Raw genomic sequence first — 57,671 nt, 5'->3', positions numbered from 1 at the left:
TGGCCGAGGCGTAGGCTGGAGATATGCCCGCCACGCTGAGCCCTGCGCTCTTCGACCAGGTCGAGGAGGCGCTGAAGAATGTCATGGATCCCGAGCTCGGGATCAATGTCGTCGACCTCGGCCTGATCTACGACCTGGCCTGGGACGAGGAGAACAACGCCCTCATCATCTCGATGACCCTCACCAGTGCCGGCTGCCCGCTCACCGACGTGCTCGAGGAGCAGACGGCCGAGAGCCTGGACGGCATCGTGGAGGCGTTCCGCATCAACTGGGTGTGGATGCCGCCGTGGGGCCCCGAGCGGATCACCGATGACGGCCGCGACATGATGCGCGCCCTCGGCTTCGCCATCTAGAACCACCACCTCAGCCATCCGTCCCGTGAGAACTCGCGGGACGGATGGCTTCTGAACGAACGGAATCATCGTGCTCGCCGTGCAGGACCTCGAGCTGCGGGTCGGCGCCCGCCTGCTGATGGAGAACGTCAGCTTCCGCGTCGCCGACGGCGACAAGATCGGCCTCGTCGGCCGCAACGGCGCCGGGAAGACCACGCTGACCAAGGTGCTGGCGGGCGACCTGCTGCCCACCGCCGGCAAGGTCGACCGCAGCGGCGAGCTCGGCTACCTGCCGCAGGACCCGCGCTCCGGCAACCTCGACGACCTGGCGCGCACGCGCATCCTGGACGCCCGCGGCCTCGGGTCGATCGTGCTCGGGATGCAGGAGGCGACGCTCGAGATGGCGAGTGAGGACGCCGCGGTGTCGGCGGCCGCGATGAAGAAGTACGGCCGCCTGGAGGAGCGCTTCCACATGCTCGGCGGGTACGCCGCCGAGGCGGAGGCCGCCTCCATCGCGTCCAACCTCAACCTTCCGGACCGCATCCTCGACCAGCCGCTGAAGACGCTGTCCGGCGGTCAGCGCCGCCGCATCGAGCTGGCGCGCATCCTCTTCTCCGATGCCCGCACGATGATCCTCGACGAGCCAACGAACCACCTGGATGCCGACTCGATCGTCTGGCTGCGCGAGTTCCTGAAGGGCTACTCCGGCGGCTTCATCGTGATCTCGCACGACGTGGACCTGGTGGGGGAGACCGTCAACCGAGTCTTCTACCTGGACGCGAACCGCCAGGTCATCGACATCTACAACATGGGCTGGAAGAACTACCAGCGCCAGCGCGCCGCGGACGAGGAGCGCCGCAAGAAGGAGCGTGCCAACGCCGAGAAGAAGGCGGGCGCGCTGCAGCTGCAGGCGGCGAAGTTCGGCGCGAAGGCGACCAAGGCCGCCGCCGCGCACCAGATGGTCGCGCGCGCGGAGAAGCTGCTCGCCGGCCTCGAGGACGTGCGCCAGGCCGACCGGGTGGCGAAGCTGCGCTTCCCGACACCGGCACCGTGCGGAAGGACGCCGCTGCAGGCCTCCGACCTGTCGAAGAGCTACGGGTCGCTGGAGATCTTCACCGCGGTGGACCTCGCGATCGACCGCGGGTCGAAGGTGGTCGTCCTCGGCCTGAACGGCGCGGGCAAGACCACGCTGCTGCGGATGCTCGCGGGCGTCGACAAGCCGGACACCGGGGCGATCGAGCCCGGCCACGGCCTGCGCATCGGCTACTACGCGCAGGAGCACGAGACGATCGACGTCGAGCGGTCGGTGCTGCAGAACATGGTGTCGTCCTCCCCGTCGCTGACCGAGACCGAGGCCCGCAAGGTGCTCGGCTCGTTCCTGTTCACCGGGGACGACGCCCACAAGCCGGCGGGCGTGCTCTCCGGCGGCGAGAAGACCCGGCTGGCGCTGGCGATGATCGTTGTGTCCGGCGCGAACGTGCTGCTGCTCGACGAGCCGACCAACAACCTCGACCCGGCGAGCCGCGACGAGATCCTGGACGCGCTCGCCCACTACGAGGGTGCGGTCGTGCTGGTCAGTCACGACGAGGGCGCCGTGGAGGCGCTGAACCCGGAGCGCGTGCTGATCATGCCGGACGGCGTCGAGGACCACTGGAACAAGGACTACCTCGACCTGATCTCGCTCGCGTAGCGCGGCGGGGCGCGAAGCGCGTCGGGCGCGTCAGCGGGAGGCGTCGAGAAGCTCGTCCTCGACGTCGGCGTCCGTGCGCTTCTGCGCGCGGCGCCTTGCGCGCTCCGCGGCCCGCGCCTGCTCGGCCGGGTCGTGCTCGTTGCGCTTGCGGTACTCGGTGATCAGCGCGTAGCCGAGGCCGAAGAACCCGATCAGGGCGAAGATGATCCACTGGATCATGTACGACCAGTGCAGTCCCTCGTCCTGCGTCGGCGGGTCGGTGACGGTCGGCGCCGGCGCGCTGGCCGGTGCCGGCGTCTGCGAGTCGAGCAGGCCGTACGCGCCGGTGTAGACGTCGGCGCCGTCGAGCTTCTGCTTGACGACGGAGAGCTGGATGGTGCCCACCTGCATCCCGGTCGCCGACCGACCGGGGATGGCGGGCTCGCTGGCCTTCAGCCGGGCGATGACGGTGACCGTGCCGGACGGCGCGGCGGGAACGCTGTCCGGCGCGTCCGTGGAGGAGCCGGTCGGCACCCAGCCGCGGTCGACGATGAACAGTGCGCCGTCGGCGGTGCGCAGCGGCGTGAGCACTTCGAACCCGGGGCTGCCGTTGAAGGGCCGGTTGCGGGCCAGGATCTCCTTGTCCGTCTCATAGGTTCCTGTGACGGTCACGCGCGTCCACTCCTGCTTCGGGGAGTACGCGGTGAGCGACGGCAGCTCCTCGGCGAGCGGCACGGGCCGGGAGTCGAAGTTGGCGGCGATGAGCGCGTTCGCTGCGGCCGCCTCCTTGCTGCGAGCGAGCTGCCAGTTGGAGAGGAAGCCGCAGGCGATCGCGAACGCGATCGCGAACGCCAGGTAGCCGAGCCAGCGCTTGGAGAACGCGAACCGCCAGCCGGCGGGCGCGGCCGCGGCCCGCTCGACGTCGGGGGTCTCGGGCGCGCTCACGCCGTGGTCCTCTCGCCGGTGCCGCCCTCGCCGCCGTCGGCGGGGACGACCCGCAGCGGGAACTCGCGCGCGGCGAGGAACTCGCGCAGGAAGTCCACGTGCTCCTCGCACGCGAGCCAGACCTTCACGCGGTCGGCCGTGTGGATCTTCGGGTTGCGCCACTCGATGCGCCAGCCCGCGGTCTCGGTGCAGCCGGCGCGGGAGCAGGTGAGCGGCTCCGGCTCGCCCATGCCGATCATCCGCACCGCCCGATCACGTGTTCTCCTGCCGCTCGTCGCGCCGCTCCTGCGGAGGGGGCGCCAACGGCAGGATAGCGCCCGGCGCCTGGGCTTCTCCTCGACGAGGCTCGGTCGAGACGTTCGCGATGACGACGGCGAAGTACGGCAGGAAGATCGCGGCGACCAGGGGGACCGCCGCCCACCAGCCCGGGACGAACAGCGCGACGATGATGCAGACGACACGGATCCCCATGGCGACCGAATATTTGATCATCCGGTGCTTGCGCTCGAGATCCGGGGAGAGCGGCAGGTTCGTCAGCGACGGGCGTGAAGGCTTCATGTGCGTTGACTCAAGCGTACGTCCATAAACTAGGGAGCTGATCCCCGATCGAGAGGAAATCACGAATGACCACGCAACGCACTGTGCTCGTCACCGGAGGGAACCGCGGCATCGGTTACGCGATCGCCGAGGAGTTCCTGGCGCAGGGGCACCGCGTCGCGGTCACCGCTCGCTCGGGCGAGGGCCCGGAGGGTTCGCTCACCGTGCGGGCAGACGTGACGGACACCGCCGCCGTGGACGCCGCGTTCGCCGAGGTCGAGGAGAAGCTCGGCCCGGTGGAGGTCGTCGTCGCGAACGCCGGGATCACCAAGGACACGCTGCTGATGCGGATGTCCGACGAGGAGTTCGACGCCGTGGTCGACACGAACCTCGGCGGGTCCTTCCGCGTGGTCAAGCGGGCGACGAAGGGGATGCTGAAGGCGCGCTTCGGCCGCATCGTGCTGATCTCCAGCGTCGTCGGCCTGTACGGCTCCGCCGGCCAGGTCAACTACGCCGCGAGCAAGGCCGGTCTGGTCGGCATGGCGCGCTCCATCACCCGCGAGCTCGGCGCACGCGGGATCACCGCGAACGTGGTCGCCCCCGGCTTCATCGAGACCGAGATGACGGCCGTGCTGCCGGAGGCCCAGCAGGCCGAGTACATGAAGAACATCCCGGCGGGCCGGTTCGCCTCCGCCCAGGAGGTCGCTCGCGTGGTGACCTGGGTCGCGGGCGATGACGCCGGCTACATCTCCGGCGCCGTCATCCCCGTCGACGGCGGCCTCGGGATGGGCCACTAGAAACGTCGCCGAGGGGCACGTCGTTGTCACTTCTCGACGCAAACAGCGACAACAACGTGCCCCTCGCGAGTCAGCCGCGCAGGCCGAGCAGGGGGAGCACCTGGGCGAGGTCCTGGCGGTCGATCACCAGGTCCGCCTCCGCCCGCACCCGCGGCTTGGCGTTGAACGCGATCGAGAGCCCGGCCTCGGCCATCATCCGCAGATCGTTCGCTCCGTCGCCGATCGCGACCGTCTGACGGAGGTGGACGCCGGCGTCCGCGGCCCAGAACAGCAGGGACTGCGCCTTCGCCGCCGCGTCGACCACGGTGCCGTCCACCTCGCCGGTGAGCACCCCGTCCCGCACCTCCAGCCGGTTGGCGCGCCAGTGGTCGAGCCCGAGCCGCTCGCCCAGCGGGTCGAGCAGTTCGTGGAAGCCGCCGGACACCACGCCGATGCGGCCGCCCGCGGCCTGCACCCCGGCGACGAGCTCCGGGACGCCGTCCGTCACCCGGATGCGCTCGCCCACGCGCTCGAACACCTCGACCGGGAGCCCGGCCAGCGTGCGGACGCGCTCGCGCAGGCTCGCCTCGAAGTCGAGCTCGCCGCGCATCGCGCGCTCCGTGATGTCGGCGACCTCGGCGCGCGAGCCCGCCTCCTCGGAGAGCAGCTCGATCACCTCGTCGTGGATGAGGGTGGAGTCGGCGTCCAGGACGACGAGGAACGTGGTGGGCCTGCTGCTGTGCGAACGTGCGGACGTCATGGAACGACGTGAACTCCTTTGCCGACGACGGTGATCCCGGACTCGGTGACGGTGAAGCCGCGTGCGCGGTCCCGGTCCGGGTCGACGCCGATCCTGGCCCCTTCGGCCACAACGACGTCCTTGTCCAGGATGGCACGTCCGACGAACGCGTTCGGCTCGATGACGGCGCGCTCGAACACGACGGAGTCCACCACCTTCGCGCCGGAGCTCACCTTCGCCCACGGCCCGAGCACGCTCCGCTCGAGGTGCGCGCCGGAGATCACCGAGCCGAGCGAGACGATGGAGTCGATGGTCGTGCCCAGGGCGCCGCGGCCGTCGCGCACGATCTTCGCGGGAGGGGAGTTCAGCACCTGGCTGAAGATCGGCCATTCGCTGTTGTAGAGGTTGAAGACCGGGAGGGCCGAGATCAGGTCCTGGTGCGCCTCGAAGAACGAGTCGATCGTCCCGACGTCGCGCCAGTAGTAACGGTCGCGATCGGTGGAGCCGGGGACGTCGTTGTTGTTGAAGTCGTAGACGCCCGCCTCGCCGCGTGAGACGAAGTCCGGGATGATGTCGCCGCCCATGTCGTGGTTGGAGTCCGGGCGGTCGCCGTCGCGCTGGACGGCGTCGATGAGCGCCTCCGCGTCGAAGACGTAGTTGCCCATCGAGGCGAGCACCTCGCCGGGGGAGTCGGGCAGGCCCACCGGGTCGCTCGGCTTCTCGCGGAACGCAGCGATCCGCTCCGGGTGCGCCGCGTCGACCTCGATCACGCCGAACTGGTCGGCGAGCGAGATCGGCTGCCGGATGGCCGCGACCGTCGCCGCCTGGCCCGAGTCGATGTGCGCCTGGATCATCTGCCCGAAGTCCATGCGGTAGACGTGGTCGGCGCCGACGACGACCACGATGTCCGGCTTCTCGTCGCGGAGCAGGTTGAGGCTCTGCAGGATCGCGTCCGCCGAGCCACTGAACCAGCGCTTGCCGAGGCGCTGCTGGGCGGGCACCGAGGCGATGTAGGAGTTCAGCATCCCGTCGAGGCGCCAGGTCTGCGAGACGTGGCGGTCGAGGCTGTGCGACTTGTACTGGGTGAGCACGACGATCTGCCGCAGCTGGGAGTTGATCAGGTTGGACAGCGCGAAGTCGATCAGCCGGTACTGACCGCCGAACGGGACCGCGGGCTTCGCGCGATCCGCTGTCAACGGCATCAGCCGCTTGCCCTCCCCACCCGCGAGGACGATGCCGAAGATCTTCTTGCCTGCTGCCATGACCCTTACAGTAGAGGCAACCCGGGGGCTGTACTAGCGTTCTCGACATGCGCGTTGATCTTCTGACCCGGGAGTACCCGCCGGACATCTACGGCGGCGCCGGGGTGCACGTGACCGAGCTCGTCCGGGCTCTCCGGACGGACACCGAGGTGATCGTGCGCTGCTTCGGAGCGCCGCGCGAGGAGGCCGACACGGTCGCCTATCGGGTGCCTGCGGAGCTGGCGGAGGCCAACGGGTCGGTCACGACGCTCGGCGTCGACCTGCAGATGGCCCAGGACTGCAGGGGAGCGGACGTCGTCCACTCGCACACCTGGTATGCGAACGCCGGCGGTCACATCGCCAAGCTGCTGCACGGCGTCCCGCACGTCGTCACCGCGCACAGCCTGGAGCCGCTGCGGCCGTGGAAGGCCGAGCAGCTGGGCGGCGGCTACCGTGTGTCCAGCTGGATCGAGAAGACCGCGTTCGAAGCCGCCGACCGGGTGATCGCGGTGAGCGAGGGGATGCGCCGCGACATCCTGAACTCCTACCCGTCGCTCGATCCGTCCGACGTGACGGTCGTCTACAACGGCATCGACCTTGAGCGGTGGCAGCCGCTGCACGACGAGGACCTGGCACGCTCGCTCGGGATCGACCCGAGCCGCCCCGCCGTCGTCTTCGTCGGCAGGATCACGCGCCAGAAGGGTCTCCCGTACCTGCTGCGTGCCGCGACGCTGCTGCCGAAGGACGTGCAGCTGATCCTCTGCGCCGGCGCGCCGGACACCCCGGAGATCCTGGCGGAGGTGACCGGGCTCGTCGAGCAGCTGCAGGCCGAGCGCGACGGCGTCGTGTGGATCGACCGGCTGCTCCCGAACGACGAGCTGCGGGCCGCGCTCAGCGCATCCACCGTGTTCGTCTGCCCCTCGATCTACGAGCCGCTCGGCATCGTGAACCTGGAGGCGATGGCGTGCGGGCTGCCGGTGGTCGGCACGGCGACCGGCGGCATCCCCGAGGTGATCGTGGACGGCGTGACCGGGCGGCTGGTGCCGATCCAGCAGCTGCAGGACGGCACGGGGACGCCGACGGACCCGGAGGGCTTCGTCCGGGATCTGGCGGCGGCGCTCACCGAGGTCGTCGGCGACCCGGAGCGGGCGGCGCGGATGGGCGAGGCCGGGCGTCGGCGCGCCGAGCAGGAGTTCAGCTGGGCCGCGATCGCCGAGCAGACCCGCGCGGTCTACCGGTCCGTCGCGTCCTCCTGACGCCGCGCGCCATCCGTTCCTGAGTACGTCACGCGACACGCCGCGCCCGAGTGTGAACTACTCCGGAAGCGATGGCGTCCCGCCGGCCGGCCTCTCGCCGAGCGGCACGTTGGTGTCGTTTTCGAGGCCCGAAAACGACAACGACGCGCCCCTCGGCGGCGTCAACGGCGTCCTCCTGACGCCGCTAGGCTAGAGGTCATGGCCAGCAGCGTTCTCCGACTCCAAGACGTGTCCGTGACCCGGGACGGCAACGCCGTCCTCGAGGGTGTCGACTGGACCGTGGAGCCGGACGAGCGCTGGGTGATCCTCGGCCCGAACGGCGCCGGGAAGACCACCATGCTGCAGATCGCCGCGGCCGCCCTGCACCCGTCCTCCGGTGAGGCGACTGTGCTCGGCGAGTCGCTGGGCCACAGCGACCTCTCCGAGCTGCGGCCGCTGCTCGGCTTCGCCTCCAGCGCCCTCGCCCGTCGCATCCCGCGCACCGAGCGCGTGCTCGACGTGGTGATGACCGCGGCGTACGCGGTCACCGGCCGCTGGAACGAGCTGTACGAGGAGATCGACGAGCGCCGCGCCCACCGGGTGCTCGCCGAGTGGCACCTCGACCACCTCGCCGAGCGCACCTTCGGGAGCCTCAGCGACGGCGAGCAGAAGCGGGTGCAGATCGCCCGCTCGGTGATGACGGATCCCGAGATGCTGCTGCTCGACGAGCCCGCCGCCAGCCTCGACCTCGGCGGCCGCGAGGAGCTGCTGCAGCTGCTCGGCGGCTACGCGAGCGACCCCAAGTCGCCCGCGATCGTGATGGTGACCCACCACGTCGAGGAGATCCCCGTCGGCTTCAACCGCGCGCTGCTGCTGAAGGACGGCCGGATCACCGCGCAGGGACCGATCGGCGAAGTGCTGACCAGTGCCTCCCTGAGCGAGACGTTCGGTGTGGACGTCGAGCTCGAGGAGAGCGACGGCCGGTTCACCGCCCGGGCGCGTCAGAAGACGATCGACTGACGGATCTGCTAAACTCGATAGCTGGTCCGGGAGTCGTGAGACGAATGCGGGCCGAAAGCTTCCCGTCCTCGCGCATCGAGCGCGGACTTGACCGACCGAACACTACGCAACAAGGAAGTCCTCATGAAGACTGACATCCACCCCGACTACGCCCCGGTGGTTTTCCGCGACCTGGCCTCGGGCGCGACGTTCCTCACCCGCTCCACCGTCTCCAGCGAGAAGACGATCGAGTGGGAGGACGGCAACACCTACCCGGTGATCGACGTCGAGATCTCCTCCGAGTCGCACCCGTTCTACACGGGCAAGCAGCGCATCCTCGACTCGGCCGGCCGTGTCGAGAAGTTCAACTCGCGCTACAAGAACTTCGGCAAGTAACCCGCCGCACCAGAAAGGCCCCCGTCGCACGACGGGGGCCTTTCTCGTGGTGCGCGGGGGACGTCAGTAGTTCTGGTACTGCGTGGCGGCGACGCCGAGGGCGATCGCCACGATGATGGCGATGATGATGCCGATCACGATCTCGGCGAAGCCGATGATGATCGCGGCGATCGCGAGGCCGCGGCCCTGCTCGCCGGTCTTCTTGATCTGGGACAGCGCGACGAAGCCGAGGATCACGCCGACGATGCTGACGAAGAACGCGAGGATGAACCCCACGATCGCGAGGACGTTCCAGCCCGGCTGCGCCGGCTGGTAGGCGCCGTACTGCGGTTGCTGCAGAGGCGGCTGCTGCTGCGGTTGCTGCTGCGGCGGCAGAGGCTGCGGGTTCAGGTCCGGATCGCTCATGGACGAACAGTAGCGCCCAGCGGACGCGGCGGAAACCCCCAGCGTGCGCGCGGGTCGTGGACGAGCGGCGCTCAGCGCAGCGGCCACGCCCCCGAGGCCGTGAACTCCGGGTCGCGCACACGGCGCATGTAGTCCTGGAAGTCGGCGGCCTGCTCCCGGCACCAGTCGACCTGCTTGTGGTGCAGCTCTGCCGCCTCCATCGCGAGCGCCTCGCCGTGCGCGCGGACCAGCGCCTGCGCGAGCCGGCCGGCGGCGATCGCGTCCGCCCCGGCGTCGTGGGCCGCGGTCAGTTCGACGCCGTAGTGCACGGCGGTCACGCTCAGGGTGCGCTTGCCTGGCCGGTAGCGGTCGACGGCGCGGTCGATCACCAGCGGATCGATGATCGGTCCGGGGGCGTCGAGCGGTTCGATGCCGTGGCGCCGCGCCTCGCGGTCGAGCAGCGTGAAATCGTACGGGGCGTTGTAGGCGACCACCGGAATGCCGCGGGCGAACAGCCGGCGCAGCTGGTCGACGATCGCGGCGACGGCCGTGCCTGCGTCCATCCCCTTCGCCCGGGCGAGCTCGGTGGTGATGCCGTGAACGGCGGTGGCCTCGGCCGGGATCTCGACGCCCGGGTCGACGAGCCAGTAGCGGCCGTGCCGCACCTCGCCCTGATCGCCGAGCAGTCCCACGTGCGCGGTGACGATGCGGGCCGTCTCCACATCCACACCCGTCGTCTCCAGATCGAAGACGCCGAGTTCGTGGTGCCAGGTGCTCATGAGCCCAGCGTAGGAACGACCACCGTCAGCCGCGGGGACCGCGCCCGGCGGGTCCGTGATCCGCCGGGGCGGGATCGGTGCCGCCGTGGCGTCCCCGGCCGTCAGTCCCGGCGCGGCTCGATGTGCAGCCAGTAGAAGTTCTGGGTGCCGAGCGTCAGCGTGAAGCGGCCGTCCTCCGCGATCGTCGGGAACTCCGCGCCGCCGAACAGGTCGTACAGGGCGCGACCGGCGAATTCCGGCGCGTCCAGGGTGACCGACACCGGATTGTGCGCGAACGAGAACACGCAGAGCACGTCCTCCGGCTGGTCGCCGAAACGCGTGCCGCTGCCCTCGTACGAGCGCACAAAGGCGAGCACCGACTCGTGGTTGGTCGGCAGCACGCGGATGTCGCCGAGCCCGAACACCGGGTGCGCCTTGCGCACGTGGATGACGTTGCGGATCCAGTGCAGCAGCGACCGCGACTGCGCCAGCTGCGCCTCCACGTTCACCTGGTTGTAGTGGAACACCAGCGACTGGACGACGGGGAGGAAGAGCTTGCCGGGGTCGGCGGTCGAGAAGCCGGCGTTGCGGTCCGGCGTCCACTGCATCGGCGTGCGGGAGCTGTCGCGGTCCGGCAACCAGATGTTGTCGCCCATCCCGATCTCGTCGCCGTAGTAGAGGAACGGGCTGCCGGGGAGCGAGAACAGCAGGGCGTGCGCCAGCTCCATCTCGGCGCGCGAGTTGTCCAGCAGCGGCGCGAGCCGGCGGCGGATCCCGATGTTCGCGCGCATCCGCGGGTCGTAGGCGTACCAGCCGTACATCGCCTGCCGGTACTCCTCGCTGACCATCTCGAGGGTCAGCTCGTCGTGGTTGCGCAGGAACACGCCCCACGCCGCGCCGTCGGGGACGTCCGTCGTCTCCGAGAGCACCCGGATGAGCTCGGAGGCCTGCTGGGAGCGCAGCGCGTAGAAGATGCGCGGCATCACCGGGAAGTCGAAGGCCATGTGGCACTCCGGCTCCTCCTCCGAGCCGAAGAAGGCAGCGACCTCGCGGGGCCACTGGTTCGCCTCGGCGATCATCATCCGGCCCGGGTAGTCGCGATCGACCATCTCGCGCAGCCGCTTGATGAACTCGTGCGTCGGCGGCTCGCCCTCGCCGTTGCCCTCGTCCGACTCGTAGAGGTAGGGGATGGCGTCGAGCCGGAAGCCGTCGACGCCGAGGTCCAGCCAGAACCGCACGATGTCGTGCATCGCCTCGTGCACGGCCGGGTTCTCGAAGTTCAGGTCCGGCTGGTGGGAGAAGAAGCGGTGGAAGTAGTACTGCCGGCGCGCCTCGTCGAACGCCCAGTTGGAGTCCTCGGTGTCGACGAAGATGATGCGGATGTCCGGCCACTTGTCGTCGGTGTCGTTCCAGACATAGAAGTCGCCGTACGGACCCTCCGGGTCGGAGCGGGACTGCTGGAACCACTCGTGCTGGTCGGAGGTGTGGTTCATCGGCAGGTCGATGATGATGCGCATGTTGCGCTCGTGCGCCTTGGTGACGAGATCCTGGAACTCGTCGATCGTGCCGAACTCCGGCAGGATCGCCTTGAAGTCGGACACGTCGTAGCCGCCGTCGCGCAGCGGCGACTGGAAGAACGGCGGCAGCCAGAGCGCGTCGACGCCCAGCCACTGCAGGTAGTCGAGCTTGGAGGTCAGACCGGCGATGTCGCCGGAGCCGTCCCCGTTGCTGTCCACGAAGGAGCGGACCATCACCTCGTAGAACACGGCGCGCCGATACCACTGGGGATCCAGGGTGAGTCCGGGCAACGTGATGGGCGCGGTGAAGCTCACGATTCTCCTTTCGGCACGCCGGCCGATGTAAGCGATTACAACCACAGAAGTCTAGGGGGTGGCAGAGGTGGCCTGTCCAGTCCTGCCTAGACTGGTCTGGATGATCTCCACCTCGCTCTCCGACACGGCCTCACCATACGCCGCGGCGCTCGCCCGGCTGCCCGTCCGCCGGTGTGAGGCGGAGCTGCTGGGCGGCACCACCCGGTACTGGGACTACGGCGACGCGGACGCCGCGACGACCCTGGTGCTCGTCCACGGATTCCGCGGCGACCACCACGGCCTGGAGCCGGTGGTGGCGCAGCTGGAGGGGATGCGGCTGATCTCGCCCGACCTGCCCGGCTTCGGGGAGTCGACGCCGATGACGGAGGCGTCCCACGACATCGAGGGCTACGCGCGCTGGCTGCGAGCCTTCGTCGCGGGGCTCGGACTCACTGGCCGGGTCGTGCTGCTCGGCCACTCGTTCGGCTCGATCGTGGTGTCGGCGACGCTCGCCGACCCGGCCGCCGAGCGCCCGGACGCGGTCGTGCTGGTGAACCCGATCGGCCAGCCGGCGCTGCAGGGCCCGCGCGGCATCCTGACCAGGCTGGCGATCTTCTACTACTGGCTGGCCGCCGCCCTGCCCGAACGTCTGGGCTTCGCCCTGCTGCGCAACCGGGTCATCGTCCGGGTGATGAGCATCGCGATGGCGAAGACGAAGCAGCCGGCGCTGCGGCGCTGGATCCACGGCCAGCACGACAGCTACTTCTCCGCGTTCAGCGACCGGCGGGTGGTGCTCGAGGCGTTCCGCGCATCCGTCTCGCACGACGTGAGCGAGTTCGCCGCGCGCATCCCGGAGCGGACGCTGCTGGTCGCCGCGGTGGACGACGACATCACGCCGATCGCGGCCGAGCGTCGGCTGCGCGGGCTGTTCCCGGATGCACGACTCGTGGAGATCGGGGGCGTCGGGCACCTCATCCACTACGAGAAGCCCGTGGAGGCGGCCACCGCCATCGAGGAGTTCCTGGCATGAGGGTCCTGTTCGACTGCCGGTACACCCGCATCGGCCGGCACGACGGGATCAGCCGGTACACGGCCGGCCTGGTCACCGCGCTGGCGAAGCGGCACGACGTCACCATGCTCATCAACGACCACCGCCAACTGGAGATGCTGCCGGACCTGCCGTGGGAGCTCATCGCGTCCCCGACGTCGGTGGGCGAGCCGTGGGTGGCGCGCCAGGTCAACAAGCTGAGGCCGGACGTGGTGTTCACCCCGATGCAGACGATGGGAGGCTTCGGGCGGCGCTACCGGCTCATCCTCACCGTGCACGACCTCATCTACTACCGCCACCCGACGCCGCCGCGCGACCTGCCGGCGTTCGTCCGGGCGCTGTGGCGGCTGTATCACCTCTCCTGGTGGCCGCAGCGGATGCTGCTCAACCGGTCGGACGCGGTCGTCACCGTCTCGAACACGACCAAGCAGCTCATCGCCGAGCACCGCCTGACCAAGCGGCCGGTGTACGTGGTGCCGAACGCGGCGGACATGCCGGCCATCCCGGAGGAGCGGGCGTCGCGCACCGCCCCCGAGAGCAAGAGCCTGGTCTACATGGGCTCGTTCATGCCCTACAAGAACGTCGACACGCTGGTCAGGGCGGTCGCGCTGCTGCCGGGCTACGAGCTGCACCTGATGAGCAAGGTCGGCGAGCACGAGGAGGAGCGCCTCACCGCGCTCGCCCCCGGCGCGCGGATCGTGTTCCACAACGGTGCGAGCGACGAGGAGTACGCCGAGACGCTGGCCAGGGCGACGGCGCTGGTGACCGCGTCCAAGGACGAGGGCTTCGGCATCCCGCTGCTGGAGTCGATGACGCTCGGGACGCCGGTGATCGTCAGCGACATCCCGATCTTCCGCGAGATCGGCGGCGACGCGGCACTGTACTTCCCTGCGGACGACCCGACGGCGCTCGCCGACCGGGTGCGGCACCTGGAGCAGCCGGAGGTGTGGGCGCAGCGCTCCGCGGCGTCCCGGCAGGCGGCGGCCCGGTACAGCTGGGACGCGTCGGCCGAGCACCTGCTGACGGTGTTGACGGCGACGATCGGGCGGGCAGGGAGGCGCCGCGGCTGACCGACCCCGCTCCGCCGTTCGCAACTCCGGACGCCCCGAGCACGACCTCGGAAAACTCCGGAGTCCCGGTCTCCTCGCCGGCGTGTCGGGTGAGATCTCCGGAGTCGTGGACAGCGGTCAGAGGCGGTACTTGAACCCGACGTGGCTGGGCGCGAAGCCGAGCCGTTCGTAGAAGCGGTGCGCGTCTGCGCGCGCCGCGTCGGACGTGAGCTGGATGAGGCCTGCGCCCGTGTCACGGGCCACCTGGATCACCCACTGCATCATCGCCGCGCCGAGGCCGCCGGAGCGCCGGTCCGACCGCACCCGCACGGCCTCGACCTGGAGGCGTGCCGCTCCCGCCCTGGCCATGCCGGGGATGAGCGTGAGCTGCATCGTCGCCACCGCACCGTCGTCCGGGTGCTCGAGAACGAGGAGGACGTTCGCGGGGTCGGCGTCGATCTCCCCGAATCCGCGTCGATATGCGGCCATGTCCTCCGGCCGCGCCCGGTCGCCGCGACTCGCGCTGATCGGGTCGTCGGACAGCAGCGCGACGACGGCGGGCACGTCGTCGACCGTCGCGGCTCGCAGGACGTGGCCGGCGAGCGGAGCAGGGAGCGGCAGGCGGAGCTCCACCGTCAGAGCACCGAGGCCGTGAGCAGGTCGTGGTCCTCCGGGCCCAGGTTGAACCGGTCGAGCGCGAGCGCGCCGTCCCGGTAGCGGAAGCGGTGCACGGAGCCGTTCGGGATGATCTCGCCGGGCCCGGGGCGCGCGTGGCCGGTGACGTGGCGGGCGATCGAGCCGATGACGCCGCCATGGCTGACGACGATCACGTGCTCCCCGACGTGCCGCTCGCCGAGCTCCAGCAGGGCGGGCAGCGCCCGCGCGACGACGTCGTCCCGCGACTCGCGGCCAGGCACCGGCTCGTCCTCCGGCCAGCGCTCAAGGATCTCGGCGCCCGTCAGCCCCTCCGCGTCGCCGTAGCGGCGCTCCGCCACCGCATCCAGCACGCGCGGCTCGCCGAGGCCCACGTGGCCGGCGATGATCCGGGCGGTGTCGAGCGCCCGGGAGAGCGGGCTCGCGTAGATCGCGTCGAAGCTGCCGCCGGCCAGGGCGCGGCCGGTCGCCTCCGCCTGCGCGCGACCCGTCGCGTTCAGCGGGATGTCGCTGGAGCCCTGGATGCGCTTGGCCAGGTTCCAGTCCGTCTGGCCATGCCGTACGAGGGAGATGAGGGTCACACGCGTCCTTTCGCCGCAGGACGCGCGGAGGGCTACGCGAGCCGGCGGGAGAGCTCGACCAGCGTCTCCGTCGTCCCCGCGTTCAGCTTAACGGTCGCGCGGCTGTCGCCCTTCGTCTCGCCGCGGTTGACGATCACGATCGGCAGCTTGCGGCGGCGCGCCTCCTCCAGCAGGCGGATGCCGGAGTTGACCGTCAGGGAGGATCCGGCGATCAGCAGGGCGTCGGCGGTCTTGACCAGGGCGCTCGCTTCGCGGTAGGTCTCCGGCGGGATGAACTCGCCGAAGAAGACGACGTCCGGCTTCAGGTGGCCACCGCACACCGTGCAGTCGGGGACGACGAAGGCGTCGACGTCGCGGACGATCGCGTCGCCGTCCGGGGCGATCTCGACCTCTCCCTCGGTGTCGAGCTGCGGGTTCGCAGCATCGATTCGATCCTTGATCGCGCCGCGGGCGAAGATCTGGCCGCAGACGAGACAGCGGATGCGCTCCACCGAGCCGTGCAGCTCCACCACGCGGCGGCTGCCCGCCTGCAGGTGCAGGCCGTCGACGTTCTGCGTCACGACGCCGTTGGTGACGCCCGCCTCTTCGAGGCGGGCGAGCGCGCGGTGGCCGTCGTTCGGCCGGGCGGCCGAGAACCGGGGGTAGCCGAGGTGGCTTCCCGCCCAGTAGCGCTTGCGGTAGTGGTCATCGCCCAGGAACTGCTGGAACGTCATCGGCGTCCGCTTGGGCGCACCCTCGCCGCGGTAGTCGGGGATACCGGAGTCGGTGGAGACGCCGGCGCCTGTGAGAACGGCCACCCGCCGGCCGGCGAGCACCTCGGTCGCCCGATCGAGCCCGTCGGCGAGCTCGGGGGTGAACGCGGGTGCGAGCGTGGGCATGGTGAACCTCCGAAGGGTCGTAACACCGAGTGTAAACAGGCCGTGTTTCGCACGTATTTCCGGCAGCTGGACCCGGGTCCTCGAAGGGAGGCGCCGGGGGCGCCGCGCGGCTGGCAGGGTAGAGGGGTGCACATCCAGCGGATCACCGACCTCGACGCCGACGGCCTCGCCGACTACTCACGCCTGACCGACGTCGCGCTGCGGCGGGTCACCGAGCCCGAGGGCGGCCTGTACATCGCCGAGTCGACCAAGGTGATCACCCGGGCGCTGCGGGCCGGCCACATCCCGCGCTCCGTGCTGCTGCAGGAGCAGTGGCTGCCGGACATCGAGCCGCTGCTCGCCGGCTTCCCCGACGTGACGGTGTTCGTCGGCGACGCCGCGACCCTTGAGCGCCTGACCGGCTACCACCTGCACCGGGGAGCCCTGGCCGCGATGCACCGGCCCGCCCTTCCCGACCCGGCGGAGCTGCTCCGCGACGCACGCAGGGTCGTCGTGCTGGAGGACATCGTCGACCACACCAACGTCGGCGCGATCTTCCGGAGCGTCGCGGGTCTCGGCGCGGACGCGGTGCTGGTCAGCCCGCGCTGCGCGGACCCCCTGTACCGGCGCAGCGTCCGGGTGAGCATGGGGACCGTGCTGCAGGTGCCGTGGACGCGCATCCCCGAGTGGAGGGATGCGGCGCCGCTGCTGCACGACGCGGGATTCGACATCGCCGCGCTCGCGCTCGCCGACGACGCCGTGAGCCTTGACGACTACGCCGCCGATCCGCCGGAGCGGGTCGCGATGGTGCTGGGTTCGGAGGGCGACGGTCTCTCGAGGAGCGCGCTCGCCGCTGCGGACACGGTCGTCACCATCCCGATGCTGCACGGCGTCGACTCCCTCAACGTCGCCTCCGCCAGCGCGGTCGCGCTCTGGGCGCTGCGGGCGCGTTCACAGCGGCTGCCGGGGGAGTGACCGAATAGAATCCGAGGGTGCCCCAGCAAGTGATCGCCGATCCGCCGCGCCGTCCGAGCCGCGAGGTCTACCGTCGCCGGCGCATCGTGGTGTTCGGCACGGGAAGCGTGCTGCTGGTCGCGTTCCTCTACCTCTTCGGGTCGCTCGTCGCGCCCGTGCCCGCGACGGCCGCCGTCACCCAGCACGAGAAGGCGATCACCCAGGCCGCGGCCCAGCTGGCCTGGCCGGGCTACGGCTCCGCCGCGATCACCGCCCCCGACTACCCGGGGACGACCGCGTCGCACGGCAGTGACGCGAGCATGCCGATCGCCAGCATGACCAAGACGATCACCGCGCTCGTCGTGCTCGACAAGAAGCCGCTGGACGGGTCGTCCGAGGGACCGAAGATCGCCTTCACCCAGAAGGACGTCGACATCTGGAACGAGGTGATCGCCGACGGCGGGTCGTGGGCTCCCGTCGAGGCCGGCACCTCGCTGACCGAGAAGCAGGCGCTCACGGCGATGCTCCTGCCGTCGGCGAACAACTACGCGATCTCGCTGGCGAACTGGGCCTTCGGCTCCACGAGCGCCTACGTGAAGGCGGCCAACTCCTGGCTGGCGTCGAAGGGCTTCACGGGCACCAAGGTGGTCACCCCGGACGGACTCGACCCGGGCAACGTCAGCAGCACGAAGGACCTGATCGGCATCGGCAAGCTGGTGCTCGCCTCCCCGACCCTCTCCTCGATCGTGTCGCAGAAGACCGCGACGCTCCCCGGCGCGGGCGCTCAGGACAACACGAACTCCCTGCTCGGCGTCGACGGCGTCGACGGCATCAAGACCGGCAACACCGACGAGGCGGGCTACTGCCTGCTGTTCTCCGCCGAGGTGCCGGTGGGCAAGGCGAAGGTCCGGGTGCTCGGCGTCGTGCTCGGTGCGCAGGACCACGACACCCTGTGGGCGGGCGTGAAGGGGCTGCTGGAGAGCATGCGCGCCGGATTCCACGAGGTGGACGCCTCGAAGACCGGGCAGGTGTTCGGCTCGTACTCGACGCCGTGGGGCGCGTCCTCCAAGCTGGTGGCCACCTCGGCGACGTCGTTCGTGGTGTGGTCGGACACGCCCATCCAGGTGGATGTGACGACCCGCCCACTGCAGTCGGGGTTCAAGGGCGACGTTGTGGGGCGCGTGACGTTCACGCTCAACGGGAAGAGCGAGACGGCCGAACTGGCCCTCGCGAAGGACGTGCCGGACCCCGGCTTCGGATGGCGCCTCGCGCATCCGGGCGGGCTGGGGACCTGACCGGCGCGACGATGAAGGGGGCGGCATGACGATCGAAGCCGACAGTCACGACCTGATCCGCGTGCACGGCGCGCGGGAGAACAACCTCAAGGACGTCAGCGTCGAGCTGCCCAAGCGCCGGCTCACGGTGTTCACCGGGGTCTCCGGCTCCGGCAAGAGCTCGCTCGTGTTCGGCACCATCGCCGCCGAGTCGCAGCGGATGATCAACGAGACCTACAGCGCGTTCGTGCAGGGCTTCATGCCGTCCCTCTCCCGGCCGGACGTCGACGTGCTCGAGGGGCTGACCACGGCGATCATCGTCGACCAGGAGCGGCTCGGCGCGAACGTGCGCTCCACGGTCGGCACCGTGACCGACGCGAACGCGATGCTGCGCATCCTGTTCTCCAGGCTCGGACAGCCGCACATCGGCTCGCCGCAGGCGTTCTCGTTCAACATCCCGTCGGTGAGCGGCAGCGGGGCCATCACCGTCGGCGGCAAGACCGAGGAGCGCACCTTCAGCCAGACCGGAGGGATGTGCCCGCGCTGCGAGGGCATGGGCACGGTCTCCGAGATCGACCTGACCCAGCTGTACGACGAGACGAAGTCCCTCGCCGGCGGCGCGATCACGGTCCCCGGCTACACCGCAGACGGCTGGTCGGTGCGGATGTTCAGCGAGTCCGGCTTCTTCGACGCGGACAAGCCGATCGCCGACTACTCCGAGACCGAGCTGCACGACTTCCTGCACCACGAGCCGGTCAAGGTCAAGATCAACGGCATCAACCTCACGTACGAGGGACTCGTCCCGCGCGTGCAGAAGTCGATGCTGTCGAAGGATGTGGATGCGATGCAGCCGCACATCCGCGCGTTCGTGGAGCGGGCGGTCACCTTCGCGCCCTGCCCGGAGTGCGGCGGGACGCGGCTGAGCGAGGGTGCTCGGGCGTCGAAGATCGCCGGCGTCAGCATCGCGGACGCGTGCGCGATGCAGATCTCCGACCTCGCGGAGTGGGTGCGGGCGCTGGACGAGCCGTCGGTGGCGCCCCTGCTCGCGAACCTGCGGCGGACGCTCGACTCGTTCGTCGAGATCGGCCTCGGCTACCTGTCCCTCGATCGCGCGTCAGGGACGCTGTCCGGCGGCGAGGCGCAGCGCACGAAGATGATCCGCCACCTCGGATCGTCGCTGACCGACATCACCTACGTCTTCGACGAGCCGACGGTGGGCCTGCACCCGCACGACATCCAGCGGATGAACCGGCTGCTGCTGCAGCTGCGCGACAAGGGCAACACCGTGCTCGTCGTCGAGCACAAGCCGGAGGCGATCGCCATCGCGGACCACGTCGTCGACCTCGGGCCGCACGCGGGCGCGGCGGGCGGCGAGGTCGTCTTCCAGGGCACGGTCGACCAGCTCCGCGCCAGCGGCACGCTCACCGGCAGGCACCTGGATGACAGGGCGCGGCTCAAGGACGACGTGCGCTCGGCCACAGGCGCGCTCGAGGTGCGCGGCGCGAACGAGCACAACCTGGTCGGCGTCGACGTGGATGTGCCGCTCGGCGTCCTCTGCGTCGTCACCGGCGTCGCCGGCTCGGGCAAGAGCTCGCTCATCCACGGCTCAGTGGCCGGGCGCGACGGCGTCGTCTCGGTCGACCAGAGCGCGATCAAGGGGTCGCGGCGCAGCAACCCTGCCACCTACACGGGGATGCTGGAGCCGATCCGCAAGGCGTTCGCGAAGGCGAACGGCGTCAAGCCGGCGCTGTTCAGCGCGAACTCGGAGGGCGCCTGCCCCACCTGCAACGGCGCAGGCGTGATCTACACGGACCTCGGCGTGATGGCCGGCGTCTCCACCGTCTGCGAGGTGTGCGAGGGCAAGCGCTTCGACGCATCCGTGCTCGGCTACCACCTCGGCGGCAAGGACATCAGCGAGGTGCTCGCGATGCCGGTGGACGAGGCGGCGGAGTTCTTCGCCGCGGGCGAGGCGCGCATCCCCGCCGCTCACGCCATCCTGGAGCGGCTCTCGGACGTCGGCCTCGGCTACCTGACCATCGGGCAGCCGCTGACCACGCTTTCCGGCGGCGAGCGGCAGCGCCTGAAGCTCGCGACCCACATGGCGGAGAAGGGCGGCGTCTACGTGCTCGACGAGCCGACCACCGGCCTGCACCTCGCCGACGTGCAGCAGCTGCTCGGGCTGCTGGACCGGTTGGTGGACTCCGGCAAGTCGGTGATCGTCATCGAGCACCACCAGGCCGTGATGGCGCACGCCGACTGGATCATCGACCTCGGTCCCGGCGCCGGCCACGACGGCGGCCGTGTCGTGTTCGAGGGCACGCCGGCCGACCTGGTCGCGGCGCGCTCCACCCTCACCGGGGAGCACCTCGCCGCGTACGTCGGAGCCTGACGCGCCGACATTTGTGCCTAATCGTGGTTCTGGGCCCGTCAGAGCCACGATTTGGCGCAAATCTTCGGTGGAGGGGCCGGAGCTCGGGCTCAGTCGCCGCTCTCGACGAGGAACGGACCGGCGTCGGGGCGTTTCGGCAGCACGTGGTCGCCGGAGGACTGGTGACGGATGCGCCGCAGCACCCACGGGACGAGGTACTCGCGCGCCCAGGACAGGTCCTCGGAGCGGGCCTGGCGCCAGGTGCGCGGCGGGAGCGGCTCCGGCTTCAGCGGCTGCAGATCGTTCTCCACGTTGAGTGCGGCGAGCACCATCCGCGCGACCGTGTGGTGGCCGAGCGGCGCGAGGTGGAGGCGGTCGGGCGCCCACATCCGCTGGTCCTGGATCTCGGTGAGCGACCACTGGTCGGCGACGATGCAGTCGTGGCGCGCGGCGACGGCCCGCACGTTCTCGTTGTAGATCGCCACCTTGCCGCGGATGCCGCGGAACACGGGGGAGAAGCCGACGTCGACGCCGGTGAACACGACGATCGTCGCGCCGTCAGCGCTGAGCCGGGTCACCGCCTCGTCGAACAGGGCGGCGATCTGGTCGGGGTCCGTGCCGGGGCGGATGACGTCGTTGCCGCCGGCCGAGATGGTGATGAGATCGGGGCGCAGCGCGAGCGCGGGCTCGACCTGCTCGTCCAGGATCTGCTTGATCAGCTTGCCGCGCACGGCGAGGTTGGCGTAGGCGAAGTCGTCGGTCTGGGCGCTCAGCACCTCGGCGACGCGGTCGGCCCAGCCACGGTGTCCGCCGGGACTCGCCGGCTCGGGGTCGCCGATGCCCTCCGTGAATGAGTCGCCGAGGGCGACGTAGCGGGACCACGGGTGCTGCGCTTCGACCATGCCTCCATTCTGCAACGGCTGTCGGCGGCACCCGGTAAGTTGGATGCAAGTGGATACGACAGCAATGCCAGGGCCAGTCCTGCCGGAGCCCGGGGAGGCCGGAGAACCGCCCGCACCCGGCGAGGCCGTCTCGAGCGGACCCGGCGCACACGCCGGCAGTTTCGCCGCCGAGCACCTGTCGCCGTCCTTCCCGGAGCGCGCGGCGTGGGGAACCGCCGGCAAGCTGCGCGCCTGGCAGGCCGAGGCGCTCGACACCTACTTCGCCACCGAGCCGCGGGACTTCCTCGCCGCCGCGACGCCCGGCGCCGGTAAGACCACGTTCGCTCTGCGGCTCGCCACCGAGCTGCTCTCCCGCCGCATCGTGGAGCGGGTGACCGTCGTCGCACCCACCGAGCACCTGAAGCGGCAGTGGGCCGAGGCGGCGTCCCGGGTCGGGCTGAACCTCGACCCGGACTTCCGGAACTCCGAGGGCAGGTACGCGCGGCACTTCAAGGGCGTCGCCGTCACCTATGCACAGGTAGCGATGCGGCCGAGCCTGCACAAGGACATCACCGAGTCGTACCGCACGCTCGTCATCCTCGACGAGGTGCACCACGGCGGCGACGCGCTCAGCTGGGGCGACGGGATCCGGGACGCGTTCGAGCGGGCGACGCGCCGGCTCTCGCTGACAGGGACGCCGTTCCGCTCGGACACCGCGCCGATCCCGTTCGTCACCTACCTGCCGGACCGCCAGGGCATCCGCACCTCCGTCACCGACTACAACTACGGCTACGGGCGCGCCCTGGAGGACGGCGTCGTGCGTCCCGTGATCTTCATGGTCTACGCGGGCCACATGCGCTGGCGCACCAAGACCGGCGACGAGATGGAGGCGCGGCTCGGCGAGGGCAACACCAAGGACATCACCTCGCAGGCCTGGCGGACGGCGCTCGACCCGCGCGGAGAGTGGATCCCGGCCGTCCTGAGCGCGGCGGACCGTCGCCTCACCGAGGTGCGGAACTCCATCCCGGACGCCGGTGGCCTGGTGATCGCCACCGACCACTACACCGCGCGGGCGTACGCCGACCTGCTGCAGCAGATCAGCGGCGAACCGGTCACCGTCGTGCTCTCCGACGAGAAGGAGGCGAGCGACAGGATCGAGGAGTTCGCCAAGGGCGACACGCGGTGGATGGTCGCGGTGCGGATGGTCTCGGAGGGCGTCGACGTGCCGCGGCTGGCGGTCGGGGTGTACGCGACCAGCGCATCCACCCCGCTGTTCTTCGCCCAGGCGATCGGGCGCTTCGTGCGTGCACGGCGCCGCGGCGAGACCGCGTCGGTGTTCCTGCCGAACGTCCCGATGCTGATGGCGCTCGCGAACGCGATGGAGCTGGAACGCGACCACGCGCTCGACCGGCCGTCCGAGGAGGGCGGGGAGGGCGACCTGTGGAATCCCGAGGACGCGATGGTCGCCGACGCGAACCGCGAAGAGCGGGCGTCGGAGTCGCTGACCGAGGAGTTCGCGTTCGAGGCGCTCGGGTCGGAGGCGAACTTCGACAAGGTCGTTTACGACGGCCGCGAGTTCGGCAGCTTCGCCGTGCCCGGCACGGACGAGGAGCTCGACTTCATCGGCCTGCCGGGCATCCTGGAGCCGGAGCAGGTGCACGAGCTGCTCATGCAGCGGCAGCAGCGCCAGGCGCGGCGGCACTCGGCGCGTCCGGCCGCCGCGGAGGGGCATCCGCCCGCGCCGCTGCACCGCACCCTGAAGGAGCAGCGCCAGCTGCTGAACAGTCTGGTCGGCCTCTACTCGAAGAACTCGGGGGAGCCGCACGGGCTCATCCACGCCGAGCTCCGGCGGGTGTGCGGGGGCCCTGCGGTCGCCCAGGCGAGCGTCACCCAGCTGCAGGCCCGCATCGAGTTCCTGCGCAAGCGCCTCGGCCGCTCCTGACGCCCGGCCCCGGGCGGGTGACTGTCGGCGTTCGGTACGACTGCCCGTGCGCGAGCAGGGGCACGACGTACCGAACGACGACAGTCGCGGAGCGGGGACGCTAGATGACGCCGAGCGCGAGCATCGCGTCGGCGACGCGCACGAAGCCGGCGATGTTGGCGCCGAGCACGTAGTCGCCCGGGGCGCCGTACTCCTCGGCGGTCGCCGCGCAGCTGTCGTGGATGCTGTTCATGATCTCGGCGAGGCGCTGCTCGGCGTACTCGAACGTCCACGCGTCCCTGGACGCGTTCTGCTGCATCTCCAGTGCCGAGGTGGCCACGCCGCCCGCGTTCGCCGCCTTGCCCGGCGCGAACAGGATGCCCGACTGCACGAGCACCGCCACCGCCTCCGGCGTGCACGGCATGTTCGCGCCCTCGACCACCGCGGCGACCCCGCCGGCGGCGAGCGTCGCCGCGGCAGCGGCGTCCAGCTCGTTCTGGGTGGCGCAGGGGATGGCCACGTCGATCCGGGTCTCGCTTGCGAGCGCCCAGATGTCGCCGCCCGCGCGGTAGTCGGCGGAGGGGCGGCGCTCGGCGTACGCGCTCAGCCGGCCGCGCTCGACCTCCTTGATCTGGCGCAGCAGTTCCAGGTCGATGCCCTCGGGGTCGTAGACGACGCCGGAGGAGTCGGAGCACGCGACGACCGTGCCGCCGAACTGGTGCACCTTCTCGATCGCGTAGATCGCGACATTGCCGGAGCCGGAGACGAGCACGCGGGCGCCGTCGAAGTCGCGCCCGCGGGTGGCCAGCATCCGCTGCGCGAAGAAGACCGCGCCGTAGCCGGTCGCCTCCGTGCGGACGAGGGACCCGCCCCAGCCGACGCCCTTCCCGGTGAGCACGCCGGACTCGTAGCGGTTCGTGATGCGCTTGTACTGGCCGAAGAGGTAGCCGATCTCGCGGCCGCCGACGCCGATGTCGCCGGCGGGCACGTCGGTGTGCTCGCCGAGGTGGCGATAGAGCTCGGTCATGAACGACTGGCAGAACCGCATCACCTCGGCGTCCGACTTGCCCTTGGGGTCGAAGTCGCTGCCGCCCTTGCCGCCGCCGATCGGCAGCCCGGTGAGCGCATTCTTGAAGATCTGCTCGAAGCCGAGGAACTTGACGGTGCCGAGCGTCACGCTGGGGTGGAAGCGCAGGCCGCCCTTGTACGGGCCCAGCGCCGAGTTGAACTCCACCCGGAAGCCGCGGTTCACGCGCACGCGCCCGGAATCGTCGGTCCACGGCACCCGGAAGATCAGCTGGCGCTCGGGCTCCGTGAGACGTTCGAGGACGGCCGCCTCCGCGTAGCGGGGATGCGCGGCGATGACCGGCTCCAGCGACCCGAACACCTCGCGCGCGGCCTGGTGGAACTCGGGTTCGCCGGCGTTCCGGCGGAGGACGTCGTCGAGGAGGGAGGAGAGCACGGAGGTCAAGTGGGGCCTTTCTCATGAAGCGATATTTCTGAGCCTACTCTCACGCACGAGGCCCTCCTGCCACGCGTACCGCGGCCTCCGCGGGGTTGCATGGGGGGATGGACAGGGCGCGCATCCTCGAGCGGACGTTCCGCATCACCGTCGTGCTCAAGGGCATCGACGGGGTGCTGGAGCTGGTCGGCGGCATCCTGCTGCTCTTCCTAACGCCCGAGCGCCTCGGCCTCGTGGTGGGCTTCCTCACCCAGCACGAACTCGATCAGGACCCCGACGATCCGATCGCGAACGCCGTCGTCAGGATGAGCCACCACGTCACCGGCTCGGCCACCCTGTTCGGCGCCGTCTACCTGCTGCTGCACGGCGTCGTGAAGGTGGTGCTGGTGTGGGCCGTGCTGCGGAGGCGGTTCTGGGCGTATCCGTGGATGATCGGCTTCCTGCTCGTCTTCATCGGCTGGCAGTGCTGGGAGCTCACCCGGCACTTCGGCTGGGGGCTGGTCGCGCTCACCCTGTTCGACATCCTGGTCGTGGCGCTCACGGTGCGCGAGTGGCGCGTGCAGCGTCGGCTGCGGGAGGCGGAACGGGCGGAGACGGCGACGGAGGCGGAGCGGGACGCGCACCCGGCCGAGTGAGGTTTGCCTCGGCTTGCTGGCCGTGGCTCGACGGGCTTCCTAGGCTGGGCGCATGACCGCAGACACGATGAACGGACGGCACCCGGGCGAGCCGCACCGGGAGGGACTCGCCCAGCGCCTGAACTGGCTGCGCGCGGGGGTGCTCGGCGCGAACGACGGCATCGTGTCCGTCGCCGCCGTGGTCGTCGGCGTGGCCGGCGCGACCGAGTCGGTGCCCGCGATCCTGACCGCAGGCCTCGCCGCTCTCGTCGGCGGCGCCATCTCGATGGCCCTCGGCGAGTACGTGTCGGTGAGCAGCCAGCGGGACAGCGAGCACGCCCTGATCGAGAAGGAGCGGCGCGAGCTCGCGGAGATGCCGGAGGAGGAGCTGGCCGAGCTCGCCGGGCTCTATGAGGCGCGGGGCCTCAGCCCGGAGACCGCCCAGCGGGTGGCCGTCGAGCTGACCGCGCACGACGCGCTGCGCGCCCACCTCTCGACGGAGCTTGGCATCGACCCGGACGACGTCGTGAGCCCGTGGCACGCGGCGCTCGCGTCGGCGGTCGCGTTCACGATCGGCGGCATCCTGCCCCTGCTGGTCATCCTCACCCCGGCTGCCGTGCGCGTGCCGCTGACGTTCGGCGTCGTGCTGGTGGCGCTCGCGATCACGGGCTACGTCGCCGCGTGGATCGGTGGCAGCTCGCGAGGCCGGGCGATGCTGAGGGTCGTGATCGGCGGAGCGCTCGCCCTGGCGGCGACGTTCGCGATCGGCGCGGCGCTCGGGACGACGGTCGGCTGAGAGGGGAGACGCCGTGAAGGAGAAGCTGGAGATCGTCCGCGACTGGCTGCCGCGGTACACCGGGACGCCGCTGGAGGAGTTCGGCGACCACATCCTGCTCACGAACTTCGGCGACTACGTCGACCGGTTCGCCCAGTGGTACGGCGCGGAGGTCAGGGGAGCGGACCGGGCGATGCCGAACGCGACCGCCGACGGCATCACGATGATCGACTTCGGGATGGGCAGCCCCAACGCGGCGACGGTCATGGACCTGCTGGGAGCGGTCGGCCCGAAGGCGGCGCTGTTCCTGGGCAAGTGCGGCGGCGTCAAGAAGAAGAACCAGCTCGGCGACCTGGTGCTGCCGATCGCCGCCATCCGCGGCGAGGGCACCTCGAACGACTACCTGCCTCCCGAGGTCCCCGCGCTTCCGGCGTTCCAGCTGCAGCGCGGCGTCTCCACCACGATCCGGGACTTCGGCCACGACTACTGGACGGGCACCGTCTACACGACCAACCGCCGGGTGTGGGAGCACGACGACGCGTTCAAGTCGTTCCTGCGCCGCACCCGCTGCATGGCCGTGGACATGGAGACGGCGACCGTGTTCGCCGCGGGCTTCGCCAACCGGATCCCGAGCGGCGCGCTGCTGCTCGTCTCCGACCAGCCGATGATCCCGGAGGGCGTGAAGACCGCCGAGAGCGACCGCGGCGTGACGGCGCAGTTCGTGGAGCGGCACATCCGGATCGGCGTGGAGTCGCTGCGCCTGGTGCGCCGGAACGGCCGCAGCGTGCGGCACCTGAGGTTCGAGGACGAGTAGTCGCGCCGGGTCAGTGGCCGGTGAGCGGCGCCATCGCCTTCGCGACGAGCGAGGGGCGGCCGGTCAGCCGCTCCTCCAGGTCGGCGCCCTCCATCGCGACGAGGCCGGCGTTCGCGCCGACGAAGCGCAGCGGCTCCGGCTCCCACGACGGCGAGCGGTGGCCGACCCAGGGCAGCTCGGTCAGCGCCGTCCGGCGCCCGCTGAGCAGGTCGGCGAGCGTGCGACCGGCCAGGTTCGTCGTGCTGAGCCCGTCGCCGACGTAGCCGCCGGCCCAGGCCTCCTTCGCCGCCGGGTCGAAGCCGACGCCGGCATGCCAGTCGCGCGGCACGCCGAGCGGTCCGCCCCAGTGGTGCGTCACGCGCACCCCGCTGACCGCCGGGAACAGCTCGGTGAGCGCGCGGACGAGGTGGTCGCGCACGCGCGGGGAACGGTCGTAGTCGGTGCGGATGGTGCTGCCCAGGTGGTAGCGGGCGCCGCGGCCGCCGAACGCGAACCGGTTGTCCGCGGTTCGCTGACCGTAGATGATCAGGTGCCGGAAGTCGGCGAAGGTCTGCCCGTGCTCGATGCCGATCCGCTCCCACGTCGCCTCGGGCAGCGGCTCCGTCGCGATCATCAGCGAGTACAGCGGGAGGATGCGCCTGCCCACCTGCGGCAGCTGCGAGCCGTAGCCCTCCGTCGCGTTCACGACCGTGCCCGCGCGCACGACGCGGTCGACGCCGTCCGCGGTCACGCGGACGACCCCGTTGCGCCAGCCGCGTACCTCGGTGCCCTCGGCGATCGTCGCGCCGCGGCGCTCGACGGCGCGGGCGAGGCCGCGCACCAGCTTGGCCGGGTGGACGCGCGCGCACGCCGGCGTATAGGTCGCTGCGAGGGCGTCCGGCACCCCGAACCGCGAGCGCACCGTCGCCGTCCCGAGCAACGAGACCCGGTCGACGCCGAACTCCTCCGACTCCGCGAACTCCGCCCGCGCGGCTTCCAGCTGCACGCGGCCGCGGGCGAAGGTGACGGTCCCGCCGCGCACGTAGTCGCAGTCGATGCCCTCTGCCTCGGCCGCTCGGCCGACCTCGTCCACGGTCGCGACCATCGCAGAGCGCAGCGCGACGGCGGCATCCCGGCCGTAGCGCTCGGCCAAGGCCGACGCCGACCACGGGAACAGCGACGACGCCCAGCCGCCGTTGCGCCCGGAGGCGCCGAACCCGGCGACCTCGCGCTCGAGCAGCAGGATGCGCAGGGCCGGGTCGAGCTCCTGCAGGTAGTACGCGGTCCACAGCCCGGTGAGCCCGGCGCCGACGATCGCGACGTCGACGGTGGCGTCCTCGGCGAGGGCGGGACGGGGACGGAAGTCGTCCTCCGCCTCCGCGATGGAGTCGAACCAGAAGCCGACGCCGCGGTAGTCCATGTCTCTCCTTGCTGCTCTCGTGCCCGGATGCACGAATCCGCAAGCCGCTCGGGTGGTCGGCTTGCGGATTCGCTCTGTGGGGGTCTCGCTGGCTGGTTGTGGCTTACAGGTGGTTGGTCGCCTCGGTCAGCACCGACTCCAGGATCTGCCGGATCTCGACGAACTCGTCCGGGCCGATCGTGAGCGGCGGCGCGAGCTGGACGACGGGGTCGCCACGGTCGTCGGCGCGGCAGTACAGTCCGGCGTCGAAGAGGGCCTTGGAGAGGAACCCGCGCAGCAGGCGCTCCGACTCGTCGTCGTTGAACGTCTCCTTGGTCGACTTGTCCTTCACCAGCTCGATGCCGAAGAAGTAGCCGTCGCCGCGGACGTCGCCGACGATCGGGAGGGCGAGCAGCTTCTCGAGCTCGGCGCGGAAGAGCGGCGAGTTCTCGCGGACGCGCTGGTTGAGGCCCTCCTCCTCGTAGATGTCGAGGTTCTCGAGCGCGACAGCGGCCGAGACCGGGTGTCCGCCGAAGGTGTAGCCGTGGTAGAACGACGTGTTCCCGTGCTTGAACGGCTCGTAGATCTTGTCGCTGATGATCGTCGCGCCGATGGGGGAGTAGCCCGAGGTCATCGCCTTGGCGCAGGTGATCATATCCGGCACGTAGCCGTACTGGTCGCACGCGAACATGTGCCCGATGCGGCCGAAGGCGCAGATGACCTCGTCGCTGACCAGCAGCACGTCGTACTTGTCGCAGATCTCGCGCACGCGCTGGAAGTAGCCGGGAGGCGGCGGGAAACAGCCGCCCGAGTTCTGGACCGGCTCGAGGAAGATCGCGGCGACGGTCTCGGGACCCTCGAACTGGATCATCTCCTCGATGCGGTTGGCGGCCCAGACGCCGAAAGACTCGATGTCGTCGCTCGGGGCGCCCATCTCGTCGGCACGGTAGAAGTTCGTGTTGGGGACGCGGAACCCACCGGGGGTCAGCGGCTCGAACATCTCCTTCATGGCCGGGATGCCGGTGATCGCCAGCGCGCCCTGCGGGGTGCCGTGGTAGGCGACCGAGCGCGAGAGCACCTTGTGCTTGGTGGGACGGCCCTGCAGCTTCCAGTAGTACTTGGCGAGCTTGAACGCGGTCTCGACGGCCTCGCCGCCGCCGGTGGAGAAGAAGACGCGGTTCAGGTCGCCCGGCGCGTAGTTCGCGAGGCGGTCGGCCAGCTCGATGGCGTTGGGGTGCGCGTACGACCAGATCGGGAAGAAGGCCAGCTCCTCCGCCTGCTTGGCGGCGGCCTCGGCGAGCCGCTTGCGGCCGTGACCGGCGTTCACCACGAAGAGGCCGGAGAGACCGTCGATGTAGCGCTTGCCGTGCGAGTCCCAGATGTGGTGGCCCTCGCCGCGGGTGATGATCGGGACGCCCTGGCCCTCCTCCATCACCGACTGGCGGGCGAAGTGCATCCAGAGGTGGTCGCGGGCTTTCGCCTGCAGCGCCGCCTCGTTGGCCGCGATCGGCTCGCCGAACGTTTCTACGGTTGTCGTCATGGTTATCGCGTTCCCCAGTTGTAGAACTGTTTGTGGAGTTTGAGATAGACGAACGTCTCGGTCGACAGCACGCCGTCGAGCGTCCGGATCTCCGAATTGAGCATCGTGATGAGGTCGAGGTCGTTCTCGCACACCACCTCGGCGAGGATGTCGAACGTCCCGGCCGTCAGGACCACGTAGTCGACGGCCGGCATCGCGGCCAGCTTGTCGGCCACGGCCCTCGTGTCGCCGGTGACGCGCACGCCGATCATCGCCTGGCGGTAGAAGCCCAGCTGCATCGGGTCGGTGACGGCCACGATCTGCATCACACCCGACTCGGTCAGCTTCTGGACGCGCTGCCGGACCGCCGCTTCGCTGAGACCGACGGCCTTGCCGATCTCCGCGTACGACTTGCGTCCGTCCACCTGCAGCTGCTCGATGATCGCCTTGGAGACGTCGTCGATGACCGCAGCCTTCGCGCCATTCGTTGCCCGAGGGGTACTCATGGAGCGATTCTGTCAGTGCACGGGCACTCTGGCAAGCGAATCCGCACATTCTCGACCGATTCGATGACGAAATCAGTAGACTCCCGGCATGAGTTCATTGACGAGCACTGCAGAACTGAAGAACTTCGTGAACGGCCGCCGCAGCGACGCGCGGGGGGACGCGAGCATCGACCTCGTCGACCCGGCGACCGAGGAGGTCTACGCGCAGTCGCCCGTGTCCACCGCTGAGGACGTCGCCGAGGCCTACGGTGCCGCGCAGGCCGCGTTCGAGGAGTGGGGCCAGACCACCCCGGCCGAGCGCTCGCTCGCCCTGTTCCGCATCGCCGACGCGATTCAGGAGCGCGCCGAGGAGTTCGCCGACGCCGAGTCGCAGGACACCGGCAAGCCGCGGGCCACCCTCGTCGACGACGAGATCCTGCTCTCGGTGGACCAGATCCGCTTCTTCGCCGGCGCCGCGCGCAACCTGGAGGGCCGCTCCGCCGGCGAGTACATGAAGGACCACACCTCGTTCATCCGCCGCGAGCCGATCGGCGTCGTCGGGCAGGTGACGCCGTGGAACTACCCGCTGAACATGGCCGTGTGGAAGTTCGCGCCGGCTCTCGCCGCCGGCAACACCACGGTGCTGAAGCCGTCGGACACCACTCCGCTCTCGACGCTGCTGCTGGCGGAGGTCGCGAGCGAGTTCCTGCCGGCGGGCGTGCTGAACGTCATCCTCGGCGACAGGACGACGGGCGCGGCGATGACGGAGAACCCGATCCCGCAGCTGATCTCGATCACCGGCTCCGTGCGGGCGGGCATGGAGGTCGCGCGGGCCGCCTCCTACGACCTCAAGCGCGTCCACCTGGAGCTCGGCGGGAAGGCGCCCGTGATCGTCTTCGACGACGCCGACATCGAGAAGGCGGTCGAGGGGATCGTCGCCGCGGGCTACTTCAACGCGGGCCAGGACTGCACGGCCGCGACGCGTCTCCTGGTTCAGGAGGGCATCCACGACGAGTTCGTCGCCGCACTCACGGCGTACGCCCGCGCGAACGCGCGCACCGGGGGACCGCGCGAGGACGGCATCCTGTACGGCCCGCTGAACAACGCGAACCAGCTCGCCCAGGTGAGCGGGTTCGTCGACCGTCTTCCCGACCACGCGAACGTGGAGCTGGGCGGCCGCCGCCAGGGCGAGAAGGGCTACTTCTGGGAGGCGACGATCGTCTCCGGGCTCCGTCAGGACGACGACGCTGTGCAGAACGAGATCTTCGGGCCGTTGCAGACCGTCCAGAAGTTCGCCGACGAGGCCGAGGCGCTGCGGTGGGCCAACGGCGTGAAGTACGGCCTGGCGTCGAGCGTCTGGACGCGGGACCACGGCAGGGCGATGCGCTTCGCAAAGGGCCTCGACTTCGGCTGCGTGTGGATCAACACGCACATCCCGATCGTCGCCGAGATGCCGCACGGCGGCTTCAAGCACTCGGGCTACGGCAAGGACCTCTCGATGTACGGCTTCGACGACTACACGCGCATCAAGCACGTGATGTCGTACATCGGCGAGTGACACGCCCGAAAATCAATCATCCTGTCCTATAGGTATCCGGCCTCCGCCTCCGCTACGCTGCCTCCACACACATCGTCGTGTGCAGCTGACCCGGAAGGCATTCGATGTCTGCAGATTCCTCGTCCTCGCACCTCGAGGACGGCGAGCACCTCGCCGTCCTCGGGTACGAGGACTCGTTCAACCGGTCCATGACCCTGTGGGCCAACTTCGCCCTCGGATTCACCTATCTCTCGCCGCTCGTCGGCGTCTACTCGCTGTTCGCCGTAGCGATGGCCACCGGAGGGCCGCCCTCCATCTGGTGGATCATCATCGTCGGAGCGGGCCAGTTCCTCGTCTCGCTCGTCTTCGGCGAGGTCGTCTCGCAGTACCCGATCCACGGCGGCATCTACCCGTGGGCCCGGCGGCTGTGGGGCAAGCGGTACGCCTGGATGGCCGCCTGGGTCTATATCTGGGCGATGATCGTGACGATCACCGCGGTGGCCTCCTACGGCAGCGGCTTCCTCGCCAGCCTGTTCGGCATCCCGGCGACCAAGGAGGTCACGTTCGGGCTCACCGTGCTGCTGCTGGTGGTGGCGCTCGCGCTCAACTTCACGGGCACGAAGACGCTCGCGACCGTGGCACGGATCGGCCTCGCCGCCGAGCTGATCGGCGTGATCGCGGTCGGGCTCTACCTGCTCATCTTCCAGCGCAAGCACCCGTTCTCGGTGTTCTTCGACTCGATGGGTGTCGAGGGCCACGGCTCGTACCTGGTGGCGTTCCTCGGGGCCGCGCTCGCCGGCCTGTTCCTCTTCTACGGGTTCGAGGCGTGCGGGGACGTGGCGGAGGAGGTCGCGAACCCGGCCCGCCGCATCCCGAAGGCGATGATGATGACGATCCTGGTCGGCGGCGTCTCGGCGCTGTTCGCGTTCGGAGGCTACGTGCTCGCCGCGCCCGACCTGGAGCGCATCGTGGCGGGGAACGACGTCGACCCGATCCCGGAGATCCTGCAGTCGACGCTCGGCACGGTCGGCGCGAAGATCTTCCTCGTCGTCGCCGTCACGGCGTTCCTGTCCTGCGTGCTGAGCCTGCAGGCCGCCGCCAGCCGGCTGCTGTTCTCGTTCGCACGCGACGGGATGATCCCCGCGCACCGCTGGCTCGCGAGGGTGTCGCCGCGCACGAAGGTGCCGGTGAACGCGCTGATCGTGGCGTGCAGCATCCCGGTGATCATCAGCCTGATCGTCTACCTCGGGCCGGACGGCCTGATCACGCAGGTCACCGCGTTCGCGGTGCTCGGGATCTACGTGGCGTTCCAGTCGGTCGTTCTGGCGTCGCTGCGGCAGCGGCTGAAGGGCTGGCGCCCGGCCGGACCGTTCAGCCTGGGCGGCGCGGGCATCGTGATCAACGTGCTGGCACTCGCCTACGGCGTCTTCGCGATGATCCTGCTCGCCTGGCCGACGGCGACGGGCAGCGTGTTCAACGACTGGATCGTGCTGATCGGGCTCGGGATCGTCGCCGGCGCGGGGCTGCTCTACCTGTTCCTCGCACGCCCGGACAAGGCGTCCGACGCGCCGGAGGGCGACGCCATCCGGGTCGCCGAGCTGTTGCGCGCCCGCCGTGCGGCGCCGGCGGCGCCGGCCGCGGCCCCGGTGCGGGAGCCCTGACGCGAGAGGGGACGCGACACGCCGCCGGCCGCTCGGGCGGACGGCGTGTTGCGTCCCCTCTGTGCCGTCCCCTGTGTGCTGTCCGCTCTGTGCCGTCGTCAGGACTGGCGGCGCGGGACGCCCAGCGGGTTGCCGTCGCGGAGCTCCGGCGGCAGGACGTGCTGCGGCGCGTCCTGGTAGGCGATCGGCGTGAGCCAGCGGCGGATCGCGGTCGCGCCCACCGAGGTGTGCACGCTCGCCGTCGTCGCCGGCCACGCGCCGCCGTGGTGCTGCGCCCAGCCGATCGCGACGCCGGTCGGCCAGCCGTCGAACAGCAGGCGTCCGGCCACCGCCGCCAGCGCCGCCGCCGAGTCGGTCACATCTTCGTCGGCGGCGCGGTGGATGGTCGCCGTGAGGGAGGGTTCCAGCGCGTTCAGGAGGCGCGGCAGGTCGTCGTCGCCGTACCGCACCAGCACCGTGACGGGTCCGAAGCACTCCGCGAGGAAGGCGTCTGGTTCGGCCAGGTACGCGGCGGCGGGGACGAGCACGACGGCCGGCGCCGATTCGCCCTCGGCCGCGGCGCCGCGCAGCACCTCAACGCCCGGGCGCGCCGCGAACGCGGCAACGCCCTGCGCGAAGGCGTCGGACATCCCCGGGGTGAGCTGAACGCTCGACGGCGCGCCATCGAGTCCGGCGCGCACCGCGTCCTCGACGCCGCCGCGCTCGGGGACGAACACCAGGCCGGGCTTCGTGCAGTACTGCCCGGCGTCCCGCGTGAACGAGCCGACGAGCCCGGCGCCGATCGCCTCGGCCCGCTCGCCGGCCGCGGCCCGGGTGACCAGCACCGGGTTGATGCTGCCGAGCTCGCCGTAGAACGGGATCGGGTCGGGTCGCGCGGCGGCGAGGTCGAACAGGGCGCGCCCGCCGCGTTCGGAGCCGGTGAACCCGGCCGCGCGCACGAGCGGGTGCTGAACGAGCGCGACTCCCGCCTCCATCCCCTCGACAAGCGCGAACCAGCCGGCGGGCAGCACGGCGGTCGCGAGCGCGGCGGTCCGGCGCGACAGCTCGGGATGCCCGGGGTGCGCCTTCACGATCACAGGACATCCCGCCGCGAGGGCCGAGGCGGTGTCGTTGCCGAGCACCGAGAAGGCGAACGGGAAGTTGGACGCGGCGTACACCGCGACCGGACCGAGCGGGCGCAGCATGCGGCGGAGGTCCGGACGGGGCGGCACGAGCGTCGGGTCGGGCGACTCGACGACCGCCTCCAGGTAGCCGCCCTCGCGTGCGACGCCCGCGAAGAAGCGCAACTGGGCCGCGGTCCTCGTCACCTCGCCGTCGAGGCGCGCGGGCGAGAGGTGCGTCTCCTCGCCCGCGATCCGCACCAGCTCGTCGCGGTCGGCCTCCAGAGCGGTCGCCAGCGCCTCCAGCCAATCCGCACGCTCCTCGCGCGTGGTCGGGATGCGCGCGGCGGCCGCCGCGGCGACGGCCGCGTCGTGCACGGCGCCGCTCACGCGAACGCCGCCAGCCCGGTCAGCGCGCGCCCGAGCACGAGCGTGTGGATCTCATCGGTTCCCTCGTAGGTGCGCACCGACTCCAGGTTGGCCATGTGCCGCATCACCGGGAACGCGTTCGTGATCCCGTCGCCGCCGAGGATCGTGCGGGCCTCGCGCGCGATCGCGAGCGCCTCGCGCACGCTGTTGAGCTTGCCGACGCTGATCTGGGTCGGCGTCAGCCGCCCGGACTCCTTCAGCCGGCCGAGGTGCAGGGCGAGCAGCACGCCCTTCTCGTATTCGACGAGCATGTTCGCGAGCTTCTCCTGGATGAGCTGGGTCGCGCCGATCGGCCGGCCGAACACCTCGCGGGTCGTCGCCCGCCGGATCGACACCTCCAGGCAGTCGCGTGCAGCGCCCATCGCGCCCCAGACGATCCCGTAGCGGGCTTCGTTGAGGCAGGAGAACGGGCCGGAGAGCCCCCGGGCGCCGGGGAGCATCGCATCAGCGGGGACGCGGACCTCGTCCAGCACGATGTCGCACTGCACCGAGGCGCGCATGGAGAGCTTGCCGTCGATCGCGGTGGCGGCGAAGCCGGGCGTCGATGTCGGCACCACGAAGCCGCGGACGCCGTCGTCGGTCGCCGCCCAGACCACCGCGACGTCGGCCAGCGCGGCCAGACCGATCCAGCGCTTGCTGCCGGAGATGATCCAGTCGTCGCCGTCGCGCCGGGCGCGGGTGCGCATCGCCGCGGGATCGCTGCCGCCGTCCGGTTCGGTGAGCGCGAAGCAGCCGATCGCCTCCCCGCGCGCCATCGGCGGGAGCCACTGCGCCTTCTGCTCGTCCGAGCCGAACTTCGAGATCGCGCTCATCGCGAGCGAGCCCTGCACCGAGACGAACGTGCGCCAGCCGCTGTCCGCCGCCTCCAGCTCGTGGCAGACCAGCCCGTAACTGACCGCGCCGGCGCCGGCGCAGCCCTCGTCCTTCAGGTGCATCCCGAGGAAGCCGAGCGCCCCGAGCTCGGCCACGAGTTCGGTGCGGAAGTGCTTGTCCTCGAAGTCCTGCTCGATCACCGGACGGATCCGGTCGGTGGCGAAGGCGCGCGCCTTGTCCCGCCAGGAGATCTCCTCGGGCGTCAGCAGGTGGTCGATGCTGAACGCCTCGTCGAGTGTGGTCGTCACGGTTCGGTCCTTTCACCGGGGTGGTCGTGCTGCTGGGCCCAGCGGGCGTCGTGCTCGCCGAGCAGCGGGGCAGGGGTGCGATGGGCGGCGGGCGCCGTGTCCAGGTGGATGGGCGTCGCCGGCTGGCGGGAGACGCGTCCCGTCGCCGGGTCGGTCGTCGTCACGACGGGGTCGAGCCCGAGGGAGGCGGCGAACGCGAACGCCTCGGCGACGTTGTTCACGAGCCCGGCCGGGACGCGCGCCGCGGAGAACGCGCTCACCCACTCGGCCGCGGGGCGCGCGGCGAGCGCCGGTTCGATCGCCGCGCGCAGCGCATCGCGGTTGCCCACCCGCGCCTCGTTGGTGGCGAAGCGGGGGTCCTCGGCGAGGGAGGACGCACCGAGCGCCTCGGCGAACGCGGCGAACTGCCGATCGTTGCCGACGGCCACCACGAGCTCGCGGTCGGAGGCGCGGAACAGCTCGTACGGCGCGATGCTGGGATGCGCATTGCCGAGCCGGGCGGGTGCGCGCCCGGTGGCGAGCGTGCTCGACGCCTGATTGGTCAATGCGGCGAGCAGGGAGCCGAGCAGGTCGACGTCGACGCGCGAGCCGCGGCCTGTCGCATCCCGCTGCCGCAGCGCGAGCAGGATGCCGGAGAACGCGTTGAGTCCGGTGAGCACGTCGACGAGCGCGACGCCGACCTTGCTCGGCTCCCCGTCCGGCGAGCCGGTGATGCTCATCAGCCCGCCGACGGCCTGCACCAGCAGGTCGTAGCCGGGAAGAGCGGCCCCGGCGTCGCGGCCGAACCCGGTGATGGAGCAGTACACGAGGCCGGGGTTGACCGCGCGCAGGCTCGCTTCGTCGAGCCCGAAGCGCTCCATCACGCCCGGGCGGAAGTTCTCGATGACGACGTCGGCCGTCTCTGTCAGGCGCTTCGCGGTGGCGAGGCCCTCGTCGGTGCCCAGGTCGCAGACGACCGAGCGCTTGTTGCGGTTCACCGCGCCGAAGTAGGTGGATTCGCCCGCCGCATCCACCGGCGGCCGCCACGAGCGGGTGTCGTCGCCCGCCGGGCTCTCGATCTTCACGACGTCGGCGCCGAAGTCGGCGAGCATCATGGTGGCGTAGGGGCCCGCCAGCACCCGGGAGAAGTCGGCGACGCGGATTCCCGCCAGGACACCGTCGGCCATACCCGCTCCTTCGCTCAGTGCGATTCATCCTATACCGGATGATTCGCTCGGGATATCGTGGACGGGTGACCACCGTGACCACGCGAGCGACCCCGGGTGCCCGGGACGCCGTGTTCGCGCAGCTGGCCGATGCGGGCCGCGCGGAGCAGGTGTCCCGCCGGCTCGCCGATGCCATCGTGCTCGGCGTGCTGACGCCGGGCGAGAGGCTGCCGAGCGAGGCGGAGCTGGCGCGCCGGTTCGGCGTCGCTCTCGTCACCGCGCGCGAGGGGCTCGGGATGCTGCGCGAGGCCGGCCTCGTCGAGACCAGGCGCGGGCGCGAGGGCGGCAGCTTCGTTGTCCCTCCCGGGGACGCGGACGACGCCATGCTGACCGCGCGGCTCCGCGGGCTGTCCCTGGTGGAGCTGAGCGACCTCGCCGTCTACATCACGGCGATCGCGGCCGGCTGCGCGGACCGCGCGGCGGAGCGTTCGACAGCGCCGGACGTCGAGCGGCTGCGCGCCTGGCTCGCCGCGGCCGACTTCGGAGCGCCGCCGCAGGCGCGCAGGAACGCGGGCGGGTTCCTCCTGGAGCTCGCCGTGCTCAGCCAGTCGACCCGCCTGGTGCGCGAGCAGATCCGGCTGCAGGCGGAGTTCGGCCCGCTGCTCTGGCTCGGGATGCGCGACGCGGAGCTCCGCGCGACGGCGGCCCGCTCCGCGACGGCCATCGCCGACGCGGTCGCCGCGCGCGACGCCTCGGCCGCGCGCGCCGAGGTGAGCGCCCTGCTCTCGGCCGTCGCGCAGTGGCTGCTCGCCGCGAAGGCGCGCATCGAGGCCGGGGGGACGATCGATGGCTGACACCACGCTCGGGAGCGGGATCGACGCCGCAGCGGACCGTGTCGCCTCGCTGTTCGCGCGCATCCAGGACGCGCTGGCCGGCTGGCGCACCGCGATCCTTGCGGGCGCGGGGGAGACCAGCGGCCCGGCGGAGCTCGACGACCGCGTCGGCGCACTCGTGCTGCCGTCGCTCGAGGAGGACGACCCGTTGCTCGTCGGCGCGGGGTTCATCGCCGCGCCCGAGTTCGCCGGCGGCAGCGAGCTGCACTTCTCCTGGTGGCTCGGACCGCTGGAGGACAACCCGGTGCTCGGTGCGACGACCGGGCCCACCAAACTCGACCTGGCGGCGCGCTCGTACTCCGACTACCTGCGGGACTTCCGCTCGCTGGAGTGGTACCGCGTCCCGCAGTCGACGCACCGCACGCACATCACCGGCCCGTACGTCGACCACCTCTGCGCGTGTGACTACATCGTCACGGTCACCTCGCCGGTGGAGCGGGACGAGCGGATGATCGGCGTCGTCGGCGTGGACGTGTACGTGAAGCGGCTGGAGCGGGAGCTGCTGCCTGCCATGCTGCGTGCCGGGGGCCCGCTGGCGCTCGTCAACGAGTCCGGCCGCGTGATGGTCTCCACCGACCCGGCCGTCGTCGTCGGCACCGTCCTCGACGCCGCAACCGCCGCCGTCCCGTGCCCCGGCACCCCGTTCCTCCTGGTCCCCACGACCTGACCCGGCCCGCGAGCACAGGAAAAGTGCTCCGAATCCGCGCGAATCGAAGCACTTTTCCTGTGCTCGGCGGCCGGTGGCCTACACTCGGTGCGAGCGTCTTGCACTTCGGGGAGCAGCCCCGCCGACACACGAACCAGGAGGACCAGCCGTGGCTCCCGGTTTCACCCGCTACGCGCCGACGGCCGGCCCCTCGCGCTGGCTGCTCGTCGCCGGACGACGCTTCGTGGCCTGCGTCGAGAGCACCGTCCCCGACTCCATCGTCGACGCCGTGTGGTGGCTCGCCGACTCCGATCTCGCGACCATCGAGTCCGTCGTCGGGGCCTTCCCGCTGGCCGGACCGGACAGTGTGCGCTCGTTCGCGGTCGCCGAGCTCGGGGAGCCGAACGCCGCGGGCGAGGTTCTGGTGACCGCCGTCGTGCGGGGCTCCGCCGCGATCGACGTGTTCTCCGTCGGCGGCTCGCGCCGGTTCAGCGCGGCAGGTGTGCAGCCCTGGGTGCTCGCCGAGTTCCGCACGGTCACGGGCCTCGTGCTCGGCGGGGACGACCTGCAGACCGGGCCGGTCGCGCGGTTGAGCGTCGGCTCGCTGCCGCTCGGCCTCGGCGTCGTCGACGGCGAGCTGCTGACCTGGACGCTCTCGCCGATCGAGCGCGTCGAGCGCAGCGCACCGGTCCCGCCGGCCGCCGTGGAGTCCCGGGCCGCGGAGCGGCCGGCGGTGGAGTCGACGGCCGTCGCCGAGGAGACGATCATCCGCGGGCGGTCGCGCTCGTCCAGCCTGTTCGCGCACGCCGCGCCCGAGGCGGCGGAGCCTGACGCGGAACCCGCCTCGGCGCATCCCGTCGCCCACGAACTGCCGGGAGCGGTCGACATCGAGCCGCCCGTGACCGCCGACACGCCCGGCCCCCTCGCGACGGTGTCGGGCGAGGAGCCGTTCCCCGCCACCCAGCCCGTCGTCCTGCCGCCGCCGCCGACATCGTTCGGCCTGCGCGGGCCGACGGGGGACATCCTGCCGCTTGACGTCCCCGTCCTGGTCGGGCGCCGGCCCACCCCGCCGCGGGTCGATGTCGGCGTGCTGCCGCGGCTCCTGACGGTGCCGTCGCCGACGCAGGAGGTCTCGGGGACGCACGTGCGGATCGAGCAGTCGGGGGACGCGGTCGTCGTCACCGACCTGCGCTCGACCAACGGAACGCGCCTGCTGCGGCCCGGCTCCGACCCGGTGGCCCTGCGGCCGGGGGAGTCCGCCGTCGTGCTCCGCGGGACCGCGGTCGAGATCGGCGACGGTAATATCATCGAGATCACGGCCGTGCCATCGGGCTCTCCGATCGGAGCGGCACCGTCTTCGGGCGGGGATGACCGTCGAGGAAAAGGACTCGAGTGACCCAGATCGGTCGCAGCAACAGACGCCACACGGTGGCCGTCCCCGGCGCAGGGGACGCGCGTATCAGCCTCGCCTGGGCGGCGCTGAGCGACACGGGCTACCGCCGCAGCGTCAACGAGGACAGCCTGCTCGCCCGGTCGCCGATCTTCGCCGTCGCCGACGGGATGGGCGGCCACACAGCGGGCGACTTCGCCAGCACCGCGGTGGTCACCCGGCTCGCCGAGCAGGTGAGCACCGACTTCGTGACCGAGGGCTCGCTCACCTCGGCGCTGCGGAGCGCGGTCGATGACATGGGCCGCGGGGTCGGTCACACCGACCTCGGGACCGGGACGACGGTCACGGGACTCGCCCTCACGCTCGTGGACGGCTCCCCGTACTGGCTCGTGTTCAACATCGGCGACTCGCGTGTCTACAGCTTCCGCGACGGCGCCCTCGAGCAGCTGACGGTGGACCACTCGATCGTGCAGGAACTCCTCGATGCCGGGGCGATCACGCCGGCCGAGGCGGAGGTGCACCCGCACAGCAACGTGATCACCCGGGCTGTCGGCTTCAACGAGGACCCGGTTCCCGACTACTTCCTGTTCCCGATCGTCGCCGGCTCCCGGCTGCTGGTCTGCTCCGACGGGCTGACGAAGGAGCTCACCGAGCACGGCATCCGGTACTTCCTCGGGGAGGGGTCGTCGCCGCTGGACGCCGCGCAGCAGCTGATGGATGCGGCCCTCGGCAACGGCGGCCGCGACAACGTGACCGTCGTTGTGGTGGATGTGCTGGCCACCCCCGAGAGCGGCTCACACCGGGGCGAGGACTCGCCGCGTCGCGCCGCACGCCGGCACTGACGCGGGCCGTATGCCCCCCGAGTTGGGGGTGAAGGGGTTGTCCCCAGTGCGGGTCGAGGCCCTCGGAGCGCTCCTGCCTCCTGCCTACAATTGGTGAACGCCGTCGCACCCGCGATGCGCTGACCGGACGAACGGAAGGAGCCATTTGGCCAGGCGTCTGCCTTCTCAGCCGCCGAACCTCCCTGGCTTCTCGTATGTGCGGGTGCTGGGAAGCGGAGGCTTCGCCGACGTGTTCCTGTACGAGCAGAACATGCCGCGGCGACAGGTCGCGGTGAAGGTCATGCTGGCCGAGGTGGTCACCAGCCAGGTCAAGCAGATGTTCCAGGCTGAGGCCAACCTGATGGCCCAGCTGAGCACGCACCCGTCGATCCTGACCGTCTACCAGGCGAGCGTCTCCGCCGACGGGCGGCCCTACCTCGTCATGGAGCTGTGCTCGTCCGCGATCGGCCAGCGCTACCGCAGCGAACCGTTGCCGGTCGCCGAGGCGCTGAGCGTCGGGGTGCGCATCGCGAGCGCCGTCGAGACCGCGCACCGGGCCGGTGTGCTGCATCGCGACATCAAGCCGTCCAACATCCTCACCACCGCGTACGGGCACCCGGTGCTCAGCGACTTCGGCATCGCGGCGACGCTCAGCGAGGCCGACGTCACCGAGGCGATCGGACTGTCCATCCCGTGGTCGGCACCGGAGGTGCTGCTGGACGAGACGAGCGGGACGATCGCGAGCGAGGTCTGGTCGCTCGGCGCGACCATCTACTCGTTGCTCGCCGGCCGGTCGCCGTTCGAGATCCCCGGCAAGGAGAACACGTCCGCCGAGCTCATCCAGCGGATCACGAAGGGGCGGCCGCAGCCGATCGGCAGGGCCGACGTGCCCGCGCGCCTGGAGCAGGTGCTGCTGCGCGCGATGTCGCGCAAGCCGTCGCAGCGGCAGCGCAGCGCCCTCGAGTTCATCCGCGAGCTGCAGGCGGTGGAGGCGGAGCTCGGGCTCGCGCAGACGCCGATCGAGGTCGCGATGGACGACTGGGCGCTCGCGACCGCGGGCGACCCGGAGGACCGCACGCGCGTGAAGGGCGTCGTCGCCGTCGACCCGGGGCCCGCACGCCGGCGTCGCAAGCAGTCCGCGTCGGCGACGGTGCTGCGGGCGCCGACGAGGACGGTCGTGCGCGAGAGCGGGGCCGCCCCCGGCACCGCGCCTCCTCAGCCCGCCGCCCGGGTCTCCCGAGCGCTCCTGATCTCCCTGATCGCGTGCGCCCTGCTCGTCGTCGTGCTGGGTGTGACGGCCGCCGTCGTGCTGGTGCGCGCCGGGTCGGCGGGCGACATCCCGACCGTCCGCGACCTGAGTGGCCGAGTCTCCGGGAGCACCATCGTCTTCAGCTGGTCCGATCCGGGGATCGAGACGGACGACAGCTATCAGGTGGCCGTCGACGATCAACCGCCGAGCAGCCAGCGCTCGACCGAGTTCCGGGTGGATGCGAAGCCAGGGCAGACCGTGTGTGTCACGGTGACCGTGAACCGGGACGGACGCACCGGCGACCCGAGCGGCCAGAAGTGCGTGCAGAGGGCGGGCTCGTAGGTGTTCCGGTCCTGGCTCCTGGCGCACAAGTCCCTCGCGGCGACGTTCGTGAGCGGCACGGCCGTCGCTGCGCTCGTGACCACGCTTGCCGTGGTGTCCGGGGGTTACAGCGCTCAGCACCTGCAGCTGAACGACTCGTCGGTGTGGGTCGCCAGCGACGCCAAGAAGTCCCTCGGCCGGGCCAACACCCAGATCGAGAAGCTGAACTCGGTCGTCGCCGGCACCGGTGAGGCGCTCGACGTCGTGCAGGACGGCGAGAATGTCCTGCTCCTCGACCGCGAGGCGAACACCGTGGCCGTCGTCGATCCCGCGACGGCGGAGGCCGGCAAGTCCGTCGCGCTGCCGCCGCGGTCGCCGCAGGTGTTCATCGCAGGGAACCAGGTCGCGATGCTGTCCCAGACCACCGGCCAGCTCTGGCTGACCACCGTCGACCAGCTGGACCAGTTCAACTCCGGCTCGGCCCCGACGATCGACCTCGGCGGCCGCGTCGTCGCCGCGATGGACCCGTCCGGCGTCCTCTACGCGTACCAGCCGTCGACGCGTTCGCTGGTCCGCGTCGACCTCTCCGGCGAGCAGCCGGCGAGCACCACCGAGAAGGTCCCCTCGCGGGGGGAGGGCGCGAACGTCCAGCTCACCGCGGTCGGCGGTCACTGGGCGCTGTTCGATCCCGACGAGCGGATGCTGTGGTCGGCCGCGGGCGGCTCCTCGCTGAGCGGGCTGCTCCAGGACGGCGCCGACCCGGTGCTCCAGCTGCCCTCCGCCGGGGGCGATGCCGCGTGGGTCGCGACGACGACGGCGCTCGTGCGCGTCCCGCTCGACGGGGCGAAGCCGACCAGACCGTTCACCGGCGCCTCCGGCGCACCCGCCGCGCCGGTGGAGTCCGACGGCTGCCTGTACGCCGGCTGGAACGGGGGAGCGGCGTGGCGTTCCTGCTCCGCGGACGGCAACGGGTCGCGCTCGACCCTGCCGGACGTCCCAGCGGGCGCCGTGCTCGCCTTCCGCGTCAACGGGACACGAGCGGTGCTCAACGACACTCGTTCCGGCGTGTCCTGGGCCGTCCAGAGCGGCAACACCCGGATCGACAACTGGGACGAGCTGGAGTCGAAGAAGACGACGCAGCAGCTCGTCGACCAGTCCAAGCAGGACAACACCCCGCAGTACGAGAAGCAGGAGGAGCCGCCCGTCGCGGTCGACGACCGGTTCGGCGCTCGGCCGGGGCGCGTGACGCCGCTGCCCGTGCTGCTGAACGACTACGACCCGAACGGCGACGTCCTGACGATCGACTCGTTCACGGCCATCCCCGACACGCAGGGGACGCTCGAGCTCACCAACGCCGACCAGCAGCTGCAGCTCTCGCTGCCCGACGACGCGAGCGGCGTGATCGCCTTCGACTACACCATCTCCGACGGACGCGGCGGCACGGCGACCGCGCACGTCACGGTGGCCGTGCGCGGGGCCGCCGAGAACACGCCGCCGGTCTGCGTGCGCACCGCGAAGGCCGTCGTGCAGGCCGGCGGTCGCGTCAACACGGCGGTGCTCGGCGACTGCTACGACCCGGACGGCGACCCGTTCTTCCTCGCCTCGGCGACCGTGCCGGCTCCGGACACCACGACCTACACGCCCCAGGGCCAGGTCGCCTTCTCCGACCACGGCAAGGGCGGCGACCTGAAGGACGTCGCGCTCGTGCTCTCCGACGGACGCTCCGAGGGGACGGGGCAGCTCGCGGTGACCGTCCGACCGCCGGGGCAGGTTCCGATCATCGCCGACCCGTTCGCCGTCATGACCTACCAGGGTCAGGAGGTGACGGTGAACCCGCTGGACCACGTGCGCGGCGGAAACGGCACCGTGCGGCTCTCCACGGTGCCGTCCAAGGCGGACGCGACCCTCACGCCCGATTACCAGGGCGGCACCTTCCGGTTCGAGTCCGATCAGCCGGGCACCCACAACATCGAGTACTCGGTGACGGACGGGGTCGTCACCTCGACCGGGCTCGTCCGCGTCGAGGTCAAGGCGCCTCCGGGCGCGAAGACGGCACCGATCGCCGTGCCGCACACCGCGTTCATCCGAGAGCAGTCGACGCAGGACGTCGACGTGCTCTCGACCGACATCGACCCCTCCGGCGGCGTGCTGCTCGTGACCGGGGTCACCGATCCCGGGCCGGCGACCGGCCTGCGGGTGCAGGTGCTGCAGCAGCGCACGCTGCGCGTGACGCTGTCCCGCCCGCTCACCCAACCGGTCGACTTCCACTACCGGCTCAGCAACGGCCTGGCCGACACCGAGGGCACCGTCACGGTCATCCAGCTGCCGCCGCTGACGGTGCACCAACCGCCGATCGCGGTCCCGGACAGCGCCGCCGTGCGCGTCGGCGACGTCGTGGACATCCCGGTGCTGGCCAACGACGTGCAACCGGACGGCGACAAGCTGACCCTCGACCCGAAGCTGGCGACGCCGCTGCCCGCCGGTGCGGGCCTGCTCTTCGCGAGCGGCGACCACTTGCGCTACCTGGCGCCGGGCAAGCCGGGCAACTACACCGCCGCCTACCGCGTGTTCGGCGAGGACGGGCAGTGGGCGACCGCCGAGGTGAGCATCGCGGTGCGCGAGCGCGACGCCTCCACCAACAACCCGCCGGTGCCCAAGACGGTCACCGGCCGCGTCATCGCGGGCGACACCGTGCGGATCACGGTCCCGCTCTCCGGCATCGATCCGGACGGCGACTCCGTGCAGTTCATCGGCCAGGAGACCAACCCGCAGAAGGGCGCCGTCGTCGCCTCCGGCACCGACTGGATGGACTACCAGCCGGGCGACTACGCCGCGGGCACCGACACCTTCACGTACGCCGTGGTGGATGCGCTCGGCGCGCGGGCCACCGGAACCGTCCGGGTCGGCATCGCGCCGCGTGTCGACGGGGCCCGCAACCCCGTCGCCGTCGAGGACGACGTCACGACCCGGCCCGGCAAGACCCTGAACGTCCAGGTGCTGGCGAACGACAGCGACCCGGATGGCAGCCCGCTCAGCGTGACCTCGGTCTCCTCCCTGGACGGCAAGGCGCGCGCGAAGATCACCGGGGATGTCGTCGTGGTGACCGCGCCGCAGGCTGAGGGATACTACGGCTTCCTGTACACGATCCAGAACGAGCACGGCGGCACGAGCCAGGCGTTCCTCCGGGTGACCGTCGACAAGAACGCGCCGCCGGCGCGCCCCGTCGTGAGCGACACCACGCTCGGTCTCTCGGACATCCTGGGCAAGTCCAGCGTCTCGGTGAACGTGCTCGCCAACATCTTCTTCGCGGACGGGCCGGTGTCGACGCTGAAGCTGTCGGTGGTCCCCGGGTACGGGAACACGGCGCAGGTGACGGCGGGCAAGCGCATCCGGATCGCCGTCGGAGCCAAGAGCCAGATCATCCCGTTCAAGGTGGCGAACCCGGAGGACGACTCGTACGCGTCCTACGGCTTCGTGCGCGTTCCCGGGTACGACGACGCGCTCCCGCAGCTGAAGCGCGGCGCGCCGAAGCTCACGGTGGTCAGCGAGAAGACCCTGACCATCCACCTGAACGACTACATCGTGGCCGTCGGCGGCCGCAAGGTCCGGCTCACCGATGCGGCGACCGTGCGGGCGACGCACGCCAACGGGGACGACCTCGTCGTCAGCAACGACACGCTGCAGTACACGTCGACCCCGCGGTACTTCGGCCCCGCCTCCATCTCCTTCCAGGTCACCGACGGCACCAGTGCGACGGATCCGGACGGCAACGTCGCGACGATCGTGCTGCCGATCCAGGTCACGCCGCGGCAGAACCAGCCCCCGGTGTTCACGGGAGCGCTCATCGACTTCGAGCCGGGTCAGACCAAGACCGTCGACCTCACCAAGCTCACGAGCTATCCCTACGTCAAGGACCAGGGCGAGCTGCAGTACAGCATCCAGAATCCCCGCCCCGACGGTGTGAGCCTCTCGCTGTCCGGCACGAAGCTCACCATCGGCGTCGGCGCCGGCGTGAAGAAGGGCAGCAGCCCGTCGATCGCGATCGGCGTCAAGGACGCGGTCAACGCCGGCGAGGCGGGCAGGATCGATCTCAGCATCGTCCCGTCGACCCGCCCTCTCGCGAGCCCGCAGCCGGACCGGATCGTCGCACCGCGCGGGCAGACGACGACCGTGGACGTGCTCGCCAACGACCAGGCGACGAACCCGTTCCCGAACAAGCCGCTGCGCGTGCTCGCCGTGCGCGGCCTCGGCGGCCAGCTGCCTTCCGGCGTCTCGATCACGCCGAGTGCCGACAACTCCGAGCTGAGCATCAGCGTGTCGGATGCGGCGGCCCCGGCCGACACGACGCTGCAGTACGAGGTCGCCGACGCGACCGGCGATCCTGACCGGTACACCTGGGGGACCGTCGTCGTCTCCGTGCAGGATCGGCCCGCGCCGGTCTCGAACGTGCAGATCACGTCCATCGGCGACCGCAGCCTCACGGTCAGCTGGACGCCGGGCGCCTTCAACAACTCGCCCATCACCGGCTTCCAGGTGACCGCGACCGTGAACGCGACCGGCGCCACCTACTCGACGACGACCTGCACGGCCACGGTGTGCGCGATCCAGACGCCCGGTAACGGCCCGGACAACGCGGTGCAGCTTGCCGTGCGGGCCCAGAACGCGCTCGGGCTCTCCGACCCCACCTCGTACATCGAACCGGTCTGGTCGGACGTCGTGCCGAACGCGCCCTCCGGCGTCTCCGCGCTCCCGCTCGACCACGGCCTCCGCGTCACCTGGACGAAGCCGGCGAACGCACCGGGGGCGAGCCCGATCACCTCGTACCTGATCACCCTGGGCGGGATCACCAACGCGGTGCAGGTGAACGGGTCGGACGCACCGGGCACCGCGTACGCGCTGAACATCACCGACCCGGGGATCGCCAACGGGGCCTCGATCGGCTTCACCGTGGCCAGCCGGAACCAGTTCTACCAGGGCAGGACCACCTGGAATCAGACCGAGGGCAGCGGCGTCCCCGCCGGCGCTCCCGTCCTGACCGGGACGGCGCCCGTCGCCACCCCCGATCAGTCCGACGGCACGAGCGCGACGCTGAGCTGGTCGAGCGTGTTCGGCTCCAACGGCAAGGCGGTCACGGACTACTACGCCGGCGTGTTCCAGGGGAGCGCGCAGCCGCGCTGCTCGGTCTCCGGCGTCGATACCGGCAATCCCGTCCGGTCGACCGATCCCGAGTCGTCGACGTTCCAGCACGTGCAGGGCGGAAGCGTCCGGTTCACCGGCCTGCAGGCGAATCAGACCTACAACTTCGTGGTCTACGCCTACAACGGCCAGGGCTGCACCGCCAGCCAGATCGTCTCGGCGACGCAGCGGCAGGAGCCGGGGTCGGTGCGGGATGTGACGATCACCGGGCCGGTCCCGAACCTCGACCGGTACTGGGATTTCCAGGCATCGGTCGACTACCAGAACGGCAGCGGCTCCAGCCCGATCGTCGACTACCAGCTGGTGGGTGACAACGGTGTGGTCGAGGCCGGCCAGCTCAAGGGCACAAGCGGGCTCGTCGCCGGCGTGAACGGGGCGCACTACGGGACCGGCCTCACGCTGCGGATCACGCGCATCTGCGAGACGTATCCCGACGGATCCCAGCTCTGCACGGCGCAGTCGTTCAGCAAGCGGATGGGCGTCGCGGCGGACACCGCCATCGACGGTCAGCGCTTCGACGCGACGACGAACACCTTCACATGGACGAGCTGGCCGACCGGCGCCGGCTATACGCGGGTCACGTACGACTGCGGGGCAGGCGAGCTCGACATGCCGGCGGTCGGCTCGACGGCCACCTGCGTCGCGCCTCCCGGACAGAGCGCCCCGGTCCTGACGGTGCGCGTCTACGCGAACGGCGACACGTACACGAAGGCCTATCCGGCTTCAGGGATGGGATGACCGTGAAACGGCATACTGAGGACGGCGCGCCAGCGCCCCGACACCATCCCACTCCCGCACCGAGAGAGGCAGCAGCATGACGATGACCCCCGAGCAGGCCGAATGGTTCTCCGGCGTGTTCGAGCGGCTCGTGCAGAACATCGACCGGGTGCTGCTCGGGAAGACGCACGTCATCCGGCTCGCCCTCACCGCGATGTTCAGCGAGGGGCACCTGCTGCTCGAGGACTTCCCTGGCACGGGCAAGACCTCGCTCGCGCGCGCCATGGCGGAGAGCGTGCGCGGCACGACGAACCGGGTGCAGTTCACGCCCGACCTGCTGCCGGGCGACATCACCGGCGTGAACATCTACGACCAGCGCACGAATACGTTCGAGTTCCACCGCGGCCCGGTGTTCGCGAACATCGTACTGGCCGACGAGATCAACCGGGCGTCGCCGAAGACGCAGTCGGCGCTCTTGGAGGTGATGGAGGAGCAGCAGGTCACCGTGGACGGCGTCCGGCACTCGGTCGGCACCCCGTTCATGGTCATCGCCACGCAGAACCCGATCGAGCAGGCCGGGACGTACCGGCTGCCGGAGGCGCAGCTCGACCGCTTCCTGATGAAGGCCTCGATCGGCTACCCCGACCACGAGGCGACGCTGCGCATCCTGGAGGGCTCGGAGCGCCGGGCGCACGAGGTGATCGTGCCCGAGGTGATCTCGGCCGCGACCGTCGTGGAGATGGCGAGCATGGCCCGCGGGGTGCACGTCGACCCGACGATCAACGACTACGTCTCCCGGCTGGTGGATGCCAGCCGCACCGCCGACGAGATCCGGCTCGGCGTGAGCGTGCGCGGTGCGCTCGCGCTCGTGCGCGCCGCGAAGACCCTCGCCGCCTCCGCCGGCCGCTACTACGTCACCCCGGACGACGTGAAGGCGCTGGCAGAGCCGGTCCTCGCGCACCGTCTGGTGCTCGACCCGGAGGCGGAGTTCGAGGGGGTCACCACCTCCAGCGTCATCGGTCAGCTCCTCATCGAGGTCCCGCCGCCCAGCGATCGGGCCGCCGTGTGAGCACCACGATCGGCCGCACCCAGACCGAGCTCACCAATGCGCGGGCGCGGATCGTCGGCGAGCGGGAGGGGATGCTCGCCGACGCGATCGTCTGGGCGGTGCGCACCGGTTCCACCTTCGGCCGTGGCGTCGCGCGGGTCGCTGTGCGGGTGGGCGGCGTCGTCACCCCGCTCGGCTGGTCCGTCGGCCTGTTCGCCGTGCTCGCCCTCGTTGCCGGCTACGCCTTCGGCTGGACGGAGGCGGTGGTGTCGGGCTGGAGCGCGGTCGCGCTGCTGCTCATCGCCTCCCTCTACCTCGCCGGGCGCATCGGCTTCGACATCGGCCTCGCGCTCCCGACCAACCGCGTCGTCGTCGGTGACCGCGCCCCCGGCGAGGTCACTGTTCGGAACCCTGGCCGGCGGCGGCTCGCCGGCGCGCGCGTCGAGGTCCCGGTCGGCGCGGGCCTCGCCTCGTTCGCCTCGCCATCGCTCGCCGGCGGCGAGGAGCACTCCGACGTGTTCGTCGTGCCGACGAGCCGACGCGGGATCGTCCCGATCGGCCCGGTGCGCACCGTTCGCGCCGACCCGGTCGGGCTGCTGCGCCGGGAGCTGGTGTGGGCAGACTCGCTCGACCTCTTCGTCCATCCGCGCACCATCGCGATCCCGAGCATGAGCACCGGGTTCGTCCGCGACCTGGAGGGCGCGCCGACTCGCGACCTCACCGCGAGCGACGTCGCCTTCCACGCCCTGCGCGAGTACATGCCGGGGGATGAGCGGCGCAACATCCACTGGAAGAGCACCGCGAAGACCGGCAGCTACATGGTCCGCCAGTTCGAGGAGACCCGGCGCAGTCACCTGCTCGTCGCGCTCAGCCTCGCCTCGGCGGACTACGCGAGCGAGGAGGAGTTCGAGCTCGCCGTCAGCGCGACCGGGTCGCTCGGTGTGCGGGCGATGCTGGACTCGCGGACCGTGTCGGTCGTCGCGAGCGCCGCGACGCCGGAGTTCGCCAAGCGGATGGTGCTGGGCGTCCGGCGGCTGAGCACGGTCGGCCGCGGCCGGCTCCTCGACGACCTGTCCGGGGTCGAGGTCTCGGACTCGATGCTGCGGCTCCCCGAGCTCGCCCAGGTCGCCGCGGAGGACGCGGCCGGCATCTCCATCGCGTTCCTGATCTGCGGGTCGACCATGACGGCGGCGCAGCTGCGTGCGGCCGCCGCGCACTTCCCGCTCGGCGTGGACGTCGTCGCCATCGTCTGCGACGAGGGCGCGGTGCCGTCCATGCGGCGGGTGTCGGACCTCAGCGTGCTCACGATCGGCTACCTGGAGGACCTCCAGCGCAGCCTGGCGAAGCGGCTCGCGACATGATCGGCCGGCTCGCCTGGCGCAGCGCCGCCGTCGACACGGCGTTCGCGATCGCCGCGGTCGCCCTCGCCGGGTGGTCGTTCTGGCCCGTCTACCAGTCGGGTGAGTTCGTCACGCTGCTGGCGGTGACGCTCGTGCTCGGCGCCGCCGTCGCCGTGGCGGCCGCCGCCTTCCGCTGGCCCAGCATCGTCGTCGCCGGCCTCATCCTCGTGGTGTACCTCAGCGCGGGCGTGCAGCTGGCCGTGCCGGGACAGGCCGCCGCCGGCGGGATGCTCCCGAGCGGGCCCGGCCTTCTCCAGCTCGTGCAGGGCACATGGCTCAGCTGGAAGCAGCTCGTGACCATCTCCGTCCCTGTCGGCGGCTACCAGGCTCTGCTGGTGCCGCCGTTCATCCTGGTGCTCCTCGCGATCGTCGTGACGGTGTCGATCGCGCTCCGGTCGCGGGTACCAGAGTTCGCCGCCCTTCCACCCGTGCTGCTGCTGCTCGCCGGGATCGTGCTGGGACCCGCCGTGACCGCCGTCCCGCTGTGGCAGGTCCTCGGGCTGCTCGCGCTGCTGCTGGTCTGGCAGATCCGGCTGCGGCTTCGACGACGTTCCGCGGCGGTGCGCACGCTCCGCGAGCAGAGTGGATTGACCGTGGAGAGCCGGAGCGAGCGACGGACGACGGCCGCGCTCACGGCGACGGGCGCCGCGGTGATGCTCGCGGGGGCGGCCGTCGTCGGCATCGGAGCGTCGGTGCTGATCCCACCGGCGAGCGACCGTCAGGTGGTGCGGACCGCGGTCGAGCAGCCGTTCGACCCTCGCGCCTACCCGAGCCCCCTGAGCGGGTTCCGCTCCTACCTGCAGGCGCCGAAGGCGGACGACCCGATGCTGAGCGTCACCGGCCTGCCCGCGGACCGGCGGCTCCGCATCGCCACGCTCGACACGTACGACGGCGTCACATATTCGGTGGGCAGCGCCGCGGTCACCAGCGCGTCCGGTGCGTTCACGCGCGTGCCGTACCGTCTCGACCAGTCCGACGTCCGCGGCGCATCGGCGTCCATCATGGTCACGATCCGTGACTACCGCGGACCGTGGATCCCCGGCACCGGCCAGCTGGAGCAGTTGAGCTTCCTCGGCGCGGACGCCGACCGGCTCACGGGCGCGTTCTTCTACAACGACGTCACGGGCAGCGCCGCGGTGACGGCGTCGCTGCGCTCCGGGGACACCTACACCGCCGACTCGGTCGAGAAGCCGCTTCTGACGGCCGCGCAGATCGCCACGGTGCAGCCCGGCTCCGATGCGGTCCCACGGCCGACGGTGATCCCCGACGAGCTGCAGTCGACCCTGCAGAAGTACACGGCAGGGGTGAACGGGGCGGGCGCCAAGCTCTCCGCCGCGCTCAAGGGGATCGCGGCCGACGGCTACATCAGCCACGGGATCGGTCCGGACGAGCCCGCCAGCCGTTCCGGGCACGGCGCCGACCGGATCACCGAGCTGCTCACCGACATCCCCATGCTGGGAGACCAGGAGCAGTACGCCGTCACGGCCGCGCTCATGGCCAGGCAGCTCGGCTTCCCGGCGCGGGTGGTCGTCGGCTTCGTCGCCCCGCAGGACGCGACCGGTGTTGTCACCTTCACCGGCTCGGACATCTCGGCGTGGATCGAGGTGCAGACGACGAAAGGCTGGGTGACGGTCGACCCCACCCCGCCGGTGCGTCCCGTCCCTCCGAAGCAGCCGAATCAGCCGACCGAGATCTCGCGGCCGCAGACGAACGTGCAGCCGCCGGTGGACGACACCCCGCAGCAGAACCAGGAGCCGCCGCAGGCGCAGGTCGACACCACCAACCCGCAGCCGCCGAACCCGGTGCTCGAGACGCTACTGGGCGTCCTCGTCGCCGTCGGCTGGGCGCTCCTCGTGCTCGCCCTGCTCGCATCCCCGTTCCTCGCGGTCGTCGCGGCGAAGTGGAGGCGTCGCGCCCTGCGCCGGTCGGCGGGCACCTCGATCGAGCGGATCGTCGGCGGCTGGCGCGAGTTCGCGGACGCGGCCGTCGACCACGGGTTCGACCCGCCGCCCGCTGCCACCCGCCGGGAGTTCGCGGCGACCATCGGCGGCAACCGCGCCGCCGCGCTCGCCCGTGTCGCCGACCGGGCCGTGTTCAGCCCGCTGCCGCCGACGCCGGAGGAGGCGGATTCGGTGTGGAGGGCGGTCGACGAGCTCCGCGGACAGCTGGATAAGCGCGACACGCGCTGGAAGCGGCTGCGCGCGGCGGTCTCCCTGCGTTCTCTCGGATACCGTGGAGGGAGCGGAGAAAGGAAGAGCAAGCGATGACGTGCCGGGTGTGCGGGGCCGAGCTGGCCGAGGGGACGCTGTTCTGCGGCAAGTGCGGGAGTTCGGTCACGGCCTCCCGGGTGCGTCCGCCCGAGGTCGCCGACCCGCGGCCGTCCGACACCTCCATCGTCGACCGCCTGCCGAAGCCCGCGATCGCCGGGCGTTTCCCCGGCGCGGACGAGCTCGACGAGGACGGCCTGCCCGCCACCCAGGCGATGACGGTGATCCCGATCGAGACGGCACCGCCGAGCGCCCCGCGCCGGGTGTACACCCTCAGCTTCTCGACAGGGGAGAGCGTCGAGGTGCTCGGCAGCGGTCTCGTCGGCCGCCGCCCGATCACCCAACCGGGCGAGCACGTCGACCAGCTCGTCACCGTCTCCGACCCCGCGAGGAGCGTCTCCAAGACGCACCTCGAGTTCGGCCTGGAGGGCGACGACCTCTGGATCTGCGACCGCTACTCGGGCAACGGCACGGTCGCCCGTCCCCTCGGCGACGTCGCTCGCCAGTGCGAGGCCGGCCGGCGCTACCGCGTGACCCGCGGCACCCGCGTCGAGATCGGCGACCAGTGGTTCGACGTCAGCTGACGTCCCCCCTCCACGCGTCCTGAGCCGCCGGAACTCCGGACATCCGGAGCGACACACCGCCCCAAACACCGAAACTCCGGAGATCCCGCCGGGATGAGGCGAGTTCTCCGGAGTTCCGGATCGCGTGGGCGCCGCGTCAGGCCAGGGCGTCGGCCACGGCGACGGCCTCGAGACCGTGGGCCTCCGCGACACCCGCGTTCGTGACGGATCCCGCGTGCACGTTGAGGCCGAGCGCGAGCGACGCGTCGGCACGCAGCGCATCCTTCCAGCCGCGGTTGGCGATCGAGCGCGCGTAGGGGAGCGTCGCGTTCGTCAGCGCGTAGGTGGAGGTGTGCGGCACCGCACCGGGCATGTTCGCCACGCAGTAGAACAGCGACTGGTGCACCGTGAAGGTCGGGTCGGCGTGCGTCGTCGGGTGCGAGTCGGCGAAGCAGCCGCCCTGGTCCACCGCGATGTCGACGAGGACGCTGCCCGCCTTCATGCGGGAGACCAGCTCGTTGCTGACCAGCTTCGGCGCCTTCGCGCCCGGCACGAGCACCGACCCGATGACGAGGTCGGAGGCGACGACCGCCTTCTCGATCTCGAAGCTGTTGGACGCGATCGTCTTGATGCGGCCGGCGTAGAGCGCGTCGAGCTCGCGCAGGCGCTGGATGTTCGTGTCGAGCACCGTCACCTCCGCGCCGAGTCCGACGGCGACGGAGATCGCATTGGTGCCGGCGACGCCGCCGCCGAGCACGGTGACGACGGCCGGATGCGTGCCGGGGACGCCGGGGACCAGGAGGCCGGGGCCGCCGTTCGGCTTCAGCATGGTGTTCGCGCCGACGATCGGGGCGAGCCGCCCGGCGACCTCGCTCATCGGGGCGAGCAGCGGCAGCGCGCGGCTCGGCAGCTGCACGGTCTCGTACGCGATCGCGATGACGCCCGAGTCGATCAGCGCGCGCGTGAGCGCCTCGTCGGCGGCCAGGTGCAGATAGGTGAAGAGCACGAGACCGTCGCGGAAGTAGCCGTACTCGCTCTCGATCGGCTCCTTGACCTTCAGGATCAGGTCGCCCGCGGCCCAGGTGGCGGCGGCGTCCGGCAGGATGGTCGCACCCGCGCCCGCGTAGAGCTCATCCGGGATCGAGGAGCCGACGCCGGCGCCCGTCTCGACGAAGACCTCGTGTCCGGCGCCGACCAGGTCGTGCACTCCAGCCGGGGTGATGGCCACCCGGAATTCGTTGTTCTTGATCTCGCGGGGGATCGCGACCTTCATGGGGCTCCTCACACTTCGACGTGATGTTCGATCCCACCTTAGCGGGCTCGACGGAGGATTTCGATAGCGATCCGCAGATGATCATGCTGATTCCGTAAATTCCGTGTCGAACTAGCGTGGATATCGTCTGTTCGTCTCACGCGCGGTCGAGCGCAGCCTCTCCGGATGCGGTTTCGCCAGTGAAACCGGCCGCTCGGCACTGATTCCGTGACGATCATGTTTCGATATCGAGGTTTTGCGCTTTCATGCGTGCGTATGGCTACGGGTGTGTGCCAGTATCGACCCACCGCAGAGCACACTGGAGTGCCCGGCGGGACGTCGATTCGCATGACGCGTTCCATCCCGAAGGAGAACCGCAGTGAAGGCCAGACCCCTCCCCACCGACCCGATGATCCGCCAGCTGGTGCAGTCCGCTCGAGCGTCTCAGCTCACGCGGCGCGGACTGCTCGCCGGCGCAGGAGCGGGGGCGGCCGCCCTCGCACTCGCCGCCTGCTCGACCGGAGGAGCGTCGAGCAAGCCCACCGCGGCGAAGGACCAGTCGGCATCCGACAAGACGATGACCTGGGCCAACTGGCAGGCCTACCTCGACCAGGACGACAAGGGCAACTATCCGACGCTGCAGGCGTTCGAGAAGCAGTCGGGCATCACCGTCAAGTACGACGTCGCCGTCGATGACAACAACACCTACTACGCGAAGGTCAAGGACCAGCTCGCGCTCGGCAAGGACATCGGCGCCGACACCGTCTGTCTCACCGACTGGATGATCGCGCGCTGGATCCGGCTCGGCTACGTGCAGTCCTTCGACGAGTCGGCCATCCCGAACAAGAAGAACCTCGTCTCCAACCTCGTCGACGTGGACTTCGACAAGGGGAGGAAGAAGTCGCTGCCCTGGCAGAGCGGCTTCGCCGGCATCTGCTGGAACAAGGAGAAGCTGCCGAACGGCCTGAAGTCGATCGACGACCTCTGGAAACCCGACCTCAAGGGCAAGGTCGGCGTCCTCAGCGAGATGCGCGACACCATGGGCCTGCTCCTGCTGCAGCAGGGCGTCGACATCTCGAAGGACTTCAGCGACGCCGACTACGAGAAGGCGATCGAGACGCTCACCAAGCAGGTGAACGACGGGCAGATCCGCAACATCAAGGGCAACTCCTACCTCAACGACCTGAAGTCGGGCGACACCCTCGCCGCGATCTGCTGGTCGGGCGACATCACGCAGCTGAACGCCGAAGCGGGCGACAACTGGCAGTTCGCCATCCCGGAGGCCGGCGGCACACTGTGGAGCGACAACTTCGTCATCCCGATCGGCTCGCCCAGGAAGGCGAACGCCGAGAAGCTGATCGACTACTACTACCAGCCGGAGGTGGCCGCCGAGGTCGCCGCCTGGGTGAACTACATCACGCCGGTGCAGGGCGCGAAGGAGGCGGCGATCAAGATCGACCCCGCCCTCGCGGACAACCAGCTCATCTTCCCGAACGACGACACCCTCTCCCAGGTGAAGATCTTCCGCACGCTGACCAGCGCGGAGGAGCAGAAGTACCAGGCGTCGTTCCAGAAGGTCATCCTGGGGGCCTGATGCCGAAGGGAGTCTTCGCCGAGTCCGGCGCCGACCTGCAGCTGGTCGGTATCACCAAGCGCTTCCCGGGGTTCACCGCCATCGAGCGGCTGGACCTGACCATCCCCGCCGGCTCGTTCTTCGCCCTGCTCGGGCCGAGCGGGTGCGGCAAGACCACCACCCTGCGTCTGGTCGCCGGCCTGGAGGAGCCGACGGAGGGCTCCATCCTGATCGGCGGTCAGGACGTCACGAAGATGAAGCCGTTCCAGCGGCCCGTCAACACGGTGTTCCAGAGCTACGCGTTGTTTCCGCACATGACCATCCTGGAGAACGTTGCGTTCGGACTGCGCAGGCGCAGGATCGGCGACCCGGTCGTGAAGGCGCACGAGGCACTGCGGCTGGTGGAGCTCGACCACCTGGCCGCGCGCAGGCCGGCGCAGCTGTCGGGCGGCCAGCAGCAGCGCGTCGCGCTCGCCCGTGCCGTCGTCAACCGCCCGGCCCTGCTCCTGCTGGACGAGCCGCTCGGCGCGCTCGACCTGAAGCTGCGCCGCCAGATGCAACTGGAGCTGAAGGCCATCCAGACCGAGGTCGGCCTCACCTTCGTGCACGTCACGCACGACCAGGAGGAGGCGATGACGATGGCGGACACCGTGGCCGTCATGAACAAGGGCCGCATCGAACAGATGGGCGCCCCGGAGGTGCTGTACGAGCTGCCGTCCACGGTGTTCGTCGCCAACTTCCTCGGGCAGTCCAACCTGTTCGCAGGTCCCGTTGTGGAGACGGGGGAGACCATCGGCATCGACGTCGGCGGCCACCGGATCCGTGTCCCGCGCGCCCGCGCGCAGCGCAGCTCCGGACAGGTCACGGTCGGCGTGCGCCCCGAGAA

50 protein-coding genes (2 of these 50 running past the window's edge) are annotated in these 57,671 nt (G+C 70.8%); 30 read left to right on the top strand and 20 right to left on the bottom strand.

Going from position 1 to position 57,671, the window contains the following annotated elements:
* From sufC to AAME72_RS17705, 3 genes are all read left to right on the top strand, one after another.
* Positions 1-14, top strand: the end of a protein-coding gene (gene sufC / locus AAME72_RS17715; protein ID WP_348787849.1) for a Fe-S cluster assembly ATPase SufC. Its footprint begins 781 nt before the window's first position; only the last 14 of its 795 coding nucleotides appear in the window; its start codon lies off the left edge, out of view; its stop codon occupies positions 12-14.
* A 9-nt stretch (positions 15-23) separates the two neighbouring features.
* Complete coding sequence (locus AAME72_RS17710; protein ID WP_179605846.1) at positions 24-353, top strand: metal-sulfur cluster assembly factor; 330 nt, start codon at positions 24-26, stop codon at positions 351-353.
* 70 nt (positions 354-423) lie between these two features.
* On the top strand, positions 424-2,022 hold the full coding sequence (locus tag AAME72_RS17705; RefSeq protein WP_348787848.1) for an ABC-F family ATP-binding cassette domain-containing protein: 1,599 nt from the start codon (positions 424-426) through the stop codon (positions 2,020-2,022).
* Between the two features lie 30 nt (positions 2,023-2,052).
* Here AAME72_RS17705 and AAME72_RS17700 read toward each other — a convergent pair whose 3' ends face one another.
* The 3 genes from AAME72_RS17700 to AAME72_RS17690 are packed head-to-tail and all read right to left on the bottom strand — an operon-like array spanning position 2,053 to position 3,504.
* Complete coding sequence (locus tag AAME72_RS17700) at positions 2,053-2,946, bottom strand: SURF1 family protein (protein ID WP_348787847.1); 894 nt, start codon at positions 2,944-2,946, stop codon at positions 2,053-2,055.
* A complete protein-coding gene (locus AAME72_RS17695) occupies positions 2,943-3,185 on the bottom strand; it encodes a hypothetical protein (protein WP_348787846.1) in 243 nt (80 codons plus the stop codon). Before AAME72_RS17695 ends, AAME72_RS17700 begins: the two co-directional genes overlap by 4 nt.
* A gap of 13 nt (positions 3,186-3,198) precedes the next feature.
* Positions 3,199-3,504, bottom strand: a complete 306-nt coding sequence (locus AAME72_RS17690) for a DUF3099 domain-containing protein (RefSeq protein WP_348787845.1) — start codon at positions 3,502-3,504, stop codon at positions 3,199-3,201.
* Between the two features lie 65 nt (positions 3,505-3,569).
* Here AAME72_RS17690 and fabG point away from each other — a divergent pair, with 65 nt between their 5' ends.
* Positions 3,570-4,280 (top strand): 3-oxoacyl-ACP reductase FabG, encoded by a 711-nt coding sequence (fabG, locus tag AAME72_RS17685; RefSeq protein ID WP_348787844.1) that lies wholly within the window; start codon positions 3,570-3,572, stop codon positions 4,278-4,280.
* A gap of 70 nt (positions 4,281-4,350) precedes the next feature.
* Here fabG and serB read toward each other — a convergent pair whose 3' ends face one another.
* Positions 4,351-5,019: a phosphoserine phosphatase SerB gene (serB, locus tag AAME72_RS17680; RefSeq protein WP_348787843.1), complete on the bottom strand. Its 669-nt coding sequence runs from the start codon at positions 5,017-5,019 to the stop codon at positions 4,351-4,353.
* Positions 5,016-6,260: a glucose-1-phosphate adenylyltransferase gene (locus tag AAME72_RS17675; RefSeq protein ID WP_348787842.1), complete on the bottom strand. Its 1,245-nt coding sequence runs from the start codon at positions 6,258-6,260 to the stop codon at positions 5,016-5,018. Before AAME72_RS17675 ends, serB begins: the two co-directional genes overlap by 4 nt.
* A 47-nt stretch (positions 6,261-6,307) precedes the next feature.
* Between AAME72_RS17675 and glgA the strand changes: the two genes are divergently transcribed.
* The 3 genes from glgA to AAME72_RS17660 all read left to right on the top strand — a co-directional run bounded on the left by glgA (position 6,308) and on the right by AAME72_RS17660 (position 8,869).
* Positions 6,308-7,495 carry a glycogen synthase gene (glgA, locus tag AAME72_RS17670; protein WP_348787841.1) on the top strand — a complete coding sequence of 396 codons (1,188 nt, stop codon included), beginning with the start codon at positions 6,308-6,310 and terminating at the stop codon, positions 7,493-7,495.
* Between the two features lie 198 nt (positions 7,496-7,693).
* Positions 7,694-8,494, top strand: a complete 801-nt coding sequence (locus tag AAME72_RS17665) for an ABC transporter ATP-binding protein (RefSeq protein ID WP_348787840.1) — start codon at positions 7,694-7,696, stop codon at positions 8,492-8,494.
* 123 nt (positions 8,495-8,617) lie between these two features.
* Positions 8,618-8,869, top strand: coding sequence for a type B 50S ribosomal protein L31 (locus AAME72_RS17660; RefSeq protein WP_314146979.1), 252 nt, complete (start codon positions 8,618-8,620; stop codon positions 8,867-8,869).
* Between the two features lie 63 nt (positions 8,870-8,932).
* Here AAME72_RS17660 and AAME72_RS17655 read toward each other — a convergent pair whose 3' ends face one another.
* The 3 genes from AAME72_RS17655 to treS form a co-directional block, all read right to left on the bottom strand.
* Positions 8,933-9,274, bottom strand: coding sequence for a DUF4190 domain-containing protein (locus AAME72_RS17655; RefSeq protein ID WP_348787839.1), 342 nt, complete (start codon positions 9,272-9,274; stop codon positions 8,933-8,935).
* Positions 9,275-9,345: 71 nt separating this feature from the next.
* Entirely contained in the window at positions 9,346-10,032 is a 687-nt protein-coding gene (locus tag AAME72_RS17650; protein ID WP_348787838.1) for a 3'-5' exonuclease, read from the bottom strand.
* 101 nt (positions 10,033-10,133) lie between these two features.
* Positions 10,134-11,843 (bottom strand): maltose alpha-D-glucosyltransferase, encoded by a 1,710-nt coding sequence (treS, locus tag AAME72_RS17645; protein WP_348787837.1) that lies wholly within the window; start codon positions 11,841-11,843, stop codon positions 10,134-10,136.
* Positions 11,844-11,943: 100 nt separating this feature from the next.
* On the opposite strand from treS, the gene AAME72_RS17640 reads away from it, so the two are divergent.
* Both AAME72_RS17640 and AAME72_RS17635 read left to right on the top strand, forming a co-directional pair.
* Complete coding sequence (locus tag AAME72_RS17640) at positions 11,944-12,852, top strand: alpha/beta hydrolase (protein WP_348787836.1); 909 nt, start codon at positions 11,944-11,946, stop codon at positions 12,850-12,852.
* Positions 12,849-13,940, top strand: a complete 1,092-nt coding sequence (locus AAME72_RS17635) for a glycosyltransferase family 1 protein (protein ID WP_348787835.1) — start codon at positions 12,849-12,851, stop codon at positions 13,938-13,940. Before AAME72_RS17640 ends, AAME72_RS17635 begins: the two co-directional genes overlap by 4 nt.
* A 117-nt stretch (positions 13,941-14,057) precedes the next feature.
* Here AAME72_RS17635 and AAME72_RS17630 read toward each other — a convergent pair whose 3' ends face one another.
* The 3 genes from AAME72_RS17630 to AAME72_RS17620 are packed head-to-tail and all read right to left on the bottom strand — an operon-like array spanning position 14,058 to position 16,032.
* On the bottom strand, positions 14,058-14,558 hold the full coding sequence (locus AAME72_RS17630) for a GNAT family N-acetyltransferase (RefSeq protein WP_348790168.1): 501 nt from the start codon (positions 14,556-14,558) through the stop codon (positions 14,058-14,060).
* Positions 14,555-15,154, bottom strand: a complete 600-nt coding sequence (locus AAME72_RS17625) for a histidine phosphatase family protein (protein WP_348787834.1) — start codon at positions 15,152-15,154, stop codon at positions 14,555-14,557. Before AAME72_RS17625 ends, AAME72_RS17630 begins: the two co-directional genes overlap by 4 nt.
* 32 nt (positions 15,155-15,186) lie before the next feature.
* The gene (locus AAME72_RS17620) at positions 15,187-16,032 is read right to left on the bottom strand and encodes a Sir2 family NAD-dependent protein deacetylase (RefSeq protein WP_348787833.1); all 846 of its coding nucleotides are present in this window, start codon (positions 16,030-16,032) and stop codon (positions 15,187-15,189) included.
* Between the two features lie 126 nt (positions 16,033-16,158).
* On the opposite strand from AAME72_RS17620, the gene AAME72_RS17615 reads away from it, so the two are divergent.
* From AAME72_RS17615 to AAME72_RS17605, 3 genes are read left to right on the top strand one after another with little or no spacing between them, the layout of a single operon-like run.
* Complete coding sequence (locus AAME72_RS17615; RefSeq protein ID WP_348787832.1) at positions 16,159-16,986, top strand: RNA methyltransferase; 828 nt, start codon at positions 16,159-16,161, stop codon at positions 16,984-16,986.
* A gap of 17 nt (positions 16,987-17,003) precedes the next feature.
* Positions 17,004-18,260, top strand: a complete 1,257-nt coding sequence (locus AAME72_RS17610; protein WP_348787831.1) for a D-alanyl-D-alanine carboxypeptidase — start codon at positions 17,004-17,006, stop codon at positions 18,258-18,260.
* A gap of 25 nt (positions 18,261-18,285) precedes the next feature.
* Positions 18,286-20,628 (top strand): excinuclease ABC subunit UvrA, encoded by a 2,343-nt coding sequence (locus tag AAME72_RS17605; protein WP_348787830.1) that lies wholly within the window; start codon positions 18,286-18,288, stop codon positions 20,626-20,628.
* 89 nt (positions 20,629-20,717) lie between these two features.
* On the opposite strand, the gene AAME72_RS17600 is transcribed toward AAME72_RS17605, so the two are convergent.
* On the bottom strand, positions 20,718-21,509 hold the full coding sequence (locus AAME72_RS17600) for an SGNH/GDSL hydrolase family protein (protein WP_348787829.1): 792 nt from the start codon (positions 21,507-21,509) through the stop codon (positions 20,718-20,720).
* A gap of 64 nt (positions 21,510-21,573) precedes the next feature.
* Here AAME72_RS17600 and AAME72_RS17595 point away from each other — a divergent pair, with 64 nt between their 5' ends.
* Positions 21,574-23,430, top strand: coding sequence for a DEAD/DEAH box helicase (locus AAME72_RS17595; RefSeq protein ID WP_348787828.1), 1,857 nt, complete (start codon positions 21,574-21,576; stop codon positions 23,428-23,430).
* Positions 23,431-23,530: 100 nt separating this feature from the next.
* On the opposite strand, the gene gdhA is transcribed toward AAME72_RS17595, so the two are convergent.
* Positions 23,531-24,880, bottom strand: a complete 1,350-nt coding sequence (gene gdhA, locus AAME72_RS17590; protein WP_348787827.1) for an NADP-specific glutamate dehydrogenase — start codon at positions 24,878-24,880, stop codon at positions 23,531-23,533.
* A 98-nt stretch (positions 24,881-24,978) separates the two neighbouring features.
* Here gdhA and AAME72_RS17585 point away from each other — a divergent pair, with 98 nt between their 5' ends.
* The 3 genes from AAME72_RS17585 to AAME72_RS17575 are packed head-to-tail and all read left to right on the top strand — an operon-like array spanning position 24,979 to position 27,074.
* Positions 24,979-25,506 carry a DUF2127 domain-containing protein gene (locus AAME72_RS17585; RefSeq protein ID WP_348787826.1) on the top strand — a complete coding sequence of 176 codons (528 nt, stop codon included), beginning with the start codon at positions 24,979-24,981 and terminating at the stop codon, positions 25,504-25,506.
* A gap of 52 nt (positions 25,507-25,558) precedes the next feature.
* A complete protein-coding gene (locus tag AAME72_RS17580; RefSeq protein ID WP_348787825.1) occupies positions 25,559-26,281 on the top strand; it encodes a VIT family protein in 723 nt (240 codons plus the stop codon).
* A gap of 13 nt (positions 26,282-26,294) precedes the next feature.
* On the top strand, positions 26,295-27,074 hold the full coding sequence (locus AAME72_RS17575) for an AMP nucleosidase (protein ID WP_348787824.1): 780 nt from the start codon (positions 26,295-26,297) through the stop codon (positions 27,072-27,074).
* A gap of 10 nt (positions 27,075-27,084) precedes the next feature.
* Here AAME72_RS17575 and AAME72_RS17570 read toward each other — a convergent pair whose 3' ends face one another.
* From AAME72_RS17570 to AAME72_RS17560, 3 genes are all read right to left on the bottom strand, one after another.
* The gene (locus AAME72_RS17570) at positions 27,085-28,473 is read right to left on the bottom strand and encodes an FAD-dependent oxidoreductase (RefSeq protein WP_348787823.1); all 1,389 of its coding nucleotides are present in this window, start codon (positions 28,471-28,473) and stop codon (positions 27,085-27,087) included.
* Positions 28,474-28,576: 103 nt separating this feature from the next.
* Positions 28,577-29,992 carry an aspartate aminotransferase family protein gene (locus AAME72_RS17565; protein ID WP_348787822.1) on the bottom strand — a complete coding sequence of 472 codons (1,416 nt, stop codon included), beginning with the start codon at positions 29,990-29,992 and terminating at the stop codon, positions 28,577-28,579.
* Positions 29,993-29,994: 2 nt separating this feature from the next.
* Positions 29,995-30,477 (bottom strand): Lrp/AsnC family transcriptional regulator, encoded by a 483-nt coding sequence (locus AAME72_RS17560; protein WP_348787821.1) that lies wholly within the window; start codon positions 30,475-30,477, stop codon positions 29,995-29,997.
* 88 nt (positions 30,478-30,565) lie between these two features.
* On the opposite strand from AAME72_RS17560, the gene AAME72_RS17555 reads away from it, so the two are divergent.
* Both AAME72_RS17555 and AAME72_RS17550 read left to right on the top strand, forming a co-directional pair.
* Positions 30,566-32,014, top strand: coding sequence for a gamma-aminobutyraldehyde dehydrogenase (locus AAME72_RS17555; protein ID WP_348787820.1), 1,449 nt, complete (start codon positions 30,566-30,568; stop codon positions 32,012-32,014).
* Between the two features lie 104 nt (positions 32,015-32,118).
* Positions 32,119-33,654 carry an amino acid permease gene (locus tag AAME72_RS17550; RefSeq protein WP_348787819.1) on the top strand — a complete coding sequence of 512 codons (1,536 nt, stop codon included), beginning with the start codon at positions 32,119-32,121 and terminating at the stop codon, positions 33,652-33,654.
* 98 nt (positions 33,655-33,752) lie between these two features.
* On the opposite strand, the gene AAME72_RS17545 is transcribed toward AAME72_RS17550, so the two are convergent.
* Genes AAME72_RS17545 through AAME72_RS17535 form a run of 3 tightly spaced genes read right to left on the bottom strand, consistent with a single transcriptional unit; the run spans position 33,753 to position 37,470 of the window.
* Complete coding sequence (locus AAME72_RS17545; RefSeq protein ID WP_348787818.1) at positions 33,753-35,144, bottom strand: aldehyde dehydrogenase (NADP(+)); 1,392 nt, start codon at positions 35,142-35,144, stop codon at positions 33,753-33,755.
* The gene (locus tag AAME72_RS17540; protein WP_348787817.1) at positions 35,141-36,304 is read right to left on the bottom strand and encodes an acyl-CoA dehydrogenase family protein; all 1,164 of its coding nucleotides are present in this window, start codon (positions 36,302-36,304) and stop codon (positions 35,141-35,143) included. The genes AAME72_RS17545 and AAME72_RS17540 overlap by 4 nt, the downstream gene beginning before the upstream one ends.
* On the bottom strand, positions 36,301-37,470 hold the full coding sequence (locus tag AAME72_RS17535) for a CoA transferase (protein WP_348787816.1): 1,170 nt from the start codon (positions 37,468-37,470) through the stop codon (positions 36,301-36,303). Before AAME72_RS17535 ends, AAME72_RS17540 begins: the two co-directional genes overlap by 4 nt.
* Positions 37,471-37,535: 65 nt before the next feature.
* Here AAME72_RS17535 and AAME72_RS17530 point away from each other — a divergent pair, with 65 nt between their 5' ends.
* From AAME72_RS17530 to AAME72_RS17485, 10 genes are all read left to right on the top strand, one after another.
* Positions 37,536-38,303, top strand: coding sequence for a GntR family transcriptional regulator (locus AAME72_RS17530; RefSeq protein ID WP_348787815.1), 768 nt, complete (start codon positions 37,536-37,538; stop codon positions 38,301-38,303).
* Positions 38,296-39,009 carry a cache domain-containing protein gene (locus AAME72_RS17525; RefSeq protein WP_348787814.1) on the top strand — a complete coding sequence of 238 codons (714 nt, stop codon included), beginning with the start codon at positions 38,296-38,298 and terminating at the stop codon, positions 39,007-39,009. Before AAME72_RS17530 ends, AAME72_RS17525 begins: the two co-directional genes overlap by 8 nt.
* Positions 39,010-39,157: 148 nt before the next feature.
* Positions 39,158-40,384 carry an FHA domain-containing protein gene (locus tag AAME72_RS17520; protein ID WP_348787813.1) on the top strand — a complete coding sequence of 409 codons (1,227 nt, stop codon included), beginning with the start codon at positions 39,158-39,160 and terminating at the stop codon, positions 40,382-40,384.
* Positions 40,381-41,220: a protein phosphatase 2C domain-containing protein gene (locus AAME72_RS17515; RefSeq protein ID WP_348787812.1), complete on the top strand. Its 840-nt coding sequence runs from the start codon at positions 40,381-40,383 to the stop codon at positions 41,218-41,220. The genes AAME72_RS17520 and AAME72_RS17515 overlap by 4 nt, the downstream gene beginning before the upstream one ends.
* A gap of 202 nt (positions 41,221-41,422) precedes the next feature.
* Entirely contained in the window at positions 41,423-42,790 is a 1,368-nt protein-coding gene (locus AAME72_RS17510) for a serine/threonine-protein kinase (protein WP_348787811.1), read from the top strand.
* Entirely contained in the window at positions 42,791-48,703 is a 5,913-nt protein-coding gene (locus AAME72_RS17505) for an Ig-like domain-containing protein (protein WP_348787810.1), read from the top strand.
* Between the two features lie 76 nt (positions 48,704-48,779).
* Positions 48,780-49,751 carry a MoxR family ATPase gene (locus AAME72_RS17500; RefSeq protein WP_348787809.1) on the top strand — a complete coding sequence of 324 codons (972 nt, stop codon included), beginning with the start codon at positions 48,780-48,782 and terminating at the stop codon, positions 49,749-49,751.
* Positions 49,748-51,091 (top strand): DUF58 domain-containing protein, encoded by a 1,344-nt coding sequence (locus AAME72_RS17495; protein ID WP_348787808.1) that lies wholly within the window; start codon positions 49,748-49,750, stop codon positions 51,089-51,091. Before AAME72_RS17500 ends, AAME72_RS17495 begins: the two co-directional genes overlap by 4 nt.
* Positions 51,088-53,397, top strand: coding sequence for a transglutaminaseTgpA domain-containing protein (locus tag AAME72_RS17490; protein WP_348787807.1), 2,310 nt, complete (start codon positions 51,088-51,090; stop codon positions 53,395-53,397). Before AAME72_RS17495 ends, AAME72_RS17490 begins: the two co-directional genes overlap by 4 nt.
* On the top strand, positions 53,394-53,981 hold the full coding sequence (locus AAME72_RS17485; protein ID WP_348787806.1) for a zinc-ribbon domain-containing protein: 588 nt from the start codon (positions 53,394-53,396) through the stop codon (positions 53,979-53,981). The genes AAME72_RS17490 and AAME72_RS17485 overlap by 4 nt, the downstream gene beginning before the upstream one ends.
* Positions 53,982-54,117: 136 nt before the next feature.
* On the opposite strand, the gene ald is transcribed toward AAME72_RS17485, so the two are convergent.
* Entirely contained in the window at positions 54,118-55,233 is a 1,116-nt protein-coding gene (gene ald / locus AAME72_RS17480) for an alanine dehydrogenase (RefSeq protein WP_348787805.1), read from the bottom strand.
* Between the two features lie 358 nt (positions 55,234-55,591).
* Between ald and AAME72_RS17475 the strand changes: the two genes are divergently transcribed.
* Both AAME72_RS17475 and AAME72_RS17470 read left to right on the top strand, forming a co-directional pair.
* A complete protein-coding gene (locus AAME72_RS17475; protein WP_348787804.1) occupies positions 55,592-56,806 on the top strand; it encodes a spermidine/putrescine ABC transporter substrate-binding protein in 1,215 nt (404 codons plus the stop codon).
* Positions 56,806-57,671: the 5' portion of an ABC transporter ATP-binding protein gene (locus AAME72_RS17470; protein WP_348787803.1), read on the top strand. The gene runs 331 nt beyond the window's last position; 866 of the gene's 1,197 nt are visible here — the first part of the coding sequence; its start codon is at positions 56,806-56,808; the stop codon falls past the right edge of the window. The genes AAME72_RS17475 and AAME72_RS17470 overlap by 1 nt, the downstream gene beginning before the upstream one ends.

The sequence above is a fragment of the Leifsonia sp. NPDC080035 genome, from assembly GCF_040050925.1.
GTDB lineage: Bacteria > Actinomycetota > Actinomycetes > Actinomycetales > Microbacteriaceae > Leifsonia.
This window is presented reverse-complemented; position numbering and strand designations above follow the sequence as displayed.

Bases quoted from the DNA above. Each gene is read 5' to 3' on its own strand.
- AAME72_RS17710 (WP_179605846.1), top strand. From the start codon at position 24: ATGCCCGCCACGCTGAGCCCTGCGCTCTTCGACCAGGTCGAGGAGGCG.
- AAME72_RS17695 (WP_348787846.1), bottom strand. From the start codon at position 3,185: ATGATCGGCATGGGCGAGCCGGAGCCGCTCACCTGCTCCCGCGCCGGC.
- AAME72_RS17690 (WP_348787845.1), bottom strand. From the start codon at position 3,504: ATGAAGCCTTCACGCCCGTCGCTGACGAACCTGCCGCTCTCCCCGGAT.
- fabG (WP_348787844.1), top strand. From the start codon at position 3,570: ATGACCACGCAACGCACTGTGCTCGTCACCGGAGGGAACCGCGGCATC.
- serB (WP_348787843.1), bottom strand. From the start codon at position 5,019: ATGACGTCCGCACGTTCGCACAGCAGCAGGCCCACCACGTTCCTCGTC.
- AAME72_RS17675 (WP_348787842.1), bottom strand. From the start codon at position 6,260: ATGGCAGCAGGCAAGAAGATCTTCGGCATCGTCCTCGCGGGTGGGGAG.
- glgA (WP_348787841.1), top strand. From the start codon at position 6,308: ATGCGCGTTGATCTTCTGACCCGGGAGTACCCGCCGGACATCTACGGC.
- AAME72_RS17665 (WP_348787840.1), top strand. From the start codon at position 7,694: ATGGCCAGCAGCGTTCTCCGACTCCAAGACGTGTCCGTGACCCGGGAC.
- AAME72_RS17660 (WP_314146979.1), top strand. From the start codon at position 8,618: ATGAAGACTGACATCCACCCCGACTACGCCCCGGTGGTTTTCCGCGAC.
- AAME72_RS17655 (WP_348787839.1), bottom strand. From the start codon at position 9,274: ATGAGCGATCCGGACCTGAACCCGCAGCCTCTGCCGCCGCAGCAGCAA.
- AAME72_RS17650 (WP_348787838.1), bottom strand. From the start codon at position 10,032: ATGAGCACCTGGCACCACGAACTCGGCGTCTTCGATCTGGAGACGACG.
- AAME72_RS17640 (WP_348787836.1), top strand. From the start codon at position 11,944: ATGATCTCCACCTCGCTCTCCGACACGGCCTCACCATACGCCGCGGCG.
- AAME72_RS17635 (WP_348787835.1), top strand. From the start codon at position 12,849: ATGAGGGTCCTGTTCGACTGCCGGTACACCCGCATCGGCCGGCACGAC.
- AAME72_RS17620 (WP_348787833.1), bottom strand. From the start codon at position 16,032: ATGCCCACGCTCGCACCCGCGTTCACCCCCGAGCTCGCCGACGGGCTC.
- AAME72_RS17605 (WP_348787830.1), top strand. From the start codon at position 18,286: ATGACGATCGAAGCCGACAGTCACGACCTGATCCGCGTGCACGGCGCG.
- AAME72_RS17600 (WP_348787829.1), bottom strand. From the start codon at position 21,509: ATGGTCGAAGCGCAGCACCCGTGGTCCCGCTACGTCGCCCTCGGCGAC.
- AAME72_RS17595 (WP_348787828.1), top strand. From the start codon at position 21,574: ATGCCAGGGCCAGTCCTGCCGGAGCCCGGGGAGGCCGGAGAACCGCCC.
- AAME72_RS17585 (WP_348787826.1), top strand. From the start codon at position 24,979: ATGGACAGGGCGCGCATCCTCGAGCGGACGTTCCGCATCACCGTCGTG.
- AAME72_RS17580 (WP_348787825.1), top strand. From the start codon at position 25,559: ATGACCGCAGACACGATGAACGGACGGCACCCGGGCGAGCCGCACCGG.
- AAME72_RS17570 (WP_348787823.1), bottom strand. From the start codon at position 28,473: ATGGACTACCGCGGCGTCGGCTTCTGGTTCGACTCCATCGCGGAGGCG.
- AAME72_RS17565 (WP_348787822.1), bottom strand. From the start codon at position 29,992: ATGACGACAACCGTAGAAACGTTCGGCGAGCCGATCGCGGCCAACGAG.
- AAME72_RS17560 (WP_348787821.1), bottom strand. From the start codon at position 30,477: ATGAGTACCCCTCGGGCAACGAATGGCGCGAAGGCTGCGGTCATCGAC.
- AAME72_RS17555 (WP_348787820.1), top strand. From the start codon at position 30,566: ATGAGTTCATTGACGAGCACTGCAGAACTGAAGAACTTCGTGAACGGC.
- AAME72_RS17550 (WP_348787819.1), top strand. From the start codon at position 32,119: ATGTCTGCAGATTCCTCGTCCTCGCACCTCGAGGACGGCGAGCACCTC.
- AAME72_RS17535 (WP_348787816.1), bottom strand. From the start codon at position 37,470: ATGGCCGACGGTGTCCTGGCGGGAATCCGCGTCGCCGACTTCTCCCGG.
- AAME72_RS17525 (WP_348787814.1), top strand. From the start codon at position 38,296: ATGGCTGACACCACGCTCGGGAGCGGGATCGACGCCGCAGCGGACCGT.
- AAME72_RS17500 (WP_348787809.1), top strand. From the start codon at position 48,780: ATGACGATGACCCCCGAGCAGGCCGAATGGTTCTCCGGCGTGTTCGAG.
- AAME72_RS17490 (WP_348787807.1), top strand. From the start codon at position 51,088: ATGATCGGCCGGCTCGCCTGGCGCAGCGCCGCCGTCGACACGGCGTTC.
- AAME72_RS17485 (WP_348787806.1), top strand. From the start codon at position 53,394: ATGACGTGCCGGGTGTGCGGGGCCGAGCTGGCCGAGGGGACGCTGTTC.
- ald (WP_348787805.1), bottom strand. From the start codon at position 55,233: ATGAAGGTCGCGATCCCCCGCGAGATCAAGAACAACGAATTCCGGGTG.